Source organism: Streptomyces sp. NPDC005805 (assembly GCF_040630445.1).
Classification (GTDB): Bacteria; Actinomycetota; Actinomycetes; order Streptomycetales; family Streptomycetaceae; genus Streptomyces.
Genome location: NZ_JBEXXN010000016.1, coordinates 1 through 57671 on the forward strand (window position 1 = coordinate 1; position 57671 = coordinate 57671).

At 73.1% G+C, this 57671-nt stretch carries 51 protein-coding genes and 1 pseudogene (1 of these 52 running past the window's edge); 16 read left to right on the forward strand and 36 right to left on the reverse strand.

Annotation, left to right across the window (positions count from 1 at the left end; genetic code table 11):
• Positions 1-136: 136 nt before the first annotated feature.
• The 8 genes from hisF to hisD are packed head-to-tail and all read right to left on the reverse strand — an operon-like array spanning position 137 to position 5999.
• Entirely contained in the window at positions 137-892 is a 756-nt protein-coding gene (gene hisF / locus ABZ457_RS11615) for an imidazole glycerol phosphate synthase subunit HisF (protein ID WP_359156530.1), read from the reverse strand.
• The gene (locus ABZ457_RS11620) at positions 889-1374 is read right to left on the reverse strand and encodes a RidA family protein (protein WP_359156532.1); all 486 of its coding nucleotides are present in this window, start codon (positions 1372-1374) and stop codon (positions 889-891) included. Before ABZ457_RS11620 ends, hisF begins: the two co-directional genes overlap by 4 nt.
• Positions 1371-2111, reverse strand: a complete 741-nt coding sequence (gene priA, locus ABZ457_RS11625) for a bifunctional 1-(5-phosphoribosyl)-5-((5-phosphoribosylamino)methylideneamino)imidazole-4-carboxamide isomerase/phosphoribosylanthranilate isomerase PriA (RefSeq protein ID WP_359156534.1) — start codon at positions 2109-2111, stop codon at positions 1371-1373. Before priA ends, ABZ457_RS11620 begins: the two co-directional genes overlap by 4 nt.
• Positions 2108-2749: an imidazole glycerol phosphate synthase subunit HisH gene (gene hisH / locus ABZ457_RS11630; RefSeq protein WP_359156536.1), complete on the reverse strand. Its 642-nt coding sequence runs from the start codon at positions 2747-2749 to the stop codon at positions 2108-2110. Before hisH ends, priA begins: the two co-directional genes overlap by 4 nt.
• A 5-nt stretch (positions 2750-2754) precedes the next feature.
• Complete coding sequence (locus ABZ457_RS11635) at positions 2755-2922, reverse strand: hypothetical protein (protein WP_359156538.1); 168 nt, start codon at positions 2920-2922, stop codon at positions 2755-2757.
• Positions 2923-2926: 4 nt separating this feature from the next.
• Positions 2927-3520: an imidazoleglycerol-phosphate dehydratase HisB gene (gene hisB / locus ABZ457_RS11640; protein WP_359156540.1), complete on the reverse strand. Its 594-nt coding sequence runs from the start codon at positions 3518-3520 to the stop codon at positions 2927-2929.
• Entirely contained in the window at positions 3517-4680 is a 1164-nt protein-coding gene (locus ABZ457_RS11645; RefSeq protein ID WP_359156542.1) for a histidinol-phosphate transaminase, read from the reverse strand. Before ABZ457_RS11645 ends, hisB begins: the two co-directional genes overlap by 4 nt.
• On the reverse strand, positions 4677-5999 hold the full coding sequence (hisD, locus tag ABZ457_RS11650) for a histidinol dehydrogenase (protein WP_359156545.1): 1323 nt from the start codon (positions 5997-5999) through the stop codon (positions 4677-4679). Before hisD ends, ABZ457_RS11645 begins: the two co-directional genes overlap by 4 nt.
• Positions 6000-6245: 246 nt before the next feature.
• Between hisD and ABZ457_RS11655 the strand changes: the two genes are divergently transcribed.
• The 5 genes from ABZ457_RS11655 to ABZ457_RS11675 all read left to right on the forward strand — a co-directional run bounded on the left by ABZ457_RS11655 (position 6246) and on the right by ABZ457_RS11675 (position 10941).
• Positions 6246-7859 carry an oxidoreductase gene (locus ABZ457_RS11655; protein WP_359156547.1) on the forward strand — a complete coding sequence of 538 codons (1614 nt, stop codon included), beginning with the start codon at positions 6246-6248 and terminating at the stop codon, positions 7857-7859.
• Between the two features lie 121 nt (positions 7860-7980).
• Positions 7981-9006 carry a hypothetical protein gene (locus ABZ457_RS11660; protein WP_359156549.1) on the forward strand — a complete coding sequence of 342 codons (1026 nt, stop codon included), beginning with the start codon at positions 7981-7983 and terminating at the stop codon, positions 9004-9006.
• A gap of 5 nt (positions 9007-9011) precedes the next feature.
• Positions 9012-9752: an LON peptidase substrate-binding domain-containing protein gene (locus ABZ457_RS11665; protein ID WP_359156551.1), complete on the forward strand. Its 741-nt coding sequence runs from the start codon at positions 9012-9014 to the stop codon at positions 9750-9752.
• Positions 9753-9838: 86 nt separating this feature from the next.
• Positions 9839-10339 (forward strand): Cys-tRNA(Pro) deacylase, encoded by a 501-nt coding sequence (gene ybaK / locus ABZ457_RS11670; protein WP_359156553.1) that lies wholly within the window; start codon positions 9839-9841, stop codon positions 10337-10339.
• 128 nt (positions 10340-10467) lie between these two features.
• Positions 10468-10941, forward strand: a complete 474-nt coding sequence (locus tag ABZ457_RS11675; RefSeq protein ID WP_359156555.1) for a carboxymuconolactone decarboxylase family protein — start codon at positions 10468-10470, stop codon at positions 10939-10941.
• A 55-nt stretch (positions 10942-10996) separates the two neighbouring features.
• Here the strand turns inward: ABZ457_RS11675 and ABZ457_RS11680 are convergent, their stop codons facing one another.
• The 4 genes from ABZ457_RS11680 to ABZ457_RS11695 form a co-directional block, all read right to left on the reverse strand.
• A complete protein-coding gene (locus tag ABZ457_RS11680; protein WP_359156558.1) occupies positions 10997-11725 on the reverse strand; it encodes an ABC transporter permease in 729 nt (242 codons plus the stop codon).
• Between the two features lie 65 nt (positions 11726-11790).
• Entirely contained in the window at positions 11791-12603 is an 813-nt protein-coding gene (locus ABZ457_RS11685; RefSeq protein WP_359156560.1) for an ABC transporter permease, read from the reverse strand.
• Between the two features lie 5 nt (positions 12604-12608).
• Positions 12609-13583, reverse strand: a complete 975-nt coding sequence (locus ABZ457_RS11690; RefSeq protein WP_359156735.1) for an ABC transporter ATP-binding protein — start codon at positions 13581-13583, stop codon at positions 12609-12611.
• A 20-nt stretch (positions 13584-13603) separates the two neighbouring features.
• Positions 13604-14917, reverse strand: coding sequence for an NYN domain-containing protein (locus ABZ457_RS11695; RefSeq protein ID WP_359156562.1), 1314 nt, complete (start codon positions 14915-14917; stop codon positions 13604-13606).
• A gap of 281 nt (positions 14918-15198) precedes the next feature.
• Between ABZ457_RS11695 and ABZ457_RS11700 the strand changes: the two genes are divergently transcribed.
• Complete coding sequence (locus tag ABZ457_RS11700) at positions 15199-15369, forward strand: hypothetical protein (protein ID WP_018848732.1); 171 nt, start codon at positions 15199-15201, stop codon at positions 15367-15369.
• Between the two features lie 129 nt (positions 15370-15498).
• Here the strand turns inward: ABZ457_RS11700 and dnaE are convergent, their stop codons facing one another.
• The gene (gene dnaE / locus ABZ457_RS11705; protein ID WP_359156565.1) at positions 15499-19038 is read right to left on the reverse strand and encodes a DNA polymerase III subunit alpha; all 3540 of its coding nucleotides are present in this window, start codon (positions 19036-19038) and stop codon (positions 15499-15501) included.
• 239 nt (positions 19039-19277) lie between these two features.
• Between dnaE and ABZ457_RS11710 the strand changes: the two genes are divergently transcribed.
• The 5 genes from ABZ457_RS11710 (at position 19278) to ABZ457_RS11730 (ending at position 25815) form a co-directional block, all read left to right on the forward strand.
• Positions 19278-20612, forward strand: a complete 1335-nt coding sequence (locus ABZ457_RS11710) for a DUF2252 domain-containing protein (protein WP_359156567.1) — start codon at positions 19278-19280, stop codon at positions 20610-20612.
• 92 nt (positions 20613-20704) lie between these two features.
• Positions 20705-21403, forward strand: coding sequence for a hypothetical protein (locus ABZ457_RS11715; protein ID WP_359156569.1), 699 nt, complete (start codon positions 20705-20707; stop codon positions 21401-21403).
• A 124-nt stretch (positions 21404-21527) separates the two neighbouring features.
• On the forward strand, positions 21528-22343 hold the full coding sequence (locus ABZ457_RS11720; protein ID WP_359156571.1) for a DsbA family protein: 816 nt from the start codon (positions 21528-21530) through the stop codon (positions 22341-22343).
• A 125-nt stretch (positions 22344-22468) separates the two neighbouring features.
• Positions 22469-24115 (forward strand): alkaline phosphatase D family protein, encoded by a 1647-nt coding sequence (locus ABZ457_RS11725; protein ID WP_359156573.1) that lies wholly within the window; start codon positions 22469-22471, stop codon positions 24113-24115.
• Positions 24116-24255: 140 nt separating this feature from the next.
• Positions 24256-25815, forward strand: coding sequence for a serine/threonine-protein kinase (locus ABZ457_RS11730; RefSeq protein WP_359156575.1), 1560 nt, complete (start codon positions 24256-24258; stop codon positions 25813-25815).
• A gap of 55 nt (positions 25816-25870) precedes the next feature.
• Here the strand turns inward: ABZ457_RS11730 and ABZ457_RS11735 are convergent, their stop codons facing one another.
• Entirely contained in the window at positions 25871-26440 is a 570-nt protein-coding gene (locus ABZ457_RS11735) for a dienelactone hydrolase family protein (RefSeq protein ID WP_359156577.1), read from the reverse strand.
• Positions 26441-26520: 80 nt separating this feature from the next.
• On the opposite strand from ABZ457_RS11735, the gene ABZ457_RS11740 reads away from it, so the two are divergent.
• Positions 26521-27675, forward strand: a complete 1155-nt coding sequence (locus ABZ457_RS11740) for a mechanosensitive ion channel domain-containing protein (RefSeq protein ID WP_359156580.1) — start codon at positions 26521-26523, stop codon at positions 27673-27675.
• Between the two features lie 164 nt (positions 27676-27839).
• Here the strand turns inward: ABZ457_RS11740 and ABZ457_RS11745 are convergent, their stop codons facing one another.
• The 5 genes from ABZ457_RS11745 to ABZ457_RS11765 all read right to left on the reverse strand — a co-directional run bounded on the left by ABZ457_RS11745 (position 27840) and on the right by ABZ457_RS11765 (position 32557).
• A complete protein-coding gene (locus tag ABZ457_RS11745; protein ID WP_359156583.1) occupies positions 27840-29426 on the reverse strand; it encodes a Na+/H+ antiporter in 1587 nt (528 codons plus the stop codon).
• 147 nt (positions 29427-29573) lie between these two features.
• A complete protein-coding gene (locus tag ABZ457_RS11750) occupies positions 29574-30059 on the reverse strand; it encodes a GNAT family N-acetyltransferase (protein WP_359156585.1) in 486 nt (161 codons plus the stop codon).
• Positions 30056-30997 carry an RluA family pseudouridine synthase gene (locus ABZ457_RS11755; RefSeq protein ID WP_359156587.1) on the reverse strand — a complete coding sequence of 314 codons (942 nt, stop codon included), beginning with the start codon at positions 30995-30997 and terminating at the stop codon, positions 30056-30058. Before ABZ457_RS11755 ends, ABZ457_RS11750 begins: the two co-directional genes overlap by 4 nt.
• A 119-nt stretch (positions 30998-31116) precedes the next feature.
• Complete coding sequence (gene lspA, locus ABZ457_RS11760; protein WP_359156589.1) at positions 31117-31677, reverse strand: signal peptidase II; 561 nt, start codon at positions 31675-31677, stop codon at positions 31117-31119.
• A 70-nt stretch (positions 31678-31747) separates the two neighbouring features.
• Positions 31748-32557, reverse strand: a complete 810-nt coding sequence (locus ABZ457_RS11765; protein ID WP_359156591.1) for a TraR/DksA C4-type zinc finger protein — start codon at positions 32555-32557, stop codon at positions 31748-31750.
• 611 nt (positions 32558-33168) lie between these two features.
• Here ABZ457_RS11765 and ileS point away from each other — a divergent pair.
• A complete protein-coding gene (gene ileS, locus ABZ457_RS11770) occupies positions 33169-36321 on the forward strand; it encodes an isoleucine--tRNA ligase (protein WP_359156593.1) in 3153 nt (1050 codons plus the stop codon).
• A gap of 140 nt (positions 36322-36461) precedes the next feature.
• Here the strand turns inward: ileS and ABZ457_RS11775 are convergent.
• The 17 genes and pseudogenes from ABZ457_RS11775 to rsmH form a co-directional block, all read right to left on the reverse strand.
• Positions 36462-36764 (reverse strand): annotated as a pseudogene (locus ABZ457_RS11775) (hypothetical protein); the annotation flags it as partial.
• Between the two features lie 213 nt (positions 36765-36977).
• Positions 36978-38069 carry a DivIVA domain-containing protein gene (locus ABZ457_RS11780; RefSeq protein ID WP_359156595.1) on the reverse strand — a complete coding sequence of 364 codons (1092 nt, stop codon included), beginning with the start codon at positions 38067-38069 and terminating at the stop codon, positions 36978-36980.
• Positions 38070-38118: 49 nt separating this feature from the next.
• The gene (locus ABZ457_RS11785) at positions 38119-38415 is read right to left on the reverse strand and encodes a YggT family protein (protein WP_018848748.1); all 297 of its coding nucleotides are present in this window, start codon (positions 38413-38415) and stop codon (positions 38119-38121) included.
• A 71-nt stretch (positions 38416-38486) separates the two neighbouring features.
• On the reverse strand, positions 38487-39092 hold the full coding sequence (gene sepF, locus ABZ457_RS11790) for a cell division protein SepF (protein WP_359156597.1): 606 nt from the start codon (positions 39090-39092) through the stop codon (positions 38487-38489).
• A gap of 124 nt (positions 39093-39216) precedes the next feature.
• Complete coding sequence (locus tag ABZ457_RS11795) at positions 39217-39936, reverse strand: YggS family pyridoxal phosphate-dependent enzyme (protein ID WP_359156598.1); 720 nt, start codon at positions 39934-39936, stop codon at positions 39217-39219.
• Entirely contained in the window at positions 39933-40697 is a 765-nt protein-coding gene (gene pgeF / locus ABZ457_RS11800; protein WP_359156600.1) for a peptidoglycan editing factor PgeF, read from the reverse strand. The genes ABZ457_RS11795 and pgeF overlap by 4 nt, the downstream gene beginning before the upstream one ends.
• Positions 40694-41899, reverse strand: a complete 1206-nt coding sequence (gene ftsZ / locus ABZ457_RS11805; protein ID WP_359156603.1) for a cell division protein FtsZ — start codon at positions 41897-41899, stop codon at positions 40694-40696. Before ftsZ ends, pgeF begins: the two co-directional genes overlap by 4 nt.
• A 290-nt stretch (positions 41900-42189) precedes the next feature.
• Entirely contained in the window at positions 42190-43014 is an 825-nt protein-coding gene (locus tag ABZ457_RS11810) for an FtsQ-type POTRA domain-containing protein (protein ID WP_359156605.1), read from the reverse strand.
• 13 nt (positions 43015-43027) lie between these two features.
• Positions 43028-44122 (reverse strand): undecaprenyldiphospho-muramoylpentapeptide beta-N-acetylglucosaminyltransferase, encoded by a 1095-nt coding sequence (gene murG / locus ABZ457_RS11815; protein WP_359156607.1) that lies wholly within the window; start codon positions 44120-44122, stop codon positions 43028-43030.
• Between the two features lie 6 nt (positions 44123-44128).
• Entirely contained in the window at positions 44129-45442 is a 1314-nt protein-coding gene (ftsW, locus tag ABZ457_RS11820) for a putative lipid II flippase FtsW (RefSeq protein WP_359156737.1), read from the reverse strand.
• Between the two features lie 599 nt (positions 45443-46041).
• Positions 46042-47469, reverse strand: coding sequence for a UDP-N-acetylmuramoyl-L-alanine--D-glutamate ligase (gene murD, locus ABZ457_RS11825; RefSeq protein ID WP_359156609.1), 1428 nt, complete (start codon positions 47467-47469; stop codon positions 46042-46044).
• A complete protein-coding gene (gene mraY, locus ABZ457_RS11830) occupies positions 47451-48521 on the reverse strand; it encodes a phospho-N-acetylmuramoyl-pentapeptide-transferase (RefSeq protein WP_018848757.1) in 1071 nt (356 codons plus the stop codon). The genes murD and mraY overlap by 19 nt, the downstream gene beginning before the upstream one ends.
• On the reverse strand, positions 48518-49927 hold the full coding sequence (gene murF, locus ABZ457_RS11835; protein ID WP_359156611.1) for a UDP-N-acetylmuramoyl-tripeptide--D-alanyl-D-alanine ligase: 1410 nt from the start codon (positions 49925-49927) through the stop codon (positions 48518-48520). Before murF ends, mraY begins: the two co-directional genes overlap by 4 nt.
• A 4-nt stretch (positions 49928-49931) precedes the next feature.
• Positions 49932-51629 carry a UDP-N-acetylmuramoyl-L-alanyl-D-glutamate--2,6-diaminopimelate ligase gene (locus ABZ457_RS11840; protein WP_359156613.1) on the reverse strand — a complete coding sequence of 566 codons (1698 nt, stop codon included), beginning with the start codon at positions 51627-51629 and terminating at the stop codon, positions 49932-49934.
• 135 nt (positions 51630-51764) lie between these two features.
• The gene (locus ABZ457_RS11845; RefSeq protein WP_359156615.1) at positions 51765-53735 is read right to left on the reverse strand and encodes a penicillin-binding protein 2; all 1971 of its coding nucleotides are present in this window, start codon (positions 53733-53735) and stop codon (positions 51765-51767) included.
• 4 nt (positions 53736-53739) lie between these two features.
• Complete coding sequence (locus ABZ457_RS11850) at positions 53740-54246, reverse strand: cell division protein FtsL (protein WP_359156739.1); 507 nt, start codon at positions 54244-54246, stop codon at positions 53740-53742.
• Positions 54247-54426: 180 nt separating this feature from the next.
• On the reverse strand, positions 54427-55413 hold the full coding sequence (rsmH, locus tag ABZ457_RS11855; protein ID WP_359156617.1) for a 16S rRNA (cytosine(1402)-N(4))-methyltransferase RsmH: 987 nt from the start codon (positions 55411-55413) through the stop codon (positions 54427-54429).
• Between the two features lie 281 nt (positions 55414-55694).
• Here rsmH and ABZ457_RS11860 point away from each other — a divergent pair, with 281 nt between their 5' ends.
• From ABZ457_RS11860 to ABZ457_RS11870, 3 genes are all read left to right on the forward strand, one after another.
• Positions 55695-56237, forward strand: coding sequence for a carbonic anhydrase (locus ABZ457_RS11860; protein ID WP_359156619.1), 543 nt, complete (start codon positions 55695-55697; stop codon positions 56235-56237).
• Positions 56238-56448: 211 nt separating this feature from the next.
• Positions 56449-57495 (forward strand): MoxR family ATPase, encoded by a 1047-nt coding sequence (locus ABZ457_RS11865; RefSeq protein ID WP_359156621.1) that lies wholly within the window; start codon positions 56449-56451, stop codon positions 57493-57495.
• Positions 57495-57671, forward strand: the 5' portion of a protein-coding gene (locus tag ABZ457_RS11870; RefSeq protein WP_359156623.1) for a DUF58 domain-containing protein. 1200 nt of this gene lie beyond the right edge of the window; only the first 177 of its 1377 coding nucleotides appear in the window; the start codon lies at positions 57495-57497; its stop codon lies beyond the right edge, outside the window. Before ABZ457_RS11865 ends, ABZ457_RS11870 begins: the two co-directional genes overlap by 1 nt.

Consider the following 57671-nt stretch of genomic DNA (forward strand, 5'->3'; position numbering starts at 1 on the left):
GGCGACTTCCTCTTCGCCGGCCCGCCGATCCGGCTCCCGCCCCCGGGGGACGCTACCGGCCCGCCCCGGGACCGGAACCACCGGGTCCGCGCCCGCGCCTGTCCGGCCCGGGGGCGGACCGTCTCAGCGGGCCGTCTCAGCGGACCGGGTGCCCCGCGTCCCGCAGGGTGTCCTTGACCTGGCCGATGCGCAGGTCGCCGAAGTGGAAGACGGAGGCCGCGAGGACCGCGTCCGCGCCCGCGCCGATCGCCGGGGCGAAGTCCCCCAGCTTGCCCGCGCCGCCGGAGGCGATCACCGGGACGGTGACGTGCTTGCGGACGGCCGCGATCATCTCCGTGTCGTAGCCGTCCTTGGTGCCGTCCGCGTCCATCGAGTTGAGCAGGATCTCGCCCGCGCCCAGCTCCGCCGCCCGGTGCGCCCACTCGACCGCGTCCAGGCCGGTGCCCTGGCGGCCGCCGTGGGTGGTCACCTCGAAGGAGCCGGACGGGGTGCGCCGGGCGTCCACCGAGAGGACCAGGACCTGGCGGCCGAAGCGCTCGGCGATCTCGCGGATCAGCTCGGGCCGGGCGATGGCCGCCGTGTTGACGCCCACCTTGTCGGCGCCGGCGCGCAGCAGCTTGTCCACGTCCTCGGCGGAGCGGACCCCGCCGCCGACGGTGAGCGGGATGAAGACCTGCTCGGCGGTGCGGCGGACCACGTCGTAGGTGGTCTCCCTGTTGCCGGAGGAGGCGGTGATGTCGAGGAAGGTCAGCTCGTCGGCGCCCTCGGCGTCGTAGAGCTTGGCCATCTCGACCGGGTCGCCCGCGTCCCGCAGGTTCTGGAAGTTGACGCCCTTGACGACGCGTCCGGCGTCGACGTCCAGGCAGGGGATCACACGTACCGCGAGGGTCATGCGGCACCTCCGTCGGTCGCTCCGTCTTCGGGGGCGGCGGTCGCTTCGGTTGCCGCGGTCGCTTCTGTCGCGCCGGATGCGGTACCGCCGGTGGGGGCCCGGTACGCCTCGACCTCGACCTCCACCACCAGCGAGGGTTCGACGAAGCCGGACACGATCAGCATCGACGCGGCCGGGCGCACCTCGCCGAACAGCTCCTTGTGTGCGCGGCCCACATCCTCGACGTCCCGGGCATGCGTCAGATACATACGGGTGCGGACCACATCCGCGGCGCCCAGGCCGAATCGGGCCAGTGCGTCGAGGGCAACGCCGAAGGCCGTGCGGGCCTGCTCGTACGGGCCCCCGGCGACGATCTCGCCGTCCGCCACCGAGGTGCAGCCGGAGACCAGGACCAGGCCGTTGGGCAGGGCGACGGCCCGGGAGTAGCCGAAGGACTCCTCCCAGGGGGCGTCCGAGCCGAGGCGGCGCACCGATCCGGTCATTCCGCCACCGCCGCGGCCACCGCCGCGAGCGCCTCCTCCAGCGTGAACGCCTTGGCGTAGAGGGCCTTGCCGACGATGGCGCCCTCGACGCCCTCGGGGACCAGCCCGGCGAGGGCGCGCAGGTCGTCCAGGGAGGAGACCCCGCCGGAGGCGACGACGGGCTTGTCGGTGGCGGCGCAGACATTGCGCAGCAGCTCCAGGTTGGGGCCCTGGAGGGTGCCGTCCTTGGCGATGTCGGTGACGACGTAGCGGGCGCAGCCCTCGGAGTCGAGGCGGGCCAGGGTCTCGTAGAGGTCGCCGCCGTCGCGGGTCCAGCCGCGCCCGCGCAGGGTGGTGCCGCGGACGTCGAGGCCGACGGCGATGCGGTCGCCGTGCTCGGCGATGACCTTGGCGACCCACTCGGGGGTCTCCAGGGCGGCGGTGCCGAGGTTGACGCGGCGGCAGCCGGTGGCGAGGGCGGCGGCGAGCGAGGCGTCGTCGCGGATGCCGCCGGAGAGCTCGACCTTGATGTCCATGGCGGCGGTCACCTCGGCGATGACGCCGCGGTTGTCGCCGGTGCCGAAGGCCGCGTCCAGGTCGACCAGGTGCAGCCACTCGGCGCCGGAGCGCTGCCAGGCGAGGGCGGCCTCCAGCGGGGAGCCGTAGGAGGTCTCGGTGCCGGACTCGCCGTGCACCAGGCGGACGGCCTGGCCGTCGCGGACGTCGACGGCGGGAAGGAGTTCAAGCGTGCTGCTCACAGTGTTCCGATCCAGTTGGTGAGGAGCTGGGCTCCGGCGTCGCCGGACTTCTCGGGGTGGAACTGGGTGGCCCACAGCGCGCCGTTCTCGACGGCGGCGACGAAGGGTTCGCCGTGCGTGGACCAGGTGACCTTCGGGGCGCGGATGGCCGCGTTGGTGGTCTGGAGCTCCCACTCGCGCACCGCGTAGGAGTGCACGAAGTAGTAGCGCTCCTCGGGGCCGAGGCCGGCGAAGAGCTCGCTGTCGGCGGGGGCGTCGACGGTGTTCCAGCCCATGTGGGGGACGACGGGGGCGTCCAGCGGGCCGACCGTGCCGGGCCACTCGTCGAGCCCCTCGGTCTCGACCCCGTGCTCGATGCCCCGGGCGAAGAGGATCTGCATGCCGACGCAGATGCCCATGACGGGCCGGCCACCGGCCAGGCGGCGGCCGACGACCCAGTCGCCGCGGGCCCGCTTGAGACCGTCCATGCAGGCGGCGAAGGCGCCGACACCGGGGACCAGGAGCCCGTCGGCGTTCATGGCGGTGTCGTAGTCGCGGGTGATCTCGACGTCCGCGCCGACGCGGGCGAGGGCGCGCTCGGCGGAGCGCACATTGCCGAAGCCGTAGTCGAAGACGACGACCTTCTTCATTCCGCTCACTCCGCTCACTCCCAGATTCCCTGGATCCGCAGCACACCGGCGACCAGGCACATGAACGAGGCCCCGGCGAGGAGCACGATCACACCCCGGGGCATGCCCTGCTTGGAGAAGGAGTAGACGCCTCCGGCGAGGAAGAGTCCGACGACGATGAGGATGGTGGACAGACCGGTCATCGACTTACAGGGCGCCCTTCGTGGAAGGCAGGATGCCGGCCGCGCGCGGGTCACGCTCGGAGGCGTAGCGCAGGGCTCGGGCGAGGGCCTTGAACTGGCACTCGACGATGTGGTGGGCGTTGCGTCCGTAGGGGACGTGGATGTGCAGGGCGATCTGCGCCTGGGCCACGAAGGACTCGAAGATGTGCCGGGTCATCGTGGTGTCGTAGGTGCCGATCATGGGCGCCATGTTCTCGGGCTCGGTGTGCACGAGGTACGGGCGGCCGGAGAGGTCCACGGTCACCTGGGCGAGGGACTCGTCCAGCGGCACGGTGCAGTTGCCGAAGCGGTAGATGCCGACCTTGTCGCCGAGGGCCTGCCGGAAGGCGGCGCCGAGGGCGAGGGCGGTGTCCTCGATGGTGTGGTGGGTGTCGATGTGCAGGTCGCCGTCGGTCTTGACGGTGAGGTCGAACAGACCGTGGCGGCCGAGCTGGTCGAGCATGTGGTCGTAGAAGCCGACGCCGGTCGCGACATCGACCGTGCCGGTGCCGTCGAGGTCGATCTCGACGACGACCGAGGTCTCCTTGGTGGTCCGCTCCACGCGGCCGATGCGGCTCATGCGCTCTGCTCCTTCGGGGGTGTGGGGCCGTCCCCCACGAGGGACTTCACTTCACGGACGGCGGCGAGGAAGGCGTCGTTCTCCTCGGGGGTCCCGGCGGTGACCCGCAGCCGGCCGGGGACGCCGTTGTCCCGGACGAGGACGCCCTGGTCAAGGATGCGCCGCCATGCCTCGTGGGCGTCCTCGAAGCGGCCGAACTGGACGAAGTTGGCGTCGGACTCGGTCACCTCGAAGCCCATGCCGCGCAGTTCGGCGACCAGCCGGTCCCGCTCGGTCTTCAGCCGGTCGACGTAGCCGAGCAGGGTGTCGGTGTGCTCCAGCGCGGCCAGCGCGGTGGCCTGGGTGACGGCGGAGAGGTGGTACGGCAGGCGGACCAGCTGCACGGCGTCGACCACGGCCGGGTGCGCGGCGAGATAGCCGAGGCGGAGCCCGGCCGCGCCGAACGCCTTGGACATGGTGCGGGAGACGACCAGGTGGGGGCGGCCGTCGAGCAGGGAGAGCAGCGACTCGCGGTGGCTGAACTCGACGTACGCCTCGTCCACCACGACCAGCGAGGGCCGGGCGGCCTGCGCGGCCTCGTACAGGGCCTCGACGGTGGCCCGGTCCACGGCGGTGCCGGTGGGGTTGTTGGGCGAGGTGATGAAGACGACGTGCGGGCGGTGCTCGGCGATCGCGGCCGAGGCGGCGGCGGTGTCGAGGGTGAAGTCCTCGCGGCGCGGCCCGGAGATCCAGCCGGTGCCGGTGCCCCGGGAGATCAGCCCGTGCATCGAGTACGAGGGCTCGAAACCGATCGCGGTGCGGCCGGGCCCGGCGAAGGTCTGCAGCAGCTGCTGGATGACCTCGTTGGAACCGTTGGCAGCCCAGACCTGGGCGGCGCTCACCTCGTACCCGGTGGTGCGGGTGAGGTAGCGGGCCAGTTCGGTGCGCAGCTCGACCGCGTCCCGGTCGGGGTAGCGGTTGAGGTGGCGGGCGGCCTCGCGGACCCGTTCGGCGATCCGCTCGACGAGCGGCTCCGGGAGCGGGTACGGGTTCTCGTTGGTGTTGAGGCGGACGGGGACGTCCAGCTGGGGCGCGCCGTAGGGGGACTTGCCGCGCAGCTCCTCGCGGATGGGCAGGTCGTCGATGCCGAGGGGCGCCCGGGTGGCGGGGGTGGCGGTCACTGTCCGGGGACCTTCCAGTCGAAGCGCGCCTTCATGGCGGCGCCGTGCGCGGGCAGGTCCTCGGCCTCGGCGAGGGTCACCACATGGCGGGTGATCTCGGCGAGGGCGTCCCGGGTGTAGTCGACGACGTGGATGCCGCGCAGGAAGGACTGCACGGAGAGCCCGGAGGAGTGGCAGGCGCAGCCGCCGGTGGGCAGGACGTGGTTGGACCCGGCCGCGTAGTCGCCGAGGGAGACGGGCGCCCAGGGGCCGACGAAGATCGCGCCGGCGTTGCGGACGCGGTCGGCGAGGGCGGCCGCGTCGGCGGTCTGGATCTCCAGGTGCTCGGCGCCGTACGCGTCGACCACCGTGAGGCCGTCCTCGATGCCGGAGACCAGCACGATCGCGGACTGGCGGCCGGCGAGGGCGGGCTTGATCCGGTCCTCGACGTGCTTGGTCGCGGCGACCTGCGGGACGAGTTCGCGTTCGACGGCGGCGGCCAGTTCCTCGGAGTCGGTGACCAGGACGGCGGCGGCCAGCGGGTCGTGCTCGGCCTGGCTGATCAGGTCGGCGGCGACGTGCACCGGGTCGGCGGTCGCGTCGGCGAGGATCGCGATCTCGGTCGGGCCGGCCTCGGCGTCGATGCCGATACGGCCGGTGAAGTAGCGCTTGGCGGCGGCGACCCAGATGTTGCCGGGGCCGGTGACCATGTTCGCCGGGGCGCAGGACTCGGTGCCGTACGCGAACATCGCGACGGCGGTGGCGCCGCCGGCCGCGTAGACCTCGTCGACGCCGAGGAGGGCGCAGGCGGCCAGGATGGTCGGGTGGGGCAGGCCGCCGAACTCCTGCTGCGCCGGGGAGGCGAGCGCGAGGGAGGGCACCCCGGCCTCCTGCGCCGGGACCACGTTCATGATCACGGACGAGGGGTAGACGGAGCGGCCGCCGGGCGCGTACAGGCCGACGCGGTCGACCGGAACCCACTTCTCGGTCACGGTGCCGCCGGGCACGACCTGGGTGGTGTGGTCCTTGCGGCGCTGGGCGCGGTGGACGATCCGGGCGCGGCGGACGGACTCCTCCAGCGCCTCCCTGACCTCGGGGTCCAGCTCGGCGAGTGCCTTCTCCAGGGCCTCCTTCGGCACCCGGACGCTCTCCAGCTCCACGCCGTCGAAGCGGCGGGCGTACTCGATCAGCGCCGCGTCGCCCCGATGGTGCACGTCCTCGCAGATCGGGCGCACCTTCTCCAGGGCGGCCGCGACGTCGAAGTCGGCACGGGGCAGCAGCTCGCGCAGGGCGGTTCCCTCGGGGAGGGCGTCGCCGCGCAGATCGATTCGAGAGATCACGCGGTCAATTCTCTCAGACGCCCCGAGGCGTCCGTTTCCCGTATCAGTGGCTGATACGGGACGGGTCACGGACGGAGCCGGAACGACGGCGGACCGGAGGCGGAACCGCGCGTCACATCCGCACCGTCCCTCCCGGCGGCTCGATCGAGCCACCCCGTTTCCCTCGGGACGACCATCACCACTAGCGTTCAGGCCGTCACGCAGCGGGAAGAACGTCTGTACGAGCCAAGGAAGCGGAGGGCGGCAGTGACCGAGCCGCGCGACGGCGGGCCGCCGGAGGACCTGAGCCCGGCCGAAGCAGCCATGTGGAACGCCTACCGGAACGGCAGCACCCTCGATCTCAGCGACACCGACCCGCTGCAGAACAACCCCTTCTCCCCCTTCCCCTGGGGGCCGGAACGCATCGTGCGCGCCTCCGTGGTGGCCCGGCTGCTGCTGCACGGCCCGGAGGCGCGGCCCGGGCGGGTGGCCGCGCTGAAGCTCCGGGGCCTCCAGATCACCGGCACCCTCAAGCTCGCGGGCGGCAGCATCGCCCCGTACGTGGAGCTGAGCGGCTGCCGTTTCGAGAGCGAACTCCTCATGCCGGAGGCGCACTTCGCGACCGTGCGGCTGATCAGCTGCGCGATCCCGCGGATCGAGGCGGCCCGGCTGCGCACCGAGGGCGATCTGCACCTGCCGCGCTGCCGGGTGGACCACGGCATCCGGCTGACCGACGCGCAGATCGGCACGGATCTGCTGATGAACCAGATCCATGTACGGCCGGACCGGCGCGGCCGGGCGATCACCGCGGACGGGCTCTCGGTGGCGCAGGACCTCCAGGCGGAGCTGATCGAGACCTACGGGGAGGTGAGTCTGCGCGGCGCCAAGATCGGCGTGTCGCTGAGCCTGCGCGGCAGCCGGCTGCGCGCGGCGGCGGACCGGCGGGCGCTGAACGCGCCGCAGCTCAGTGTGGAGCGGACGCTGTATCTGACCGGGGCGTGGGTCAGCGAGGCGACCGGCAACCAGGGGGCCACTCCCCCGTTCGGCACGGTGACCGGCGGCGCGGCGGGCGGGGCGGCCGGGCGCGGGTCGCGGCTCCAGCCCTTCGAGTGCCACGGCGGGGTACGGCTGGACGACGGCCGCTTCGGCGACTCCGTCGACCTCAACGGCGCGCGGTTCCTGCTCGGACCGCGCGAGGAGCTGTCGCTGCGCCGGATCACCTCGCCTGAGCTGCGGTTCAACGCGGAGCGGCCCGAGGAGGGCCGGGTGGTCCTCAACGGCGCCAAGGTGGTCACCCTGATCGACCTGGCGGCGAGCTGGCCGGGGCCGGGCGGACTGGCGATGAACGGCTTCGTCTACGAGAACCTGGTGCCGCAGGAGGAGTTCCCGCTCTCCCGGCGGCTGGAATGGGTCGCCTCGGCCACCCCGGAGTACTCCCCGGAGCCGTACGAGCGCCTGGCGACCGTGCTGCGCAACAGCGGGGAGGACGCGGACGCGCGCGAGGTGCTGCTGGCGAAGCAGCGGCGGCGGCGCGAGACCCTGCCGCTGGCGGCGAAGCTGTGGGGCTTCCTCCAGGACTGGACGGTGGCCTACGGCTACCGGCCGGGGCGGGCGGCGCTGTGGATGGCGGTGCTGTGGGGGGTGGGGACGCTGACCTTCGCGCAGGTCGATCCGCCGCCGTTCAAGAAGGAGGAGCACCCGGTGTGGAACCCGGCGCTCTACTCCCTGGACCTCCTCATCCCGGTGATCAATCTCGGCCAGGACGGCTACTGGAGACTTGACAGCAGATGGCAGTGGGCCGCGGCGGCACTGGTGTTGCTGGGGTGGATTCTGGCGACCACCGTGGCGGCCGGGGCGTCCCGGCTCCTGCGGCGCAGCTGAGGTTCCCGGGACACGGGAGACCACTTCCTTTACCTTCTCTTGACCTGCTCCCGGGCAACCTTCCCGCCGCCACCAAAGCTTCACAGCGACCCTCTGGCGCCTGGTTCACCTGCGGTTTTCAATGGTCCGCACCATGTCTCTGCTGCGAGCCGCGATGCGCACCGCGCGCATGATCCGGCATACCCCCCGGCTGTCCGACGGCCTCGTACCGGACGACGCGGTGCTGCTCGACGCCCCCGACGCCCGCCTCGGCCCGGCCCTGGTCGCGGCCGCCGACGGCGCCTTCGGACAGGTCGCGGCGCTGCTCGCGACCACACGGAATTCAGCCGAATGGGAGACCCGGGACCGCTATGTGCTGCGGCTGGCCGCGTTCGCCCGGAACCGGGACGCCTGGCTCGCCGACTGGCTGCGCGCCGCGCCCCGGGACGCCGACGCGCTGCTGGTGAAGGCGCAGCTCGCGGTGGACCGCGCCTGGGAGTCCCCGGCCCGCGCCGAACGGCTGCGCGAGCTGGGCCCGTTGATCGACGCGGCGGCCCTGGCCGCGCCCGGGGACCCGGTGCCCTGGCGTCTCGCCCTGGACCACGCCCGGGGCACCCACGCCTCGCACTCGGCCTTCGAGACCCTGTGGGAGCAGGCCCTGCGCCGTTCCCCGCACCACTACGGCTGCCATGTGGCGGCCCTGAAGTACCTGTCCGCGCAGTGGTACGGCTCGCACCGGGAGTGCTTCGCCTTCGCCGAGGACGCCGCCCTGGACGCGCTGCCCGGCTCGCTGGTGCGGGCGCTGCCGGTGCGGGCGGCCTTCGCTCAGCTGATGACCGGCCAGGTGGCGACCTCGGTGCAGGCCGACCGGGTGGAGGCCGCCGCCGACCTGGCCATCGAGCTGTCCGCGGACTACGCGCCCGGCGATCCCTGGCCGGCCGAGGTCCGCAATCTCCTCGCCCATGTCCTGGTGGCCCGGGGCCGGTGGGCGGACGCCCTGGAGCAGTTCCGGCGGATCGGCCCCTACGCCACCTCCTTCCCGTGGACCGCGGTCACGGAGGACCCGCTCGGCCAGTTCCTGCGGGTGCGGGACGCGGTGCGGATCGAGGTCGCGTGCGGGATGCCCCTGCGCGGGGTCCGCCGCCGGCCGGCCGGCCATTACGCTTGACCGCTGTGACCACCGCTCGCCTGCCCCTCTTCCCCCTGAACACGGTGCTGTTCCCGGGCCTCGTGCTGCCGCTGAACGTCTTCGAGGAGCGTTATCGCGCCATGATGCGCGAGCTGCTGAAGGCGGACGAGGAGGAGCCCCGGCGCTTCGCCGTCGTCGCCATCCGCGACGGCCGGGAGGTGGCCCCCACCCTCCCCGGTATGCCCGACCCGACGGCGGTCCGGGACCTCGGGCCGGCGGCGGGCTTCGGGGCGGACCCGATCCAGGCGTTCCACCGGGTGGGCTGCGTCGCGGACGCGGCGACGATCCGGGAGCGGGCGGACGGCAGCTTCGAGGTGCTGGCCACCGGGACGACCCGGGTCCGAATCCTGTCGGTGGACGCGAGCGGGCCCTTCCTGACGGCCGAGCTGGAGGAGATCCCCGAGGCGGCGGGGGACGGCGCGGGCACCCTCGCCGAGGGGGTGCTCCGGGCCTTCCGCAGCTACCAGCAGCGGCTGGCGGGCGCGACCGAGCGCTCGCTCTCGACGGGCGCCGAACTGCCGGACGACCCCTCGGTGGTGTCCTATCTGGTCGCGTCGGCGGCGAGGCTGGACATCCCGGCCAAGCAGCGCCTGCTCCAGGCCCCGGACACCGCGACCCGGCTGCGCGAGGAGCTGAAGGTGCTGCGCGCGGAGACGGCGGTGCTGCGGCATCTGCCCTCGCTGCCGGCGACCGAGCTGACGCAGCGGCCGACCAGCCCCAACTGACCGGCCGGCCCCGACCGGCCCGCCGGCTCCGGCCGGCAGGCCGGTCCACCGAGCAGCACCGACCGACGCGAGGGACGACGACCGACGTGGCGAAGAAGGCGCAGAAGCGGCAGCCGGGCGGCACCCCGGCGACGGTGGCCCTGGCGGCGGCCGGCACCCCGTACACCCTCCACTCCTACGAGCACGACCCCGCCTCCCCCTCCTACGGGGAGGAGGCGGCCGAAGCCCTCGGGGTCTCCCCGGAGCGGGTGTTCAAGACCCTGGTCGCGGACGTCGACGGCACCCTGACCGTGGCGGTGGTCCCGGTCGCGGGCCGGCTCGACCTGAAGGCACTGGCCACCGCGGTCGGCGGGAAGCGCGCGACGATGGCGGACCCGGCCGCGGCCGAGCGCACCACGGGCTATGTGCGGGGCGGCATCTCCCCGCTCGGCCAGCGCAAGCGGCTGCCCACGGTGCTGGACGCCTCGGCCTCGGCCCACGAGACGATCTGCGTCTCGGCGGGCCGCCGGGGCCTGGAGGTCGAACTGGCCCCGGACTCCCTGCGCACCCTGACCTCGGCGACCCTGGCCCCGATCACCCGGGCCTAGAAGGTGGGCGGACACCCGGAACACCCGGACGCCCGGGTGACGCGCGTCACGGCCGGGCCGTGTCACATCCCGGCCGCCCGTATCCGTCACAGGGGTGAATCCATCGACACGGCGAAGGAGCACCCACCATGGACGCCCGTCTCAACGTCCTCGCGAGCCCGACGGCCGGCAAGGTCATCAAGCACCTCGTCTCGGCGAACGCGGCGCTCTCGGACGCGGACCTGCCCACCGCGACGCAGGAACTGGTGAAGATCCGCGCGAGCCAGATCAACGGCTGCGGCTACTGCCTCGACATGCACACCAAGGAGGCCGAGGCGGCGGGCGAGACCGCCCAGCGGCTGCACCTCGTCGCCGCCTGGCGGGAGGCCACCGTTTTCACCGAGGCCGAGCGCGCCGCCCTGGAGCTGACGGAGCAGGGCACCCGGATCGCGGACACGGCCGGCGGGGTTTCGGACGAGGTCTGGGCGAACGCGGCCCGGCACTACGACGAGGAGCAGCTCGTCGCGCTGGTGTCCCTGATCTCCCTGATCAACACCTTCAACCGGCTGAACGTCATCACCCGCCAGCCCGCCGGCGACTACCGCCCGGGCCAGTTCGCCTGACCGTCCGGACCCGGTCCGCCGCCGGCGCGCGCTTGCGCCGGCGGCGGAGCCGTGTTCACGCGTCCCGCGGGGGCCACTGCTGATCCGCCCCGGGCGCGGGCCAGGCGTGCTCCGGCTCCGGGTCGTCCGGGGCGAAGAGGGCGGTGAGGCCCAGGTGGGTCACCATCGCGGTCAGCGACCAGGCCAGCAGCGCGCCCTTGGCCCGCAGCTGGAGGTACGCGTCGAAGGTGACGCCCTCACCGGCCTCGCGCGCCCGCGCGGCCACGTCCTGGCCGGGGCCGAGCCAGACGCCGATGCCCCAGCCGGCCAGCGAGGCCAGCAGCCCGCCGAGGGCGAGGGCCACCACCAGCGCGACACCGCCGCGCCGGCGGAAGAGGAAGACGGCCGCCGCGCTGAGCACACCCAGCCCGGCCGCCAGCAGGACGAACGTTCCGTCCGCCCCGATGGACTCCTCGCCCTCCGTGTTCTTGAGGAAGACCGCGGTGCCGTCCGAGACCAGGGGCACCCGGGGCGCGAGCCACAGCCACAGCAGCCCGAGGACCACACCGAGGACGGTGACACCGGCCAGCACGATCCCCGCGTCCCGCAGGTCCCGGCGCAGCTCCGCGCGCTTGGCCTCCGCGGCCTCCGGGCCGTCGCCCCAGGGCTTGCCGGGGGGCACCGGTCCGGCCTCCGGCGCCCGCCACGGATTGCCGCCCCCGCCCCCGTCTCCGTTCCCGTCGCCGGACGAGGACGACGAGGAGGAGGACGACGGCTGGTGCGGTGGCGTCAGAGGTGCGGTCACCCCGCCATCGTGCCAGGCCCGCCCGAGTGACGCCTCACCGGACCGGGCCCCCGCACGGGAGGGCCTCAGCGGACCGCGGCCCGCCGGTACGCCCAGGTCGCCACCGCCAGGGACACCACGCCGACGACCGCGCAGACCGTGAGGTCGACGGCGACCGCAGCCCAGTCCGGGTGGGCGTCGAAGGTACGCGCCAGGGCCTCGACCCCGTAGGTGGAGGGGAGCAGGTCGCGGGCGTAGGAGATCGGTCCGGGCATCCGCTCGGCCGGGAGGACGCCGAGCAGCAGGGCGGCCGACATCCCGAGCTGCCCCAGCAGGGTGGCCAGCTCCTGGCGCGGCGCGAGGAGTCCCAGCGCCGCGCCCAGCCCCGCGAGCGCGGCCCCGGAGAGGGGGACGACGGCGACGAGCACCCACAGGTGGGTCAGCGGCAGCCCGAAGAGGACCGACCCGGCCACGGCGGTGACGACGGTCCCCGGCACGGTGAAGGAGGCGTACGCGCCCGCCGCGCCGAGGACCACGGCCGCGGGCGGCACCGGCAGGGTCGCGTAGTGGTCGAGCCCGCCGCCGGCCCGGAGCTGCCCGAAGTACTGGGCGAGGAGGTTGAGGGCGACGAAGGCGACGACGAGGACGCTGGCACCCGCGACGACCGCCCGGGCCTCCGAGCCGCCGTCCACCACCCCGCGCATCAGGACCATGATCCCGACGGACTGGAAGGTGGCGACGAAGAGCAGCGGTATCCGCGCGACCCGGGCCCGGGAGAGCTGCGCCCGGTAGACCGCGGCGAGCGCGGGCAGCAGCTTGGCCGCGGGGGCGAGCGGCGCGGCGGTGCGCTCCCGCGTCCCGCCGCGCGCGGTGGTCGTCCCGAGGGACTCAGCGGACACGATGCTCACGCCTTGACCAGACCTTTCGTCGCATTTCCACCGAGGGCCAAGTAGACGTCCTCCAGGCTCGGGGTGGCCAGGGTGAAGTCGTCCAGCGCGGCGAACGCGGCACCGCCGGTCACGGCGGCGACGGCGGCCCGCGCGTGGTCGGGGGCCAGCCGCAGGACCCAGCGCCGCCCCGACTCCTGGGCGAGGTCGCGCAGGGCGGCGACCTCGGGGACGTCGATGGGCGCCCGCTCCCGCCAGACCAGTTCGACGCGGACCTCGCCGGCCACCCGCTCCTTCAGCCCGGCGGGGGTGTCGCAGGCGATGACCCGGCCGCGGTCCAGGACGGCGACCCGGTCGAGGACCGTCTCCGCCTCGATGACGTTGTGGGTGACGAGCAGGACGGTGGCGCCGTGCTGCTCCCGGCGGCGGTCGACGGCCGCCCAGACCGCGCGCCGGGCGACCGGGTCCATGCCGGTGGTCGGCTCGTCCAGGACCAGCACCGGCCGGTGGCCCACCAGGGCCGCGGCGAAGCAGGCGAGCCGCCGCTGGCCGCCGGAGAGGCGGCGGATGGGCCGGGAGGCGAGGTCGTCGAGTCCGAGTTCGCCGAGGACCGCGTCCCGCTCGGCGCGCGCCTCGGCCGCCGCGAGACCGCGCAGCCGGCCGGTGGTCTCGGCGGCGAGGGCGACGGTCATGTCGTCCAGGGCGGTGGACTCCTGGCCGAGGTAGCCGATCAGGCGGGCGGCCCGCTCGGGGTGCCGCACCAGGTCGTGGCCGAGGACCTCGACGCTGCCGGAGTCGGGGCGCATCAGCCCGGTGAGCTGGCGCACCACGGTGGACTTCCCGGCTCCGTTGGGTCCGAGCAGCCCGAAGATCTCGCCCTCCCGGACGTCCAGGCAGATCCCGTCGCTGGCCCGGACCTCGGGCGTCGCGGGCGTCCCCCGGCGTCCGCGCACGGCGGGGTACGTCTTGACCAGGTCCCGCACCACGCACACCGTACTCACGAGGTACGAGACTACGGGGTCCGCCCGCCCCGGATGCCCTCGGGCCCCGGCTGCTCACCCCGGGGGGTGTGTTCGGCGGCCGTGCGCAGGTCGATCTCGCGCCAGAATCCGGCCCGGATCGCGTACCGGTCGTGCTCGTCGATCTGGTCGTCCTTGTGGGCGAGGAGGCCGAACCGGGCCGCGTAGCGCAGCAGTTCGCCGTCGATCCGGTGCGGGATGCGGGGGTAGAGGACGGAGAGGCCCTGGACGTGCCCGGCCTCGGGGAGCCGTTCGACCCAGCGGCGGGCGAAGACCTGGCCCACCTCGAAGGGGTCGCCGCCGACGGTGGTGATGTCCTCCTCGCGGTCCGCCCAGCGCTGCTCGGCGCTGGTGAGCTGGGCGAGGGTGGGCAAGGAGGCGGTCTCGGGCGGTTCGACGGGGCCGCCGCCGGGGCGCTCGACCCAGCCCTTGTCGGAGGACCAGCGCAGGGTGGCGCCCGCCGGGGGGTGCGCGGGCGGGGCGGTCGGCGGATGCGCGTGGGCGTGGAGGGAGGAGGCGAGGTCCTTGGGGGTGGGGACGCCCTTGTGCCCGGGGTGCCCGGGCGCGGGCGGGGCGGCCGGGGGGCCGGGGTGCTCGGCGGCGGGGGCGGTGCCGTTGCGGGAGGCGGCCTCGGCGCCCTCCGCGGCGCGCTCGGCGGAGGCGGCGAGGGCCGACTCGGGCAGCGGCGCGGAGAGGATGGCGGCGATCTCGGGCCGGGGCGCGGGCTGCGGGGCGCAGACGCCGCCGAGGTCCTTGGCGCGGACCGCGCGGGTGATCCACGCCCGGTCCAGCACGCGCCGTTCGTCGGCCTCGGCGACCAGGTCCTCGGACTGGTTGTAGTCGCCGTCGGCGGCCTGGACGGCCCAGAGGTGGACGGCGACGCCGTGCTCCTTGGCGGACATCAGTCCGGGCAGCAGATCGCCGTCGCCGGTGACCAGCACGACGTCCGAGCAGGCCCGGTTGCGGGCGAGTTCGGTGAGTTCGGCGTGCATGGCCGCGTCGACGCCCTTCTGCGCCCAGCGGCCGTCGCTGCGGGTCAGGGCGCCGAGCCGGACGGTGACCCGGGGCATCACACGCAGTCTGCGGTGCTCGGGCTGGGGCACGCGGTCGGGGGCCCCGTCGAACCAGTAGATGCGCAGCAGGGGGCGTTCGGTGTCGGCCTCGGCGAGGTCGCGCAGGCCCTGGATGAGCGAGGCGTGGTCGACGGTGATCCGTGACCGGGCCGGTTCTCCCGCGAGAAGGCTCGCGGCGGCGCCGAGCAGATATCCGGCGTCCACCAGGACGACGCAGCGGTCCACGCGTTCCACCCTCTTTCGGGGACTCCTCCGCGGACGGCTCCGGGAGCCGCGCGGGCTTCGGGTGTTCAGGGCCGGGAGAGGTCCGGATCAGGGATCGTTCCGGCTTTCCTTCGAGTCTGCCCGACCGGGGGAGGCTTGACGGCCGGAACTCGATCTTCGGCGTGGCGGATCGGTCGGGGAGGGGTCCCGGACGGTCGACTACGGTCCGCAATGATCCAAAATGCGCAGGTAATTCCGGCGTGTGAGTCTGGTCGCGGCCCAAGGTCCAGACCCTCACAGGAGGCACCATCATGGCCAAGAACAAGAACCGAGATCGCGACCGGAAGCAGTCGCCCGCCGAGCGCGGCCAGCAGGCGGCCCGCAAGTCCTCGATGGAGGCGGAGGCGGAGCACCGCATGACGCAGGTCACGCCCGCCGATGTGGCGAGCAAGGGCCGGCAGAAGCGCTTCGGCCACAACTGACGCCGGTCCGCGACCGACGCAGGTACCTGATCAGCAGAAGGGGCGCGCCCGTGACGACGGGCGCGCCCCTTCTGCGTGCACCGACCCGCTGCGGCTGAGCGCGCGTACGGCGGGACGGACGCGGGGCGGTCAGCCCGCCAGGCAGGACGGGCCGAGCAGCACCTTCAGGTCGCCGAAGAGCGCCGGGTCCGGCTGCACCCGGTGCCGGTCGAGCCGCAGCACGGTGGTCTTGCGCGGCCCCTGGAGCTTGATCCGCACCTCGGTGCTCCCCTTGTGGTGGCTGAGGATCTCGCCGAGCCGGGTCACCATCGGCGGGGTGACCTTGACCGTCGGAATGGTCACCACGACCGGGGCGTTGGTCCCGGCCGAGGAGAGGTCGGGGACCTGGAGCTCCATCGCGACGAGCCGGGGCACGTCCTCGCGCTTGTCCAGGCGGCCCTTGACGAAGACGACCGTGTCCTCGACGAGCTGGGTGGAGACCAGCTGGTAGGTGGCCGGGAAGAACATGCACTCGATCGAGCCGGCCAGGTCCTCCACGGTGGCGATGGCCCAGGCGTTGCCCTGCTTGGTCATCTTCCGCTGGAGGCCGGAGATGATGCCGCCGATGGTGACGACCGCGCCGTCCGCGTGCTCGCCGCCGGTGAGCTGGGAGATCGCCGCGTCCGCCTTGTCGGACAGGACGTGCTCGATACCGAAGAGGGGATGGTCGGAGACATAGAGGCCGAGCATCTCGCGCTCCTGCGCGAGGAGGTAGGACTTGTCCCACTCCACGTCGGAGAACTCGACGTCCAGGCCGAAGCCCGGCTCGTTGCTCTCCTCCTCGCCCATGCCGCCGAAGAGGTCGAACTGCCCCTCGGCCTCCTTGCGCTTGACCGCCACCACGTTGTCGATCATCGGTTCGTGGTGGGCGACCAGGCCCTTGCGGGTGTGGCCCATCTCGTCGAAGGCGCCGGCCTTGATCAGGGACTCGACGGTGCGCTTGTTGCAGACCACGGCCTCGACCTTGTCGAGGAAGTCGGGGAAGGAGCTGTACTTCCCCTTCGCCTTGCGGCTCTTGATGATCGACTCGACCACGTTCTGCCCGACGTTGCGGACGGCGGTGAGGCCGAAGAGGATCACGTCGTCGCCCTGGGCGGCGAAGTTGGACATCGACTCGTTGACATTGGGCGGCAGGACCCGGATGCCCATGCGGCGGCACTCGTTGAGATAGACGGCCGACTTGTCCTTGTCGTCCTTCACCGAGGTGAGCAGCGCCGCCATGTACTCGGCCGGGTGGTTGGCCTTGAGGTAGGCCGTCCAGTAGGAGACCAGGCCGTACGCGGCGGAGTGCGCCTTGTTGAACGCGTATCCGGCGAACGGGACCAGCACGTCCCACAGGGCCTGGATGGCCTCGTCGCTGTAGCCCTTCTTCCGGGCGCCCACCTGGAAGAGGACGAAGTTCTTCGCCAGCTCCTCGGGCTTCTTCTTGCCCATCACGCGGCGGAGGATGTCGGCCTCGCCGAGTGAGTACCCGGCGATGATCTGGGCGGCCTTCTGCACCTGCTCCTGGTAGACGATCAGGCCGTAGGTGACGTCGAGGACCTCCTTGAGGGGCTCCTCCAACTCCTTGTGGATCGGCGTGATCTCCTGCTGCTTGTTCTTGCGCAGCGCGTAGTTGGTGTGCGAGTTCATGCCCATCGGGCCCGGGCGGTAGAGCGCGGACACGGCGGAGATGTCTTCGAAGTTGTCGGGCTTCATCAGCCGCAGCAGGGACCGCATGGGCCCGCCGTCGAACTGGAAGACGCCGAGGGTGTCGCCGCGCTGGAGCAGTTCGAAGGTCTTGGGGTCGTCCAGCGGCAGGGAGAGCATCTCCAGGTCGATGCCCTTGTTGGACTTCACCATCTTGACGGCGTCGTCCATGATCGTCAGGTTGCGCAGGCCGAGGAAGTCCATCTTCAGCAGGCCGAGGGCCTCGCACTGCGGGTAGTCCCACTGCGTGATGGTGACGCCGTCGGTGTGCCGGACCCACACGGGGACGTGCTCGGTGATGGTCTCGCTGGACATGATGACGCCGGCGGCGTGCACGCCCATCTGCCGGACCAGGCCCTCGACGCCCTTGGCGGTGTCGATGACCTTCTTCACGTCCGGCTCGTTCTCGTACATGCTCCGGATCTCGCCCGCCTCGCTGTAGCGCGGGTGGGAGGGGTCCGTGATGCCGTTGAGGTCGATGCCCTTGCCGAGGACGTCCGCGGGCATCGCCTTGGTGAGCCGGTCGCCCATCGCGTACGGGTAGCCGAGGACGCGGGCCGAGTCCTTGATGGCGTTCTTCGCCTTGATCTTGCCGTAGGTGCCGATCATGGCGACCTTGTCGGCGCCGTACTTCTCGGTCACGTACCGGATCACCTCGACGCGCCTGCGCTCGTCGAAGTCGATGTCGACGTCGGGCATCGAGATGCGCTCGGGGTTGAGGAACCGCTCGAAGATCAGTCCGTGGGTGAGCGGGTCGAGGTCGGTGATGCCCATGGCGTAGGCGACGATCGAGCCGGCCGCGGAGCCACGGCCGGGGCCGACCGCGATGCCCTGGTTCTTGGCCCACATGATGAAGTCGGCGACCACGAGGAAGTACCCGGGGAAGCCCATCGAGATGATGGTGTCCATCTCGTACTCGGCCTGCTTGAGGCGGTCCTCCGGGATGCCGTCCGGGTAGCGGCGGTGCATGCCGCGCATGGTCTCCTCGCGGAACCAGCTGACCTCGGTGTGGCCCTCGGGGATGTCGAACTTCGGCATCAGGTTGCGCTCGACGAACATGCCCTCGGTGTCGACCTGCTGGGCGACGAGGAGGGTGTTGGCGCAGCCCTCCTGCCAGGCGTCCGAGGAGTCGATCGCGTACATCTCGTCGGTCGACTTCAGGTAGTAGCCGGTGCCGTCGAACTTGAAGCGGTCGGGGTCGGAGAGGTTCTTGCCGGTCTGGATGCAGAGCAGGGCGTCGTGGGCGGTGGCCTCGTGCGCGTAGGTGTAGTGCGAGTCGTTGGTGACCAGGGGCGGGATGCCGAGCTTCTTGCCGATCTCCAGGAGGCCGTCCCGGACCCGGCGCTCGATCTCGATGCCGTGGTCCATCAGCTCCAGGAAATAGCGGTCCTTGCCGAAGATGTCCTGGTACTCGGAGGCGGACTTCAGGGCCTCGTCGAACTGGCCGAGGCGCAGCCGGGTCTGGAGCTCGCCGGAGGGGCAGCCGGTGGAGGCGATCAGGCCCTCGGACCACTGGGCGATGGTCTCCTTGTCCATCCGGGGCCACTTCTGGAGCCAGCCCTCGGCGTACGCGTCGGAGGAGAGGCGGAAGAGGTTGTGCAGGCCCGTCGCGTTCGCCGCCCAGATGGTCTTGTGGGTGTAACCACCGGAACCGGAGACGTCGTCCCGCTTCTGGTGCGGCTGGCCCCACAGGATCTTGCGCTTGTTCCGCCGGGACTCGGGGGCGACATACGCCTCGATGCCGATGATCGGGGTGACCCCGGCCTTCTTCGCGGAGTGGAAGAAGTCGTACGCGCCGTGCAGGTTGCCGTGGTCGGACATGGCGATATGGGTCATGCCCATCTCGTTGCACGCGTCGAACATGTCCTTGAGCCGCGCCGCACCGTCCAGCAGGGAGTACTGGGTGTGGACGTGAAGGTGCGTGAAGGGCGGCTTCGTCACGGCGGCTGGCCTCCTGCGGACGGATCGGGGGGACAGCGTGGAAGTCTACGTCGCGGCACTGACAGCGGGCGGTCACTCGGCCGTCGCCCGGGGCGGGGTCCGCGCGTCGGCCGGGGCGGGGTCCGCGCGTCGGCCGGGGCGGGGTCCGCAGGTCGGTGGGGCGGGCACTCGGGGGCGCCCTCGCACGTTGGTAACGATCGGACAGCCGTCCGATCGTCCCGCACCAGGAGGCCCACCCGATGCAGGTCCCGCACCCTGCCGCCGAGCAGCGCGGCGAGGAGATCCTCGCCGTCTTCGACACCGCCTTCGGGGAGCTGCTGACCGCGGACCCGGCCGCGTTCCGGGTCAAGTTCCGCAAGATGGCGGCCTCGGCCTTCGCCTTCTACCGGGGCACGGCGTGCCTGTTCTACCGGGACCTGGAGGCCGCCGGGGACGGCCCCGACAGCGGCCCCTTCCTCGACGAGCGCACCGGCCGGGTGTGGATCCACGGCGACCTCCACGCGGAGAACTTCGGCACCTACATGGACGCGGGCGGCCGCCTGGTGTTCAACGTCAACGACTTCGACGAGGCGTACGTCGGCCCGTTCACCTGGGACCTGAAGCGCCTCGCCGCCTCCCTCGCGCTGATCGGGTACACCAAGGCCCTCGCCGACGAGCAGATCACGGACCTGGTGCGGATCTGCGCCGCCGCGTACCGGGAGCGGATCCACGCCCTGGCGGCGGGCTCCACCGCGGAGGACCTGCCCCCGTTCACCCTGGACACGGCGGACGGGCCGCTGCTCGCCGCGCTGCGCACCGCCCGTTCGCTGACCCGGTTCTCGCTGCTGGACTCGATGACGGAGATCCGCGACTTCGAGCGCCGATTCAGCCCGGCCGGCGGGGCGGTCGAGCTGGACGCCGCGATGCGCTACAAGGTCCTGGACGCCTTCGACGGCTATCTGGAGACGCTGCCGGAGTCCAGCCTCGCCCGGCCCGACTCGTACCGGGTGAAGGACGTGGTGGGGCGGCGGGGCGTGGGGATCGGCTCGGCGGGTCTGCCCTCGTACAACATCCTGCTGGAGGGCAACAGCGACGCCCTGGAGAACGACGTCGTGATCTATCTGAAGCAGGCGCAGACCCCGGCGGTCTCCCGGCACATCACGGACCCGGCGGTGCGCGGGTACTTCCGGCACGAGGGCCACCGCACGGTGATCTCCCAGCGGGCCCTCCAGGCGCACGCCGACCCCTGGCTCGGCTGGACCGAGCTGGACGGCACGGGCCAGCTCGTCGCCGAGGTCTCCCCGTACGCGGTGGACCTGGACTGGTCGGACCTGGACGACCCGGCCGAGATGGCGGCGGTCGTCGCGGACCTCGGGCGGGCGGCGGCCACCATGCACGCGGCGGCGGACGACGAGAGCGGCCACTCCCTGGTGCCGTTCTCCACCGAGCGGGCGATCGACGCGGCGGTGGCGGCGGACGAGGAGGGCTTCGGCGAGCTGCTGGTGCAGTTCGCGCACGAGTACGGCGCCCGGGCGCGGGCGGACCACCAGATCTTCGTCGACCTCTTCCGCAACGGGCGGATACCCGGGCTGTAGCCGCGCGCGGGCCCCCGTCCCCACCGGTCGCGGGCCCTCCCACCTGGACCTTTAGGGATCTCTTACCGGACGGCATGGCACACTCACGGACGATGGACATATCCGGGACGCAGACGCGGGCGCTGCGGGCGGCGATCTTCACGGCTCTCGTCGTGACGCTGTCCGCCGCCTCCCATGTGCTGCTCTCGGGGGCTCCGCTGCCGCTGGGCACGGTGGCCCTGCTGTCGGCGGCCGTCTTCGGCCTCGCGTACGCCCTGTCCGGGCGGGAGCGCGGCTTCTGGCGCATCGCGGCGCTCCTGGTCCCGCTGGAACTCGCGGCGGACACCGTGTTCACCGCCGGCCAGCAGACCTGTTACGGCGCGGCCGGCGGCCCGGTCACCGGCTCGCTGCGCTCGGTCGGCCTGGACGTGCTCTGCGGCGGGTCGGTGGGCACCTCGCTGCCCGGTGTCGCCGACCCGGCGGGCGCGGGCGGCGCGGCGGGGCTCGGCGCCCTGCTCGACTCCCCCGGCCCGGCCGTGCCCTGGCTGCTGCTCGGGGCCCATGTCGCCACCGGGCTGCTCGCGGCCCTGTGGCTGCGGCGCGGCGAGGCGGCCCTCGCCTCGCTGCTGCGCACGGCCTGCGCGCTCGCCTTCCGGCCGCTGCTGCTGGCCGTCGCGGCGGTGGCCGGGCCCCGCCCGCACCGCACCGGCCCCCGGGCCCGCACCGGGGCCCCGCGCACCGCGCGCACCCGCCTGCTGGTGCACTCGGTGGGGCGCCGGGGGCCGCCGCGCCCCGTGGCGCTCTGCGCCTGACCGCGCGACCACGCGGTCCCCGCACCCCTCGACGTCCCCGGCCCCGCGCTCCCGCACGCCCCGCGACGTCCCCCTCTTCTCTTCCGGTCTTCCGACCCACGTCCCCACACGGAGTGAACCCACCATGAGCAAGCGCAACAGCCAGGCGAACAAGGCGGCGGCCCGCGAGCGGCTGCGCCAGGAGCGCGAGCGCCAGGCCAAGAAGGACAAGGTGCGCCGTCAGCTGATCGTCGCCGGCACCGGCGTCCTGGTCCTGGCCCTCGCCGGCGGTGTCGGCTACGGCATCATGCAGGCCAACAAGCCCTCCCACTGGGAGACCGCGGCGGACGCCAAGAACATCACCGCCCCGAAGAACACCGAGGGCGAGAACGGCACCACCGTCGTCATCGGCAAGCCCTCCGCGAAGAAGACCCTGGAGCTCTACGAGGACTCCCGCTGCCCGGTCTGCGCCGTCTTCGAACAGGCCGTCGGCCCGACCCTCGACAAGGACGTGGAGGCGGGCAAGTACAAGGTCAAGTACGTGGGCGCGACCTTCATCGACAACGCCGCCGGCGGCGAGGGCTCCAAGAACGCGCTGAGCGCCCTCGGGGCCGCCCTGGACGTGAGCCCGGAGGCGTTCACCGCGTACAAGTCGGCCCTCTACTCCAAGGAGTTCCACCCCGAGGAGAACAAGGACGACTTCGGCAAGGACTCCTACCTCCTGAAGGTGGCGGACTCGGTGCCGGCGCTGAAGGGCAACGCCGCGTTCAAGAAGAACGTCGAGGACGGCACCTTCGACGCCTGGGCGATGAAGATGTCCGACGCCTTCGACAAGAGCGGCGTCCGCGGTACTCCGACCCTGATGATGGACGGCAAGAAGGTCACCGCCGAGGGCAGCGAGAACGCCCCCATGACGGCGGAGCAGTTCACCGCGGCCGTGGACAAGGCCCTCAAGGGCTGACCCGGCCCAACGCGCGGCCGTGCGCGCCGCCGCCCGGTGAACCCCGGGCGGCCGGCCGGAAGGGGCGGGCGAACTTTCGGTGTTCGTCCGCCCCTTCGGGCTACCGGTCAGTAGTCTGATCGGCCGTGACCAGTCGATTCGTATCAACTCCCCGCCGCCGTACGGTCGTCAAGGCGGCCGCCACCGCCGCCGTGCTGCCCGTCGCGGCGGCCCATGCCCCCTCCGCCGCGGCCGCGCAGCAGGCCGCCCCCGCCTTCGCGCACGGTGTCGCCTCCGGTGATCCGCTGCCCGACGGCGTGCTGCTCTGGACCCGGGTCACCCCCGGGCCGGAGGCCGTGCCCGGTTCCGGTCTGGGCGCGGACACGCCCGTCGTCTGGGAGGTGGCCGAGGACCGGGCGTTCAGCCGGGTCGTCGCCGACGGGACGGTGACCGCGCGGGCCGCCTCCGACCACATCGTCAAGGTGGACGTCCGCGGTCTGCGCCCCGCGACCGCCTACCACTACCGCTTCACCGCCGGCGGCACGCACTCCCCCGCCGGGCGCACCCGCACCGCCCCCGCCGACGGCGTGTCCGTGCCCGGGGTCCGTTTCGGGGTGGTGTCCTGCTCCAACTGGGAGGCGGGCTGGTTCTCCGCCTACCGCCACCTCGCCGGGCGGCCCGACCTGGACGCGGTGCTGCACCTCGGCGACTACGTCTACGAGTACGGAACGGGCCAGTACCCGGCCGAGGGCAAGGGCGTGCGCCGGCACGAGCCGCGCCACGAGATCGTCACCCTCGCCGACTACCGGCTGCGCCACGCCACCTACAAGACCGACCCCGACCTCCAGGCCCTGCACGCCGCGCACCCCGTCATCGCGATCTGGGACGACCACGAGATCGCCAACGACGCCTGGTCGGGCGGCGCGGAGAACCACACCCCGGGCGCGGAGGGCGACTGGGCGGACCGGGCCGCGGCGGCCAAGCAGGCGTACTTCGAGTGGATGCCGGTGCGCGCCTCCACCGAGGGCACCGTCTACCGGCGGCTGCGCTTCGGCCGCCTCGCCGATCTGCACCTGCTGGACCTGCGCTCGTTCCGCTCCCAGCAGACCGGCATCGGCAGCGGTGACGTGGACGACCCGGAGCGCACGATCACCGGCCGCGCCCAGCTGGACTGGCTGAAGGCCGGCCTGGCCTCCTCGGACGCGGCGTGGAAGCTGGTGGGCACCTCGGTGATGGTCTCCCCGGTGGCGTTCGGCTCGCTGCCGGCCCATCTCCTGGGCCCGCTCGCCGAGTTGCTGGGGCTGCCGAAGGAGGGCCTGGCGATCAACGTCGACCAGTGGGACGGCTACACGGACGACCGCCGGGAACTCCTCGCGCACCTCACCGAGCGGGGCATCGCCGACACGGTCTTCCTCACCGGCGACATCCACATGGCGTGGGCCAACGACGTACCGGTGAGGGCGGCGACCTACCCGCTGTCCCGGTCGGCCGCGACCGAGTTCGTGGTGACCTCGGTGACCTCGGACAATCTGGACGACCTCCTCGGGGTGGCTCCCGACACCGTCTCCCTGGTCGCCGAGACCGCCGTCCGGGCCGCCAACCGCCATGTGAAGTGGGTGGACATGGACTCCCACGGCTACGGCGTCCTGGACGTCACGGCCGAGCGGACGCAGATGGACTACTACACCGTCTCCGACCGTACCCGCCGGGACGCGACCAGCACCTGGGCCCGGTCGTACCGCACACGCAGCGGGACCCAGCGGGTCGAACGGGCGGACCGGCCCGTGCGCTGAGCCGCGCGCCGGAGTGCGAGGGGGGCGCGTGGGGCCCCGGGGGCGTGCGGAGAGCCGTGCGCCCCGTGCCCGCGGCCGCACGCGCCCCCGCACCCGTACGTGCACCCCCGGCGCGCTGCCCCGGCCGATAATCTGGCGCCATGAACACGCCGGGGGACCTGATCGACGAGCGTTTCGAACTGACGGGGAAGCTGGGCAGCGGGGGGATGGGCACGGTGTGGCGCGCCCGCGACACCGTCCTCCACCGGGACGTGGCCCTGAAGGCCGTCCGGTCGGACGCGAGCACCTCCGGCGCGGTGCGCGAACGCGTCCTGCGCGAGGCGCGGGCCCTCGCCCGGCTCAGCCATCCCCATGTGGTGACGGTCCATCACATCGTGGACTCCGGGCCCCACCCGTGGATCGTGATGGAACTCGTGGAGGGCGTCAGCCTCCAGGAGCGCCTGGAGCAGGGGCCGTTGTCCCCCGCGGAGGCGGCCCGCACCGGCCGCCAGATCCTCTCCGCGCTGCGCGCCGCGCACGCGGCGGGCATCCAGCACCGGGACGTGAAGCCGGCGAACGTGCTGCTGCGCCAGGACGGCACCGCGGTCCTCACGGACTTCGGCATCGCCGCCCTGCACGACTCGACCGCCCTGACGGCGACCGGCGAACTCGTCGGCTCCCCCGAGTACATGGCCCCGGAGCGCGTCCGCGGCACCGGCGACGATCCGGCTGCCGACCTGTGGTCCCTGGGGCTGGTGCTGTACGTGTGCGTGGAGGGCGTCAGCCCGATGCGGCGCGCCACCACCCTGGCCACCCTCGCCGCCGTCCTGGACGAACCGGTCCCGCCGCCGGTGCGGTCCGGGCCGCTCACCCCCGTGCTCCAGGCCCTGCTGGTCCGGGACCCGGCCGCCCGGCCGGACGCCGCCGCGCTGGACGCCCTGCTCGCCCGGGTCGAGGAGGACGACCGGGCGCCGGTGTGGGCGCAGCCGACGACCGGGGTCCCCGTCCCGCCGCGTGCCCCGACCGCCGTGGACAGCCCCCGCCCCACGATTCCGCGGCAGCCGCCGCACCCGCCCGCCGCCCCGCCGGAGCGGCGGGGCGGCCGGACCCCGCTGGTGGTCGCGGCCGTGGCGGTGGCGGTGGCCGTCACGGCGGTCGCCGGGCTGGTGTTCGCGCTCCGGGAGCGGGACACCCCGTCGGACGCCAAGGCCCTGGCCCCGCCGTCCACGTCCGCGTCCGTGACGTCCTCGTCGTCCGGACCGGCCTCCGGGACCCCGAGCCCGTCCGCCTCACCGTCGCCGTCGCCGTCCCCGTCCGTCACGCCGTCCGGGCCGGCCTTCCCCTCGCCCACGGCGAGCGCCGTTCCCCCGCCGCCGTCCGAGCCGCCCGGCGGCCGGTGGATCGCCCAGCTGTTCTCGGAGCCGGTCGCCTCGGGCACGGCGGCCCGGGACATGCGGCTGGCCCGCGTGCGGGAGAGCGTGCCCGAGGCGGAGGTCGTGCGCAGCGACGACTACGCCTCGCTGCGGCCGGGCTTCTGGGTCATCTACGCGCCCGGCCCCTTCGAGGACGGCCGGGCGGCCCTCCGCTTCTGCGCGGACCGCGGCCGGACCACCCCCAACACCTGCATGGGCCGCTATCTGAGCGAGAGCCAGGACGACTACGCCCTCCAGTGCCGGCCTCCGGCGAGCGACCCGAGCGGCTACTGCACCCGCCGGGACTGAGCGCCCCCGGGCGGCTCATCGGGCGGGCTTCCCGAAACCGGCGCCCTCGGTGCGCTCAGAGCGAGTCGAGGAAGCCGAGCGCCACGCGCCAGGTCGCCTCCGCGGCCTCCGCGTCGTAGTCGTCCAGGTCCGGGTCGGTGTAGAGGTGGCCCGCGCCCGCGTACCGGTGGACCTCCACGTCCGCACCGGCCCGGCCCATCCGCAGGTACCAGGCGTTCAGCCAGTCGTCCGGCTCGAAGGGGTCGGGGTCGGCGACATGGAGCTGCACGGGCAGGTCGTCGGCGGAGGCGTCGTCGGGGACGTCGGAGGTGCCGTGCAGGAGCAGCAGCCCGCGGGCCTTCTCGTCGGCGAGGGCGAGCTGCTGGGCGACGGCGCCGCCGAGCGAGAACCCCGCGTACACCAGGCCCTGGTCGGAGTGGGGCGCGGCGGCCGCGACCGCCCTGCGCAGCAGCTCGTCCCGGCCGATCGCCTCCCGCAGCTCCCGGCCCTCTTCCACCGACTCGGCGGTTTGCCCCTCGAACAGGTCGGGCACGCGCACCTCGTGCCCGGCGGCCCGCAGCCGGTCGGCGGCGGCGTGCACCGCGGGCCGCAGCCCGTAGGTGGAGTGGAAGAGGATGACGTTCATCCCGCCATCCTGCCACCCGCCCCGAGCGCGACGTCCGAGACGGGGATACCGCGACGTCCGAGACAGGGATACAGGGAGACATGGAGAACCTACTGCGCCCGTTGATCGTCATCGGCGGCTCGGTGCTGCTGACGCTGCTCGTCGGACTCGCCGTCGACCGGCTGCTGCGCCGCGCGGACACCCGCCACCCGGAGACGCCCCTGTGGGGTCTGCTGCGCCGCTGCCGGCCCCCGTTGCAGGTGGTGATCCTCACGGCGACGCTGCGCGCCTCCTACGGTGAGATCCGCCACCCGCTGGTGGCGGACCACCGGGCCGGCATCGGCCATGTCCTGTGGCTGGTGCTGATCGCGGCGAGCGCCTGGCTGGTGGTGCACATGGCCTCGGCGGCGGTGGAGTCGACGTACGCGCGCTACGCCTCGGCGACCCGGGACGCCGCGCGGGTCCGCCGGGTGCGCACCCAGGTGACGCTGATCATGCGGATCGTGACGGCCGTGGTCGCGGTGGTGGCCGCGGCGGCGATGCTGCTGACCTTCCCCGGGATGGAGAAGCTCGGCACGTCGATGCTGGCCTCCGCGGGCATCATCGGCATCGTGGCCGGTGTCGCGGCCCAGTCCACCCTGGGGAACCTCTTCGCCGGCTTCCAGATCGCGTTCGGCGACATGGTCCGCATCGGGGACACGGTCGTGGTGGACGGCGAGTGGGGCACGGTGGAGGAGGTCACCCTCACCTTCCTCGCGGTGCGGACCTGGGACGAGCGGCGGATCACCATGCCGGTGTCGTACTTCACGGGCAAGCCCTTCGAGAACTGGTCCCGGGGCGGCGCGCAGATGACGGGCACGGTCTTCTTCCACCTGGACCACTCGGCGCCGGTCCCGCTGATGCGGGAGAAGCTGCGGGAGATCCTGGACGGCTGCGAGGCGTGGGACCGCCGGGACTGGAGCCTCGCGGTCACCGACACCACACCGACGACGATCCAGGTGCGGGCCGTGGTCACCGCGAAGGACGCGGACGACATCTGGACCGCCCGCTGCACGGTCCGCGAGCAGTTGCTCGCCTGGCTCTGCGAGAAGCACCCGTACGCGCTGCCGAAGGTGGCCACGGGGGAGGCGGCGGCCCGGCCGCCGGCCCCGCGTTCCGCGCCCGAGGCGCCGCGTCCGCGCGCCGAGGAGGCGCACACCACCGCCGCGCAGAACGGCGACGGCACGGCCGCCACCCCGCGCACGGGCCGCGGCTGACGCGCCGGGCCGGGGGCCGGCCCATACCGGTCCGGGGCCGGACCCGGCGGACGGCCCGAGGGCCTGCCCCGCGGGCGGGCGAGAGCGCCTGCCAGGGGCCCCACGCCCCGCCGGCCGGGGCCGGGGCCCGCCAAGGCACCACACGCCCCGCCCCGGTCGTGCGCTCAGCGCAGGCTGCGGATGTCCAGGTGGTGCAGCACCCGGTCGACGACCTCCGGGTCCGCGCCCGGTTCGCTGCGCGCCGAGAGGACCTCGTGCCGGGCCGCCGACAGCATCTCCCGCTGGATGCGGTGCACCGCGGCGAACCGTTCCGCCCGCTTGGCGAAGGCGTCCCGCCGCTCCTCGTCCACGATGTCCGGGCTGATCCGGGTGCCGATGTCGAAGGCGCCGCGCAGCAGCCGCTCGCTGACCTCCTCCGGCAGGTCCTCCGTCGCCTCGATCTCCCGCAGCCGCCGCTTGGCCGCCTTCGCCGCCCGGACGGCGAGTTCGCGTTCCAGCTCCCGTTCCGCGTCGGTGTCGGCCCGCACCCCGAGCCGGCGCACCAGCCAGGGCAGGGTCAGCCCCTGGCACACCAGGGTGGTCAGGATCACGGCGAAGGCGATGAAGATGATGGTCTCCCGCATCGGGAACGCCCCGCCGTCGTCCGTCTCCAGCGGGATCGCCAGGGCCAGCGCGACGGAGGCCACGCCCCGCATCCCGGACCACCAGATGACGACCGTCTCCCGCCAGCCGGTGGGCACCTCCTCGTCGTAGTCCCGCCGCTTGTGCAGCCGCTTGGCGAGCCAGGCGGCGGGCAGCAGCCACAGCAGGCGGACGCCGACGACGACCGCGATCACCACCGCGCTCCACAGCAGCAGTTCGCCCGCGTGGCCGTCCGCCGTGCCGAAGACGTTGTGCAGCTCCAGCCCGATGAGCCCGAAGGCGACCCCCGTGACCAGGGTGTCCACGATCTCCCAGAAGGTGTTGGAGGCGAGCCGGCCCATCACGTCGTCCGCGTCGGCGGCGTGCTCCGCCAGGTAGAGGGCGGTGGTGAGGACGGCGAGGACACCGGAGCCCAGCAGTTCCTCGGCGAGGACGTAGGAGGCGAACGGCACCATCAGGGTCAGCCCGGTCTGGAGGGTCGGGTCGCCCAGCATCCCCATCAGCTTGTTGGTCACCCAGCCGAGCGCCAGCCCCACGGCGACGGCGACCACCGCGGAGAGCACCAGCTCCCCGGCCGCCTCGCCCCAGGAGAACTCCCCGCTGACGGCCGCGGCGACGGCCACGTGGTACAGCACGATCGCGGTGACGTCGTTGAACAGGCCCTCCCCCTCCATGATCGACACCAGCCGGCGGGGCAGCCCGAGAGACCCCGCGACAGCCGTGGCCGCCACCGGGTCGGGCGGGGCGATGAGCGCGCCGAGGGCGACGGCGGCGGCGATCGGCAGCCCGGGGACGACGGAGTGCGCCACGGCCGCGACGGCCGCCGTGGTGACGAACACCAGGGCGACGGCGAGCAGCAGGATCGGCCGCGCGTTGGCCGCGAACTGCCGCCAGGAGGTGCGCTGCACGGCCGCGTAGAGGAGCGGCGGGAGCAGCAGCGGCAGGATCAGGTCGGGCGGTACGTCGATGTTGGGGACGAACGGCACGAAGGCCAGCGCGATCCCGACGAGGGTCATCAGCACCGGCGCGGGCAGCCCGAGTCTGCGTCCCAGCGGGACGGTCACCACCGACCCGAACAACAGCGTGAACACCAGCGCCAGTTGGTCCACAGCACGCCCTCCGGCCGTGTCGAAACCTGGTGGATCAAGGTCTCAACCCTGCCACGGGCCCCGCCCGGACGGCCCCCGACGCCACCGGTCCCGCACCGCACGCACGCCACTGGCGCGCCGAGCGCACCGGCTGCTTCGGCGGGGACGTCAGACGTGGAGCGGCCGCCGCATCGAGCGGTGCGGAATCCCCGCGTCCGGGAACTCCTCGCCGTACGCCGTGTACCCGAGCCGCTCGTAGAACCCGAGCGCGTGCGTCTGCGCGTGCAGGTCGACCGCGGCGAGGCCCAGCCCGCGCGCCGCCTCCTCGACCGCGCGGACCAGGGCGACGCCCACGCCCAGCCCCCGGGCGTCGGCGGTCACCGCGAGGCGGCCCAGGGAGCCCACGGAGAGGTCCCCGCCGGTGCGGTCCGCGGCGGCCGGGCCGTGCAGCAGCCGGACGGTGCCGAGCGGGGTGCCGTCCTCGCGCACCGCCAGGACGTGCACGGTCGCGGCGTCCTCCGCGTCGTGCGCGTCGTACTCGATCTCCTCGGGCACCCGCTGCTCGGCGACGAAGACGGCCTTGCGGACCGCGAAGCACGCCTCCCGGTCGGCGGGCCCGGCGGCGACCCGGACGCTCCAGCCCGCGGCGCTCACGCGCTCTCCGCCGCGATGGTGTCCAGGGCGAGGCGCAGGTCGTCCGGGTAGCCGCTCTCGAACTCGACCCAGCGGCCGTCGGAGGGGTGCTCGAAGCCGAGGCGCACCGCGTGCAGCCACTGGCGGGTGAGCCGCAGCCGCTTGGCGAGCGTCGGGTCCGCGCCGTAGGTCAGGTCGCCGACGCAGGGGTGGCGGTGGGCGGCCATGTGCACCCGGATCTGGTGGGTGCGGCCGGTCTCCAGCTTGATGTCGAGCAGGGAGGCCGCCCGGAACGCCTCGATCAGGTCGTAGTGGGTCACCGAGGGCTTGCCCTCGGCGGTGACGGCCCACTTGTAGTCGAGGCTGGGGTGGCGTCCGATGGGGGCGTCGATGGTGCCGCTCAGCGGGTCCGGGTGGCCCTGGACGAGGGCGTGGTAGCGCTTGTCGACCGTACGGTCCCGGAACTGCTGCTTCAGCAGGGTGTACGCCCGCTCCGACTTGGCGACCACCATCAGCCCGGAGGTGCCGACGTCGAGCCGGTGCACGATGCCCTGGCGCTCGGCGGCGCCGGAGGTGGAGATCCGGTAGCCGGCGGCGGCCAGCCCGCCGATGACGGTGGTGCCCGTCCAGCCGGGGCTGGGGTGGGCCGCGACGCCGACCGGCTTGACGATCACCACGATGTCCTCGTCGTCGTGGATGATCTCCATGCCCTCGACGGGCTCGGCGACGATCTGCACGGGCGCGGGCGCCTGCGGCATCTCGACCTCCAGCCAGGCGCCGCCGCTGACCCGCTCGGACTTCCCGACGACCGACCCGTCCACCTGCACCTTCCCCGCGGCGGCCAGCTCGGCGGCCTTGGTGCGGGAGAAGCCGAACATGCGGGAGATGGCGGCGTCGACGCGCTCGCCCTCCAGACCGTCGGGTACGGGCAGGGTGCGGATCTCGGGAAGGGTGCTCACCCGTCGAGTATGCCTTGCCGCCCGGGTGCCCCGGCTCCCGGTCCGGGACCCCCGCCCGGGACCCCCGCCCCGGGCCGGCGGCCGGTGGGGCCGGTCCTCGCCGGCGGCCGGTCGCGCCGTCAGTCCTTGTGGACGGTCCCGTCGGGGTCCAGGCCCCGGAAGGAGAGCAGCACGATCAGGATGCCGCCGCAGACGATCGCGGAGTCGGCCAGGTTGAAGACCGCGAAGTGCGCGGGGGCGATGAAGTCGACGACCGCGCCCTCGAAGACGCCCGGCGAGCGGAAGATCCGGTCGGTGAGGTTCCCCAGGGCGCCGCCCAGCAGCAGACCGAGGGCGATCGCCCAGGGCAGGCTGTAGAGCTTGCGCGCCAGCCGGATGATCACCACGATCACCACGGCGGCGATGCAGGTGAAGATGACGGTGAACGCCTCGCCCATGCCGAAGGCGGCGCCGGGATTGCGCACCGCCTCGAACTTGAGCAGGTCCCCGATGATCTCGATCGGCGGGTGGTGCTCCAGCTTCTCCACCACGATGATCTTGCTGATCAGATCGAGCAGATAGGCCACGGCGGCCACCACGAACAGCGCGAGGATCCTGCGCGGGCCCCTGGGCTGCTCGGCGGGCGTGCCCGCCTCGTCGTCAACGTCCGGCGTACCGATGGTGCGCTCCGCCTCTGCCACGTGTGTCCCTCAACCTAGGTGCCGACTAGGTTGAGGGTACGACACGCCCTCGGGGACACGTCCGCAGGCGTCAGCCCCGGCGTTCCTGCTTCTGCTTGCACTCCACGCAGAGCGTGGCCCGGGGGAACGCCTGCATCCGGGCCTTGCCGATGGCCTTGCCGCAGCTCTCGCAGAGCCCGTAGGTCCCGGCGTCCAGCCGCTCCAGGGCGCGTTCGGTCTGCTCCAGCATCTCGCGGGCGTTGGCGGCGAGGGCCATCTCGTGCTCGCGGGTGATGTTCTTGGTGCCGGTGTCGGCCTCGTCGTCGCCGGCGCCGTCGTTGGAGTCGCGCATCATGCCGACGAGCGCGCTCTCGGCGGCGGTGATCTCGGCGGTGAGGCGGGTGGCCTCGCTCTCCAGGTCCGCGCGGGCCCCGGCGACCTCGGTCGCGGTCCAGGGGTCCTCCCCGGGCCGCACCGCCAGCTCGTCGGGCGGTGTGGCGGCGGCCGTGGGCGCTTTCACCGCGGTCTTCTTCGTTCCCACCGTGCTGGCTCCTGTCTGCTCCGCGGCCTGCGCCGCCCCCTCGGCCGCGGGCGCGGCCTGCGTTCCGTCGGCCGCCGTCTTCCGGGCGGCGGCCGGTCCACCGGCGGTGGTCTTCTTCGCGGCGGCCTTCCGGGCCGTGGTCTTCTTGGCCGTGGCCTTCTTCGCGGGCGCCTTCTTCGCCGCCGCCTGCGCACCCGGGCCCGCCGCGGACGCCGCCCGCTTCGCGGTCTTCTTCACTGCCTTCTTCGCCGCCGTCTTCTTCGCGGTGGCCTTCTTCGCGGGCGGCGCCTCCGACTCCGCCGGCGCGGCACCGTCCGCGCCCCGCGCGGACGCCCGCTTCGCGGTCTTCTTCGCCACCATGGCCGCGGCCCCTTCACACATTGTGATCTTGCTCGCGAATCGTGCTGGGACGATAAATCGACACCAGCCCGGCGGCAACGGGGCACGCCGCCGAGAGCACCGGGCCCGGGCCGCGAGGCGCCGGGTCTGCATCCGTTGTGCCCAGCTCCCCGCCGGGTAATCCGCCCGGGCCCGTCCCGGGCACCCGCGGGCGGCCCCGGTGCGGCATTCGGGCCAACGCCGGGCCGCCCCCGCCGCCACCCCGCCCGCCGGGCCCGGCACGGGCCGGCAGGCGCCCCCGGCCCGGCGGAAATCCGGTCCGCCCGGCGCCCCGGGCCCCGTACACTGGGCCCAGCGAAAGGCGTGGATGGGGACGAGTAGCGTCGTCCGCGGCCATGAGCGACCCGGGGACGGTGCGAGCCCGGGGGCCAGCGCGAGGTGAAGGATCACCCCGGAGCCGCCGGAAGAAAGCCCAGCACACACGGTGAGCGGGCGAGTAGAACCGGCATCGCGACCCCAATGAGGGGGTCCGGGCCCATGTGCCCGGGCCAAGGAGGGTGGTACCGCGGGAGCGCAGCGTTCGGCTCTCGTCCCTCCGGACGGAACGACGCACAGTCCGCCGGAGGAGACCGATGACGCCGCCGCAGTACCGCCAGGTACCCGCACAGGTAGACCTGCCCGCCCTGGAGCACGCCGTGCTCGACTTCTGGCGCGAGAGCAAGATCTTCGCCAGGAGCCTGGAGCAGTCCGAGGGCCGCCCCGAGTGGGTCTTCTACGAGGGCCCGCCCACGGCGAACGGCATGCCCGGCGCGCACCACATCGAGGCCCGCGTCTTCAAGGACGTCTTCCCCCGCTTCCGGACCATGCGCGGCTACCACGTCGCCCGCAAGGCCGGCTGGGACTGCCACGGTCTGCCCGTGGAGCTGGCCGTGGAGAAGGAGCTGGGCTTCTCCGGCAAGAAGGACATCGAGGCGTACGGCATCGCCGAGTTCAACGCGAAGTGCCGGGAGTCGGTGACCCGGCACACCGACGCCTTCGCCGAGCTGACGACCCGCATGGGCTACTGGGTCGACCTGGACGACGCCTACCGCACCATGGACCCGGACTACGTCCAGTCCGTGTGGTGGTCGCTGAAGGAGATCTTCGGCAAGGGCCTGCTGGTGCAGGACCACCGGGTCGCCCCCTGGTGCCCGCGCTGCGGCACCGGCCTCTCCGACCACGAGCTGGCCCAGGGCTACGAGACGGTCGTCGACCCCTCCGTCTTCGTGCGCTTCCCGCTGACCTCCGGCCCGCTGGCGGGCGAGGCGGCGCTGCTGGTGTGGACGACCACCCCGTGGACCCTGGTCTCCAACACGGCCGTGGCCGCGCATCCCGGTGTCACCTACGTCGTGGCGACGAACGGGGACGAGAAGCTGGTCGTCGCCGAACCGCTGCTGGAGAAGGCGCTCGGCGAGGGCTGGGAGGCGACGGGTCAGACCTTCACCGGCGCCGAGATGGAGCGCTGGACCTACCAGCGGCCCTTCGAGCTCGTCGAGTTCCCGGAGCCGGCGCACTACGTGGTGAACGCCGAGTACGTCACCACCGAGGACGGCACCGGTCTGGTCCACCAGTCCCCCGCCTTCGGTGAGGACGACCTCAAGGTCTGCCGCGCCTACGGCCTGCCCGTGGTGAACCCGGTGCGCGCCGACGGCACCTTCGAGGAGGACGTCCCGCTGGTCGGCGGCGTCTTCTTCAAGAAGGCCGACGAGGCGCTCACCGCCGACCTGGACGCGCGCGGCCTGCTGTTCCGCCACGTCCCGTACGAGCACAGCTATCCGCACTGCTGGCGCTGCCACACCGCGCTGCTCTACTACGCGCAGCCGTCCTGGTACATCCGCACCACCGCGATCAAGGACCGGCTGCTCGCCGAGAACGAGGCGACCAACTGGTTCCCCGACTCGGTGAAGCAGGGCCGCTTCGGCGACTGGCTGAACAACAACATCGACTGGGCGCTCTCCCGCAACCGCTACTGGGGCACCCCGCTGCCCATCTGGCGCTGCGAGGAGGACCACCTCACCTGCGTCGGCTCGCTGGCCGAACTGTCCGAGCTGACCGGCACCGACCAGTCCGGTCTGGACCCGCACCGCCCGTACATCGACGCGGTGGCCTTCGCCTGCCCGCACGAGGGCTGCGGGCTGACCGCGACCCGCGTCCCGGAGGTCATCGACGCCTGGTACGACTCGGGTTCGATGCCGTTCGCGCAGTGGGGCTACCCGTACAAGAACAAGGAGATCTTCGAGAAGCGCTACCCGGCGCAGTTCATCTCGGAGGCCATCGACCAGACCCGCGGCTGGTTCTACACGCTGATGGCGGTCGGCACCCTGGTCTTCGACAAGTCGTCCTACGAGAACGTGGTCTGCCTCGGCCACATCCTCGCCGAGGACGGCCGCAAGATGTCCAAGCACCTGGGCAACATCCTCCAGCCGATCCCGCTGATGGACCAGCACGGCGCCGACGCGGTGCGCTGGTTCATGGCGGCCGGCGGCTCCCCCTGGGCGGCTCGCCGGGTGGGCCACGGCACCATCCAGGAGGTCGTCCGCAAGACCCTGCTGACGTACTGGAACACGGTCGCCTTCCAGGCCCTGTACGCCCGCACCTCGGGCTGGGCCCCCTCGGCGGCCGACCCGGCGCCGGCGGAGCGGACGGTGCTGGACCGCTGGCTGCTGAGCGAGCTGCACGCGCTGGTGGACCAGGTCACCCAGGCCCTGGAGGCGTACGACACCCAGCGCGCCGGCAAGCTGCTCTCGGCCTTCGTGGACGACCTGTCGAACTGGTACGTGCGCCGCTCCCGCCGCCGCTTCTGGCAGGGCGACAAGGCGGCACTGCGCACCCTGCACGACGTCGTGGAGACCGTGACCCGGCTGATGGCCCCGCTGACCCCGTTCATCACCGAGCGGGTCTGGCAGGACCTGGTGGTGCCGGTGACCCCGGACGCGCCGGAGTCGGTGCACCTGGCGAGCTGGCCGGAGGCGGACCTGACGGCGGTCGACCCGGTGCTGTCGCGGCAGATGGTGCTGGTGCGGCGGCTGGTGGAGCTGGGCCGGGCCACCCGCGCGGAGTCGGGCGTCAAGACCCGTCAGCCGCTGTCCCGGGCCCTGGTCGGCGCGACCGGCTTCGGCGAGCTGTCGCCGGAGCTGCGGGCGCAGATCACCGAGGAGCTGAACGTCTCCTCGCTGGCGGCCCTCTCCGAGGTCGGCGGCTCCCTCGTCGACACCACGGCGAAGGCGAACTTCCGGGCGCTGGGGAAGCGGTTCGGGAAGGGCGTCCAGGACGTGGCCAAGGCGGTCGCGGCGGCGGACGCGGCGGCCCTCTCGCTGGCCCTGCGCTCCGGCGAGGCGACCTTGGCGGTGGGCGGCGAGACGATCACCCTCTCCCCGGAGGAGGTCATCGTCACCGAGACCCCGCGCGAGGGCTGGTCGGTGGCCTCCGACGCGGGCGCCACGGTCGCCCTGGACCTGGAGATCACGCCGGAGCTGCGGCGTGCGGGCCTGGCCCGGGATGCGATCCGGCTGATCCAGGAGGCCCGCAAGAACAGCGGCCTGGACGTCGCGGACCGGATCGCCCTGCGCTGGTCCTCGGCGGACGCGGAGGTCGCCTCGGCGCTCTCCGAGCACGCGGAGCTGATCGCGGACGAGGTCCTGGCGACGGACTTCGCGACGGGCGACGCGGCGGAGGCGGACGCCTCGTACGGGGAGCCGTTCACGGACGAGGGCCTGTCCCTGACCTTCCGGCTGCGCAAGGCGTAGCACCCGCCCCGCACCACCCGGCCGTGCCCGGTCCCGGCCCCGCGAGGGGAGCCCGGGGCCGGGCGCGGTCCGTTTCCGGAGCGTGCGGGCTCAGCCGACGGTGATGCGGAGCACCCCCGTCACCGTGCCCTGGGAGGTAGGCGCCGCCCGGGCAGACGGTAGGCGCGGCGCCAGACGGTCTCCGGGGTGCCGTCGGCGGCGGCGGTGAGCAGATGGGTCGCGTGGGTGGTGGTGACGGCGGTGCCCTCGGGGGCGGTGGAGACGCTGTTGGCGACGCGTTCCCCGGCGGGCAGGGCGAGGGTGCGGACGGTGCCGGTCCGGTCGTCGGCGGTGCCGACCACCCCGCCGCCCGTGGCGAACCGCACACGGCCCTGCCAGTCCGGTGAGAGACCGGTCACGGCGGCGCACTCGGGGACGGCGGTCGTGACCGCGGGGGCGAGGGCGCCGAGCAGCGCGGCGGCCAGCGGTCTCCGGCGGCGGGCACGGGACCGGCCACGGCCGGGGCTGGACACGAGGCGGCCCGGGATGCCGCCGGCGCACCGGCACTGCCCGCGGCCGCCGCGGGCACGGCAAAGGACCGGGCCCGGAGTGCTGGTGCACCCCGGGCCCGGTCCCGCTGTCTGCCGACGGCTACGCGCGCTGCGCGCGCATGCCCGTCAGTTGTCGTCCTCGTCGATCAGGAAGCCGCGCATCGGCGAGGGCGCCTGCTGCATCGGCTGCGGCGCCTGCGGCCGGACCGGTGCCATCGGCTGGGTCATCGCCGGGGACATCTGCTGCTGACCGCCGTAGGACGGGGCGGCCGGCGAGGGGCCGCCGTGGCCGCCCATCGACTGGCCGCCGTAGGACGGCGCGCTCGCGCCGGCCGGAGCCATCGAGGGCGCCGGGGACGGCGGCAGCGACGCGGCGGCCGGGGTGCGCGGCGGGGCGAGGGAGTCGTCGGACTGGGTCTCCAGCTGACGGAGCTGGGACTCCAGGTACGACTTCAGGCGCGTGCGGTACTCGCGCTCGAAGCCCCGAAGGTCCTCGACCTTGCGCTCCAGCGTGGCGCGGGCGGACTCCAGGGAGCCCATCGCGACGCGGTGCTTCTCCTGCGCGTCCCGCTCCAGGGCGTCGGCCTTGGCACGGGCGTCCCGCTCCAGGCCCTCGGCGCGCGAACGGGCCTCGCCGACGATCTTGTTGGCCTCGGAGCGGGCCTCAGCGATCGCCTGGTCGGCGGTCTGCTGGGCCAGCGAGAGGACACGCGCGGCGCTGTCGCCACCGGGACCCTGGCCCATCGGGCCGGGACCCTGCGGGCCGCCGTGACCGCCCATGGGACCGCCCATCGGGCCGCCCATGGGACCGCCCTGCATCGGGCCGGGGCCCATCGGGCCGCCGGGACCCTGCGGACCGCCGTGGCTCGGACCGGCCGGAAGCTGCGGAGCACCACCGGGCAGCTGGGGGGGACCCATCTGCGGGGGCTGCTGCTGGACCGGCGGACCCGATATGGCGGCGGGGACGGGAGCACCGGGACCGCCGCGGCCGTCCTGGGGCTCCGGCGGTTTGCGCATGCCCTGCTGTTGCTGGTTCTGCGCGGCCGCACGGGTCGCCGCGGCCAGCTTGGCGCGCAGGTCCTCGTTCTCGCGGAGCAGGCGGGTCAGTTCGGCTTCGACCTCGTCGAGGAAGGCATCGACCTCGTCCTCGTCATAGCCTTCTCGGAGGCGGACGGTCGTGAACTGCTTGTTCCGCACGTCCTCGGGGGTCAGCGGCATCTCTTCTTCACCTCTACGTAGTCGTCGGCAGTCGGCAGGACCGTATCGCTCACATCGAGCTCCCCACGCCGCGGACGACGGAGATCAGGATGTAGACGATGATCATCAGAACGAAGAAGGACAGGTCGAGTGCCACGCCCCCGAGACGCAACGGCGGGATGAACCGCCGCAGAAGCTTGAGCGGTGGATCGGTGACAGTGTAGGTGGCCTCCAGAACGACCACCATCGCCTTGCCGGGTTGCCATGAACGTGCGAACTGGAAGACGTAGTCCATGACCAGCCGGAAGATCAGCACGACCAGGAAGCACATCAGCGCGATGTAGATCACCTGCAGTGCGACGCCCATCCCGCGCTTCCCTCTCCCCTGGTCTACTCGTTGCCGGCCGCACGCGGCCGGGTCGTTCCCGGTGTCTTTCCTCAGCTCTGGTTGAAGAATCCGCCCTCTGCGATGCGGGCCTTGTCCTCAGCCGTGACATCGACGTTAGCAGGCGACAACAGGAACACCTTCTGCGTCACTCGTTCAATGCTGCCATGCAGGCCGAAGACGAGTCCCGCGGCAAAGTCGACAAGTCGCTTCGCGTCGGTGTCGTCCATCTCCGTGAGGTTCATGATCACCGGAGTGCCCTCACGGAAGTGTTCCCCGATGGTACGGGCCTCGTTGTAGGTCCGCGGGTGCAGTGTGGTGATGCGGTAGGGCTCCCGCTCGGACACGACCTTGGGCATGATCACCGGTGCGTTCTTCTCCAGGCTGGGGCGTTCAGGTGTGATGGATGCCACGGGGGCGATGCGTGCCGGACGGGGGCTCTCGACGGGCAGGGCGACCGGCTCGCGCTGCGGAGGCGGGGCGACCGCCCGGACCGGCTCCTCCCGCTCGGCCTGGTGCGGGGCCGCGTGCCGGCGGTGGTCCCGCTCCGGCTCGGGCTCGGGCTCGAAGTCGTCATCGGGGTCGAAGCCCCGGCCGTCGTACCCATCGTCCTCCACGAGGCCGAGGTAGACCGCCATCTTGCGCATAGCGCCGGCCATTCTCTGAGTCCTCCGCTCTGTGGTGGATCGGCATTCGTCACCAAGTGCCCGTATCCACGTGGCCTGCCCGCTCCTGAGCGGGAATGACCATATTTTCTACTGTGGTCCGACTTGCTTCGCGACGTTACCGGAGCCTCGGGCGGTCTCCGAGTACCGCGGTACCGACGCGCACATGTGTCGCTCCGGCCGCCACGGCCTGCTCGAGATCCGCACTCATCCCTGCTGACACCATGTTCGCAGCCGGATGGGCCGCGCGCAGGCCGGATGAGAATTCCATCAGCCGCTCGAACGCCGCCTGTTGCCGTCCCGCGTACGGTCCGGCGAGCGGCGCGACGGTCATCAGGCCGCCGAGCCGCAGTCCCGGTGAGCCGGCCACGGCGTCGGCCAACTCCTCGACGCCGTCCGGCGCGACGCCGCCGCGCTCCCCCTGCCGCCCGGACTCCGCGTCCAGCGCGACCTGCACCAGGCAGTCGATCTCACGCCCGGCCCGGACCGCCGTCTTCGAGAGGGCCGAGACCAGCCGGAGCCGGTCGACGGACTGCACGACATCGGCATAACTCGCAACAGAACGGACTTTGTTGGTCTGGAGCTGGCCGACGAAATGCCATGTGATGTCCAGATCCGCGCAGGCGGCCGCCTTGGGCGCCGCGTCCTGGTCCCGGTTCTCCGCCATGTGCCGGACGCCCAGCCCGTGCAGGATGCGGACGTCGGAGGCCGGATAGGTCTTGGTGACCACGATCAGGGTCACGTCCTCGCGCGGGCGGCCGGCGGCGGCGCAGGCGGCCGCGATCCGCTCCTCCACCCGGGCCAGGTTGGCGGCGAGTTCGGCGCTGCGGTCGGTCATGACGCTTCCCTGCTGTCGCTCGGCGGTCCCTCCAGCCAGACGTATCCGGCGAGCCGGCCGGTGGTCCGGTCACGGCGGTAGGAGAAGTGGTCACGGGACTCGAAGGTGCAGATCCCCGTGCCGGCGACGTCCCGGACACCGAGCGCCGCCAGTTGCGCGTGCACCACGGCGGCGACGTCGACGGCCGGGGTGCCCCAGCTCGTCTCGGACCAGGCCGCGGGTTCCGCTTCGGCGACTTCCGAGCGCATCTGCTCGGGAACTTCGTAGCAGCGACCGCAAACGGACGGTCCGGTACGGGCGATGATGCGTTCCGGTTCGGCTCCGAGCCGTTGCATTTCGGCGACCGTCGCGGGGACCACTCCGGCGACCGCGCCGGGCCGCCCCGCGTGGGCCGCGCCGGTGACACCGGCCACCGGGTCGGCGAGCAGGACGGGGACGCAGTCCGCGGTGAGCACCGCGAGCGGGAGTCCGCGCCGGGCGGTCACCACCCCGTCCACCGAGGGGACGGGGGCGGTGCCCCAGGGGCCGTCGACCACGGCCACGTCCCGGCCGTGCACCTGGTTCATCCAGACGACCCGGCCGGGGTCGAGGTCCAGCGCCTTCGCCGCGGCCGCGCGGTTCGCGAGGACGGCGGCGGGGTCGTCGCCGACCGCGCCGCCGAGGTTGAGCTCCTCGTACGGAGCGGCGCTCACCCCGCCCCACCGGTCGGTGAAGGCGAAGTGGGCGCCGCTCTCGCGTATGGCGTCGTGCTGCACGGTCACTTCAGGAAGTCCGGGACGTCCAGCTCTTCGGCCTGGGTGTCGTACGGACGCGCCGAGGGGACCTGCGGGGAGGAGGCCGGGGGCGTGATGTCGGCGACGGGCGCCGGCTCGGCCGGGGCCGCCGGGGACTCCTCGCGGACCGGGACCGTGCCGAGACCGCTCGACGGACGGGACGGCTCGGTGCGCTGCGGGGCCGGGGCCTCCTCGCGCTTGGCCGAGGCCGAGCCGATGACGTTCTCCCGGCGGGTCGGCGGCTGTCCGCCGTCGAAGCCGGCGGCGATGACGGTGACCCGGACCTCGTCCCCGAGGGCGTCGTCGATGACCGCGCCGAAGATGATGTTGGCCTCGGGGTGGGCGGCCTCGCTCACCAGCTGGGCGGCCTCGTTGATCTCGAAGAGACCGAGGTCGCTGCCGCCGGAGATGGAGAGGAGCACACCGCGGGCGCCGTCGATGGACGCCTCCAGCAGCGGGGAGGAGATGGCCATCTCCGCCGCGGCCACCGCGCGGTCGTCGCCGCGGGCGGAGCCGATGCCCATGAGGGCCGATCCGGCCTCGGACATCACGGACTTGACGTCCGCGAAGTCGAGGTTGATGAGACCGGGGGTGGTGATGAGGTCGGTGATGCCCTGGACGCCGGAGAGGAGGACCTGGTCCGCCGACTTGAAGGCGTCGAGAACGCTCACCTGGCGGTCCGAGATGGACAGCAGGCGGTCGTTGGGGATCACGATGAGGGTGTCGACCTCTTCGCGGAGCTCGGCGATGCCGTCCTCCGCCTGGTTCGCGCGCCGGCGGCCCTCGAAGGTGAAGGGGCGCGTCACGACGCCGATGGTCAGCGCGCCGAGCGAGCGGGCGATGTTGGCCACGACGGGCGCGCCGCCGGTGCCGGTGCCGCCGCCCTCGCCGGCGGTGACGAAGACCATGTCGGCCCCCTTGAGGACCTCCTCGATCTCCTCGCGGTGGTCCTCTGCCGCCTTGCGACCGACTGCCGGGTTGGCTCCGGCGCCGAGGCCCCGGGTGAGTTCGCGGCCGACGTCGAGCTTGACGTCGGCGTCGCTCATCAACAGCGCTTGCGCGTCGGTGTTGATCGCGATGAACTCGACGCCCTTGAGACCGACCTCGATCATTCGGTTGATGGCATTGACACCACCGCCGCCGACACCGATGACCTTGATGACTGCGAGGTAGTTCTGCGGTGCTGCCACGTCGAAGGCCTCTCGCCTCGAGTTACGTGTCGCCGCCTCGCGGGGCCGCGGTGCGACGAACTGATGTCGAATGGGGACGGACGGCCCGACAAGCCCGGCTGCCGACTCGAACCCTAACGGTGAAGTTTAGGGTTATCAGTGTGCCTGTTCCCTGGACTCTTCCGAACAGGACACTAAGTCGACAAGCGGCGCCCGTACAACGAACACGCCGAACCTCCCGTTTTTCTTTTCACCCTATGTGATCACGCCGCGCAACACCCAACCAGGGTGCTGGCCTGCGCAGATGTGCGTCAACCGCCTGTCGTGGCAGGGGCGGTGGGGGCGCTCACGTCGAAGTGGCGGGCCTTCGGGGAGGCTTTCAGAAGGGCCGTGAGTGTGCGAGCCTTCGCCGCGCCGTCCTCGGAACTCCCCCACAGGACCGTGCGATCGCCGCTGAGCCTCAGGGAAATATCGTCGTAAGAACGGACTTGGAGGACGGTCAGTGCCTTCAGGGCCGCCTCGGGCAGGTCGCCGCGGACGGTGACGGCCTCCGTGAGCAGCCGGTCGGCCCCGAAGCGCCCCCGGCTCGGCGAGGCGGTGGCGTCCAGTTCCAGCAGCGGGACGCCCCGGGGTGCGCGGTCGACGGTGGCGAACTGCACGCCGTCCGCGTCGACTTCGCCGAACCGGGGCCCCTTCTTCAGCAGCAGGACGGGGGTACGCTCGGTGACTCTCAGGTCGATCCGGTGCGGCCAGGAGCGGTCGACCTCGACGGAGCGGATACGCGGCAGGGCCGTGCGCAGGCGCGCGGCGACGGCGTCCGTGTCGACGGAGGCCAGGGGTGCGCCGAGGGGGACGCGGGCCGCGCGCTCCACCGCGCCCGGGGCGAGGACGCCGGTCCCCGAGACGCGGACGTCCTCGGTGCGCAGCCAGTCGGAGCCGTAGAGGACCCAGGTGCCGCCGGCCGCGAGGAGGGCGGTGGCGACGGCGGCGGCGAGCACCCGGCGGACCAGCCGCCGGCGGTCGCCGCCGCCCGGGCGGGGCGGGCCGACCGGCCCCCCGGAGCCGTCGGACCCGTCGGATCCGGATTCGCCCCGGGGCGGTCGTGCACCGCGCTCGGCGGTGGTCGGTCCGGCCACGCTCCCTGCCTTCTCACGCCTGGCGGCGTGCAGCGATCGCCTCGTACACCATGCCGACGAGGAGGTCGTCGGCGTCCCGGCGGCCGAACTCGGCGGCCGCGCGGGACATCTCGTACAGCCGGTGCGGATCGGCGAGCACGGGAAGGACGTTGCCCTGGACCCACTCGGGGGTCAGCTCGGCGTCGTCCACCAGCAGGCCGCCGCCCGCCTTGACCACCGGCTGGGCGTTGAGCCGCTGTTCGCCGTTGCCGATGGGCAGCGGGACGTAGGCGGCGGGCAGCCCGACGGCGGACAGCTCGGCGACGGTCATGGCGCCCGCGCGGCAGAGCATCATGTCGGCCGCGGCGTACGCGAGATCCATCCGGTCCACGTACGGTACCGGGACATAGGGCGGCATCCCGGGCATGTTGTCCACGCGCGGCAGTTCGTTCTTGGGGCCGACCGCGTGCAGGATCTGGATGCCGGAGCGCTGGAGGACCGGGGCGATCTGCTGGACCACCTCGTTGAGCCGGCGCGCGCCCTGGGAGCCGCCGGAGACCAGCAGGGTCGGCAGGTTGGGGTCGAGGCCGAAGGCGGCGCGCGCCTCGGGCCGGACCCGGGCGCGGTCCAGGGTCGCGATGGAGTGGCGCAGCGGGATGCCGATGTAGCGGGCGCCGCGCAGCTTGCTGTCCGGAGTGGCGACGGCGACGGAGGCCGCGTACCGCGAACCGATCTTGTTGGCCAGGCCCGGGCGGGCGTTGGCCTCGTGCACGACGATCGGGACGCCGAGGCGCTTGGCCGCGAGGTAGCCGGGCAGGGCGACGTAGCCGCCGAAGCCGACCACGCAGTCCGCCTTGGTGCGCTCCAGGACCTGCTCGGCGGCCTTGATGGTGCCGCGCAGCCGCCCGGGGACGGTGATCAGCTCCGGGGTGGGTTTGCGCGGCAGCGGCACGGCGGGAATGAGCGCCAACTCGTAGCCCCGCTCGGGCACGAGCCGGGTCTCCAGACCGCGCTCCGTGCCGAGCGCCGTGATGCCCGTGGTCGGGTCCTGCCTGCGCAGGGCGTCCGCGAGGGCGAGCGCGGGCTCGATGTGGCCGGCGGTCCCCCCACCGGCGAGTACGACATGCACCGAAATTCACCGCTCTCCGGACGGACGCTTCGTGACGCGCCGTCTCATCGACTTCCATCTCACCCCGGGCCTCCGCGTGGCCAGGGCCGCTTTCGCGGCGGGCTCCGCTCGCGCGAAGGCGATCAGCAGCCCGACGGCGAACATCGTCGGCAGCAGGGCCGACCCCCCGTAGGAGAACAGCGGAAGCGGGACTCCGGCGATCGGCAGCAGACCGAGCACCGCACCGATGTTGACCACGGCCTGGGCCGTGATCCAGGTGGTCACACCTCCGGCCGCATACCTCACGAAGGGGTCCTCCGTGCGTCCGGCGACGCGGATACCCGCATAGCCTAGAGCCGCGAACAACGCGAGCACCGACAGCGTCCCCGCGAGGCCCAGTTCCTCCCCGGCGACGGCGAAGATGAAGTCGGTGTGCGGTTCGGGCAGTTGTCCCCATTTTTCCACACTCGCACCGAGGCCGGAACCGAACCATCCGCCGGAGGCAAGAGCATAGATGCCGTGCACGGCCTGCCAGCACTCGCCTTTGGGCCCGAGGTCGGTGGCGCCGATGCACTCCAGCCGGGACATGCGGTTGGCGCTGGTCCTGATCAGCAGCAGCCCGACGACGAGGGCGAAGCCGAGCACTCCGGCGAAGAGGCGGGTGGGGGCGCCGGCCAGCCACAGCAGGCCGAACAGGATCGCGGCGAGGATGATGGCGGTGCCCATGTCGCCGCCGAGCATGATCAGGCCGAGGAGCAGGAAGGCGACCGGGACCAGTGGCACGAGCAGGTGCTTCCACTGGGTCAGCAGCCGCTTGTCCTGTTTGCGCGCGAGCAGGTCCGCGCCCCACAGGATCAGCGCCAGCTTGCCGAACTCGCTGGGCTGGAGCTGGAAGGGGCCGCCGAGGGAGATCCAGTTCTGGTTGCCGTTCACCGAGTGCCCGACGCCGGGGATCTGGACGAGCACCATCAGGAACACGGCGGCGAGCAGCAGCGGGTAGGACAGCGCGCGGTGCAGCCGCACGGGCATCCGGGACGCGGCGAAGAGGAGGGCGGCGCCGATGACGGCGGCGAGGAGCTGCTTGCGGAAGAAGTACGAGGCGGAGAGGGAGTACTGGAGCGCCTGGATCATCGACGCGGAGTAGACCATCACGAGGCCGAGCACGGTGATCAGCAGGCTGCTGCCGAGGATCAGGTAGTACGCGGTGAGGGGCCGGTCCCAGGCCCGGCGCGCCTGCTCGTACAGCCGCCGGGGCCCGCGCGGCGCGCGGGGGGCGGCGGGGGCGGCCCCGCCCCGGGCCGCCCGGCCGCGCGGGGGCGCGCCACCGGTCCGGCTCCGCATCACGAGGTGCGCGGCGGGCCCGCCGGCGTAGGCGGGGGCGGGCCCCGCGACGACGGCCTGCAGCCACGCGGCGACGGGCGTCCACCACGGGGCGGGGCGCTCCGAGGACGCCGTAGCAGCACGCCCCCGGGGGGCCCGGTCCACGGCGGAGGGGGTGGGGGCCTCGGCCTCGCGGCCCGGGGCGGCGGCCCGCGGCGACCGGGCCGAAGACGCCGAGGCGGCGGAGGCGGGGCGCTCCGAGGACGCCGTGGCAACGCGCCCCCGGGGGGCCCGGCCCACGGCGGAAGAAGGAGGCACTTCGTCCCCGCGAGCCGAGCCCGGGGCGGCAGGCGGCCGGCCCACGGCGGAAGGGGCGGGGGCTTCGGCCTCGCGGCCCGGGGCGGCGGCGGCCCGCGGCGACCGGGCCGAAGACGCCGAGGCAGCGGAGGCGGGGCGCTCCGAGGACGCCGTGGCAACGCGCCCCCGGGGGGCCCGGCCCACGGCGGAGGGGGTGGGGGCCTCGGCCCCGGGTGCCGGGTCCGGGGTGGATGGGTGGGTGGTGGGCGGCATCGTCGCTGTCCCCTCCAGTCGTGCCCGGCGGCGGCCGGGCCCGGTGGTCGTCAGCCGCGCTCGGCGGCGAGTGCGCGGACCGCTTCCGCGAACGCCTCGCCCCGCTTGGTGTAGTTGGTGAACATGTCCATCGAGGCGCACGCCGGGGCCAGCAGGACGGTGTCGCCCGGCCGGGCCAGCCCCGCCGCCTCCGCGACCGCCGCGGACATCGCCCCAGTGTCGGTCCGGTCGAGGTCGACCACCGGGACCTGGGGCGCGTGTCGCGTCAGGGCCTCGCGGATCAGGGCCCGGTCCGCGCCCATGAGGACCACGCCCCGCAGCCGCTTCGCCGAGGCCGAGACCAGCTCGTCGAAGGTGGCCCCCTTGGCGAGCCCGCCCGCGATCCACACGATCGGCTCGTAGGCGGCCAGCGAGGCCTCCGCCGCATGCGTGTTGGTGGCCTTGGAGTCGTCCACGTACGCCACCCCGCCCACGTCCGCGACGTGCTCGATGCGGTGCGGGTCGGGACGGAAGGCGCGCAGCCCGTCGCGGACCGCCGTCGCCGGGACGCCGAAGGCGCGCGCCAGGGCCGCCGCCGCCAGCGCGTTGGCGATGTTGTGCGGGGCCGGCGGCTGCACGTCCGCGACCTCGGCCAGTTCCTGCGCCTGCTTGTGCCGCTGCTCGACGAAGGCGCGGTCGACCAGCAGGCCCTCCACCACGCCGAGTTGGGACGGCCCGGGCGTGCCGAGGGTGAAGCCGATCGCCCGGCAGCCCTCCTCGACGTCCGCCTCGCGCACCAGGTCCTCGGTCGCCTTGTCCGCCGCGTTGTAGACGCAGGCGACCGTGTTGCCCTCGTAGACCCGGCCCTTGTCGGCCGCGTACGCCTCCATGGAGCCGTGCCAGTCCAGGTGGTCCGGGGCGAGGTTGAGGACGACCGCGGAGTGGGCGCGCAGCGAGGGCGCCCAGTGGAGCTGGTAGCTGGAGAGTTCGACGGCGAGGACGTCGTACGTCTCCTCGCCGGTGACCACGTCCACGATCGGCGTGCCGATGTTCCCGATCGCGGCGGTCCGCAGCCCCGCCGCGGTGAGGATCGAGGCGAGCATCCGCGTGGTGGTCGTCTTGCCGTTGGTGCCGGTGACGGCGAGCCACGGCGGGGCGTCCGGCCCGCGCAGCCGCCACGCGATCTCGACGTCGCCGACGACGTCCACCCCGGCCGCCGCCGCGGCGGCGAACAGCGGCGCGGACGGCGGCCAGCCGGGCGAGGTGACCACCAGGCCGGTGCCCTCGGGCAGGGTCTCCGCGTCCCCGAGGCGCACGCCGATCCCGGCGGCCTCCAGTCCGGCGGCCCGCGCCCGGTGGGTGTCGCCGGAGCCGCCGTCCACGACGGTGACCTCGGCGCCCAGCCCGGCCAGGGCGCGCGCGGCGCTGACGCCGCTCACGCCGAGGCCGGCGACGGTGATCTTCCTGCCCTGCCAGTCGCTCACTTGTCGGCTGCCCATCCCGCGTAGAAGAGGCCCAGTCCCACGATCACGCACATGCCCTGGATGATCCAGAAGCGGACCACCACAAGGACTTCGGACCACCCCTTGAGTTCGAAGTGGTGCTGGAGCGGCGCCATCCGGAAGACCCGCTTCCCGGTCATCCGGAACGAACCGACCTGGATCACCACGGACATGGTGATGAGGACGAACAGGCCGCCGAGGAGGGCGAGCAGGAACTCGGTGCGCGAGCAGATCGCGAGACCCGCCAGCGCGCCGCCGAGGGCCAGCGAGCCGGTGTCGCCCATGAAGATCTTGGCCGGTGAGGTGTTCCACCACAGGAAGCCGAAGCAGGCGCCCATCAACGCCGAGGCGACGACCGCGAGATCGAGCGGGTCGCGCACCTCGAAGCAGGCGTTGGGGTTGGTCAGGGTCTCCGCGTTGGCGCAGGACTCCTGGAACTGCCACAGGCCGATGAAGGTGTACGCGCCGAAGACCATCACCGAGGCGCCGGTGGCGAGTCCGTCGAGGCCGTCGGTGAGGTTCACGCCGTTCGACATCGCGAGGATCATGAACAGCGCCCAGACCACGAACAGCACCGGGCCGATGGACCAGCCGAAGTCGGTGATGAACGACAGCTTGGTGGAGGCCGGGGTGAGCCCTCGCTTGTCCGCGAACTGGAGCGAGAGCACGGCGAAGGCGATGCCGACGATCAGCTGCCCGGCCATCTTCGCCTTGGCCCGCAGGCCGAGCGACCGCTGCTTGACGATCTTGATGTAGTCGTCGAGGAAGCCGACGAGGCCCATGCCCGCCATCAGGAAGAGCACCAGGATGCCCGAGAAGCTCGGGTCCTCACCGGTGATCACCTTGGCGAGGGCGTACGCGATGAGCGTGGCGAGGATGAAGGAGATACCGCCCATGGTGGGCGTGCCCTTCTTGCTGCCGTGCGTGCGCGGGCCGTCGTCGCGGATGAACTGCCCGTACCCCTTGCGGGCGAGCAGTTTGATGAGCAGCGGGGTCCCGATCAGGGTCAGGAACAGGCCGATGGCTCCCGCGAAGAGGATCTGCCTCATCGGACGGCACCCTCACCCTCGAGCAGCGCCTCGGCGATCCGCTCCAGGCCGACCGACCGGGACGCCTTCACCAGCACGACATCACCCGGGCGCAACTCTGCGCGCAACAGGTCGACCGCCGCCTGCGCGTCGGACACGTGCACCGACTCCTCACCCCACGAACCCTCGTTGTATGCGCCCAGTTGCAACCAGGACGCCTCCCTGCCCCCGACCGCGACGAGCTTGCCGACGTTGAGCCGGACGGCGAGCCGCCCGACCGCGTCGTGCTCGGTCAGCGCCTCGTCGCCGAGCTCGGCCATCATGCCGAGCACCGCCCACGTGCGGCCCCCCTTGGCCTTGGCGGCCTCGCCCATGGCGGCCAGCGCACGCAGCGCGGCACGCATGGACTCGGGGTTCGCGTTGTAGGCGTCGTTGACGACCGTCACGCCGTCGGAGCGCTCGGTGACCTCCATGCGCCAGCGGGAGAGGGTGCCCGCCTCGGAGAGCGCCGAGGCGATCTCGTCGACGGGCATGCCCAGCTCATGGGCGACGGCGGCCGCGGCGAGCGCGTTCGACACGTGGTGCTCACCGTACAGCCGCATGGTCACGTCACTGCACCCGGTGGGTGTGTGGAGCGTGAAGGAGGGCTGTCCGAGCCCCGTGAGCCGGACATTCTCGGCGCGGACGGCGGCCTCGGCGGACTCGCCGTAGAGCAGGACGCGGGCCTTGGTGCGGTCGGCCATGGCGCGGACCAGCGGGTCGTCGGCGTTGAGGACGGCGACGCCGTCGTCCGGCAGGGACTCGACCAGTTCGCCCTTGGCGAGGGCGATCTGCTCGCGGCCCCCGAACTCGCCGATGTGCGCGGTGCCCACGTTCAGCACGAGTCCGATCCGCGGCGGGGTGAGCTGCGTGAGGTACCGGATGTGGCCGATTCCGCGCGCTCCCATCTCCAGGACCAGGTGCTCGGTCTCGGCGGTGGCGGTGAGCGCGGTGAGGGGCAGGCCGATCTCGTTGTTGAGGGACCCGGGGGTGAACACGGTCGGGGCCTTGCGCCGCAGGACCTGGGCGACCAGGTCCTTGGTGCTGGTCTTGCCGGCCGAGCCGGTGAGCGCCACGACCTGGGTGCCCAGGCGCTCGACGACGGCGCGGGCGAGGCGCCCGAGGGCGGCCTGCACATCGTCGACGACGATCGCGGGCACGCCGAGGGGCCGTGTGGCGAGCACGGCGACGGCGCCCTGCGCGACGGCGCGTTCGGCGTAGTCGTGGCCGTCGACGCGCTCGCCTCGGAAGGCGGCGAACAGGCTGCCGGGCTCCACGGCCCGGGAGTCGATGACGACGCTGCCGGTGACCTCGGTGGCCGGATCCGGTATGTCGTGGGACTGCCCGCCGACGATTTCGGCGATCTCGGCGAGGGAGAGGGCGATCACTGGGTCATCCCTGACTGTTCTCGGGTGCGGTGGCGCGTCCGTCCGGGCGGCCGGCCGCCCGGTGCGCCTCGATGGCGGCGCGCAGGACCTCGCGGTCGTCGAACGGGCGGATCACGCCGGCGATGTCCTGGCCCTGTTCGTGGCCCTTGCCGGCGACGAGGACGGTGTCCCCGGCCCCGGCGCGGGCGACGGCGGCCTCGACGGCGGCCGCGCGCTCCTCGAAGACCAGGACGTCCCCGCGCTGGTGCGCGGGCACCTCCGCGGCCCCGGCGAGCATGGCGGCGAGGATGGCGAGGGGGTCCTCGGAGCGGGGGTTGTCCGAGGTCAGTACGGCGGTGTCGGCGAGCCGGGCGGCGGCGGCGCCCATCGGGCCGCGCTTGGTGGTGTCCCGGTCGCCGCCGCAGCCGAGGACGATGTGCAGCTTGCCCTCGGTGACCTTGCGCAGGGAGCGCAGGACGGACTCGACGGCGTCGGTCTTGTGCGCGTAGTCGACGACGGCGAGGTACGGCTGCCCCGCGTCGACCCGCTCCAGCCGGCCCGGCACACCGGGGACGGCGGCGATGCCGTCGGCGGCGGTCTGGGGGTCGATTCCGGCCACCGCGAGGACGGTGAGGGCGGCGAGGGTGTTGGCGACGTTGAAGGGGCCGGGCAGCGGCGAACGGGCCCTGATCCGCTCCCCCTTCGGGCCGACCGCGGTGAAGTCCGAGCCCAGCGAGCCGACCCGGACGTCCTCGGCCCGCCAGTCGGCGTCCGGGTGGCCCTCGGCGGAGAAGGTGGTGATCGGCACGGACGCCTCGGCGACCAGCCGCCGCCCGTACTCGTCGTCGAGGTTGACGACGCCCTCCCGGCTGCGGCGCGGGGTGAAGAGCTGCGCCTTGGCCTGGAAGTAGTCCTCCATCCCGGAGTGGAACTCCATGTGCTCCGGGCTGAGGTTGTTGAAGACGGCGACGTCGAAGACACAGCCGTCGACCCGGCCGAGGACCAGGGCGTGGCTGGAGACCTCCATGGCCACGGCGTCCACGCCGCGTTCGCGCATCACGGCGAAGAGGGCCTGGAGGTCGGTCGCCTCGGGCGTGGTGCGCTCGGACTTGATGCGGTCGTCGCCGACTCGCATCTCGACGGTGCCGATGAGGCCGGTGGCCCGGCCGGCGGCGCGCAGCCCGCCCTCGACGAGGTAGGCGGTGGTGGTCTTGCCGGAGGTGCCGGTGATGCCGATCTGGAGGAGGTCGGTGCCGGGGCGGCCGTAGATCTCTGCGGCGAGTTCGCCCATCCGGGCGCGCGGGTCCTCGGTCACCAGGACCGGCAGGCCGGTGGCGGCGGCGCGTTCGGCGCCCGCCGGGTCGGTGAGGACGGCCGCGGCACCGAGGTCGGCGGCCTGCGGGGCGAAGTCGGCCCCGTGGAAGCGGGCCCCGGGCAGGGCGGCGTACACATCGCCGGGGCGGACCGCGCGGGAGTCGTGCGTGATGCCCGTGATCGGCGCGTCCGCCGGGGCCTCGGCCTCCAGCCGGGCCGCGAGCTCCGCGAGGCCGGTCGGGCTGACCCGGTCCGGGCGGGGAGGTCCCGGGCGGTCGGCTGCGGGCTGGGGCGTGGGGGACTGATCAGCGTGTGGCACGGCGGTGAGCGTACCGGGCGCGGGCGGCCCGGGGGAAAAAGAGGGGGCGGCCCCGGGGCGGTTCCCGGAACCGGGGGTGATCGTGGTCACTGGAGTCTCCTGGTGGTTCGCCGGAGGCCGTTCGCCCGGTCGTGCGTGGTGCGCGGTGCGTCGTTCGCGGTGGGTGGTACGTCGTTCGTGCGCTGTGCGTCGTTCGTGATGCGTGGTTCGTCGTCTGTGTGCCGGTCAGTCGCCGGGGTCGAAGGTGACGGGCAGCCGTGCGGGGGCCTTGCCCGTCGGGGGGATCTGGAGGGTCTTGAGCGAGAACTCCATGACCTTCTGGTAGACGGGTCCGCAGATCTGGCCGCCGAAGTAGCTGCCCTTGGTGGGGTTCTGGATGGCGCAGTAGACGGTGATCTCCGGGTTGTCGGCGGGCGCGAAGCCGGCGAAGGAGGCCGTGTAGCCCTTGTAGCGGCCGAGTTCGGGGTCGACGCGGTTGGCGGTGCCGGTCTTGCCGGCGACCCGGTAGCCGGGGATGCGGGCCTTGGTGCCGGTGCCCTCCCGGTCGTCGACGACGGACTCCAGCATGGTGGCAAGGGTCCTGGCGGTGGACTCGCTGACCACCCGGGTCTTCTTGGGCGCCGGCGCGGCGGCGAAGCGCCCGTCGGGCCCGGTGGTGCCGCGGACGAGGGTGGGCTCGATACGCACCCCGCCGTTGGCGACGGTCGAGTACACGGAGGCGGCCTGGAGGGCGTTGATGGACATGCCCTGGCCGAAGGGGATCGTGTACTGCTGCGAGGTGGACCAGTCCTGGGGCTTGGCGAGGATGCCGGGGGTCTCGCCCGGGTAGCCCAGGCCGCTGGTGGCCCCCATCCCGAACTTGCGCAGATAGGAGTGGAGGACGCGGTTGACCTCGGGCTGGGTCTTCCCGAGCTGCCCGGTGGCCAGGATGGTGCCGATGTTGCTGGACTTGGCGAGGACCCCGTTGAGGGTGAGGTACCAGGTGGGGTGGTCGATGTCGTCCTTGAAGAGCCGGTCGCCGCGGTGGAGGCGGTTGGGGACGACGACATGGGTACCGGGGGTGGCCTTCTTCTCCTCCAGGACGGCCGCGATCGACATGACCTTGGCGGTGGAGCCGGGCTCGTAGGCGTCCTGGAGGGCCGCGTTGCCCATGGCGGTGGAGTTGGCCTGGCTCAGGTCGTTGGGGTCGAAGCCGGGCGCGTTGGCCATGGCGAGGATCTCGCCGGTGCGGGTGTTCTGGACGATGACATAGCCGCGGTCCGCCTTGGAGCGGGTCACCTGGTCGGTGATGGCCTGCTGGGCCGCCCACTGGATGTCCCGGTCGATGGTCAGCTCGATGTCGGAGCCGGGCACGGCGGGTTCCTCGCGGGAGCCGGCCGTGGGGATGCGCCGGCCGCCGGACTGGACGTAGGTCACGGTGCCGTCCTGGCCGGCGAGTTCGGTGTCGAGCATGGACTCGATCCCGCCGCCGCCGCGCCCCTCGGCGTTGACGTAGCCCAGTATCCCGGCGGCCAGGTCGCCGTTGGGGTAGACGCGTTTGCTGCTGGGCTCCTGGAAGACGCCGGCCAGGACGTTGGCGCCGGGGCCGCCGGCGCGTTTGTCGGCGGCGGCCTTCTCCGCGTAGACGCTCTTGAGGTCCTTGATCTGGCGCCAGACCTGGGGGGTCTGGCGGCGGGCGAGGACGGCGTAGCGGGAGCCGGGCTTCTTCAGCTTCTTGACGAGGTCCGCCGGGTCCGCGTTCAGGACGGGGGCGAGCAGGGCGGCGGCCTGTTCCGGGGCGTCGGGGGCCTTGCTCTCCTTCGGCGTGAACATCTTGGGGTCGGCGGTGATGTCGTGCGCGTCCACGGAGGTGGCGAGCGCGATGCCGGACCGGTCGGTGATCTCGCCGCGCTCGGCGGCCAGGGTGACGCTGTCGTAGCGGTTCTTGTCCGCCTTCGCCGCGTACGCGTCGGCGTCCACCGCCTGGACCTGGAGGAGGCGGACGACGAAGACCAGCATCACCAGGGTGAGCCCGAGGCTGACCAGCCGCAGCCGGGGCCGGGGGTCGCCGAGGGTGATGGTGCGCGCGGCGGGGCGCCGGGGCGCGGGGCGCGGCCGGCGGCTGTCGGGGCGGCGCGCGGGCCGGCGGCCGGACGGGGGCGCGGGGCGCCGGGCGGGGCCCGGCACGCGACGGCGCGGTGGTTCCTTGGGGGGCACTGCGTCACCTGCCGGTGGGGGTCGGGGTCGGCTGCGGGGACGGGGAGGCGGCCGCCGGGGCCGGGGCGGCGGAGGCGGACGGGGCGGGCGCCGGCGAGGAGGCGGGGGACGACGCGGCGGGGGCGGGGACCTGCTGCGGCTTCGGGTCCGGCTCGGGGCCGGGGTCCCCGGCGGGCTTCGCGGGTGGGGAGGGCTGAGCGGTCGCCCGTCCCGGCACCCCGCGGACCGTGCCGTCGGGGCCGAGGAAGGCGGGGCTGCCGCCGGGGACCATGCCGAGTTCACGGGCCCGGCGCTCCAGGGCGCCGGGCGCGGAGCGGTCGTCGACGTCCCGCTGGAGGGCCTGCTGCTCGTCGGTGAGTTCGGTGGTCTCCTTCTTCAGCTCGCTGAGCCGGAAGGAGCCCTGGCTGAGGGAGGAGTTGAGGACCAGCAGGGTGATCAGGCCGCCGGCCAGCAGCAGGACGACCAGCAGGACGAAGGGGGTGCGGGCGGCGCTGCTGGGCGCGGACGGCATCAGCCGTGCGAGCCGCGCGGCCCGTCCCCGCAACTGCTTGGCCGCTGTGCTCAAGGTGTCCTCCGCATCGCTTCCCTGGCCTGCCCTGCCGTGCCGCGTCCACGACCGCCGCCCGGCCGTACCGGCCGTCTCCGCCCGCGCGGGGTGCCGGCCCGGTCCGCGGGGCCGGACCGGCCGGGCCTACGGGGTCCGGGCCACGTCCTCGCGGATCCGTTCCGCCCCTCTCAGACGCGCGGGCGCCGCCCGGCGGTTCTCGGCCACCTCGTCCTCGGTGGGCAGTTCGGCGCCCCGGGTGAGGAGCTTGAGGCGCGGCTGGTACTCCTCGGGGACCACCGGCAGCCCGGGCGGCGCGGTGGTCGCGGCGCCGGCCGCGAAGACCTGCTTGACCAGCCGGTCCTCCAGCGAGTGGTACGAGAGCACGGCGATCCGGCCGCCCACGGCGAGGGCCGCGACGGCGGCGGGGATGGCCCGCTCCAGCACCGAGAGCTCTCCGTTGACCTCGATCCGCAGCGCCTGGAAGGTGCGCTTGGCCGGATTGCCACCGGTCCGCTTGGCGGCCTGGGGCAGCGCGTCCCGGATCAGCTCGACGAGCCGGGCACTGCGGCTGAACGGTTCCTTCTCGCGTTCCCGCACGATCGCGGAGACGATCCGCTTGGCCTGCTTCTCCTCGCCGTAGGCGCGCAGGATGCGGACCAGTTCGCCGGGCGGGTAGGTGTTCAGCACCTCCGCGGCGCTGACTCCGGCGGTCTGGTCCATCCGCATGTCGAGGGGGGCGTCCTGGGCGTAGGCGAAGCCCCGGTCGGCCTCGTCCAGCTGCATGGAGGAGACGCCGAGGTCGAACAGGACGCCGTCCACCCGCTTCAGGCCCAGCCGGTCGAGGACGGCGGGGAGTTCGTCGTAGACGGCGTGTACCAGGGTGGCGCGGTCCCCGAACGGCGCGAGGCGCTCGCGGGAGAGCCGCAGGGCCTCGGTGTCGCGGTCGAGGGCGACGAGCCGGGCGGCGGGGAAGCGGGTCAGCAGGGCCTCGCTGTGGCCGCCGAGGCCGAGGGTGCAGTCGACGACGACGGGGCCGCCCCCGCCTGCGGCGGACTCCGGGCGGTCGAGCGCCGGGGCCAACAGGTCCAGGCACCGCTGGAGCATCACCGGGACGTGTCGGGTCTGGCTCATGCGCCCTCTCAGGTCCGGCGTGGAGCGGGGCAGGGCCGGGCCGTGCGTACGCCGCGCACGCGGAATGCGGGGAGAATCTCGGGGGATGCCGCCGCGCGGGGCGGGGGCGTCCGGAACTCCGCGTCACTTTAGTCCACCGGTACGCCCGGTCAATCAACCGGGCAGCGCGTCGCGCGGGGCTCCCCGCGGGGGCTGTGGATTAGCTCACAGCAGGCGGCTTGCCGCTGTTTGTCCGCTTCTCCTTCCGGGTCCGGGGCGGCTGTGACCGCTACCTTCGAGCCATGTCGACTTCTGCGCACGCAACGTCCGGGACCGCTCTCGGCGAGGGCACCGTCACCGACCGCCTCGTCGAGGCGAACCAGCGGTACGCCGCCGATTTCCGGGACCCGGGGATGGACGCCCGCCCGGTCCTCAAGGTCGCCGTCGTGGCCTGCATGGACGCCCGCCTCGACCTGCACGCCGCGCTCGGCCTGGAGCTGGGCGACTGCCACACCATCCGCAACGCGGGCGGTGTGGTCACCGACGACGTGATCCGCTCCCTCACCATCAGCCAGCGGGCGCTGGGCACCCGCAGCGTGATCCTGGTGCACCACACGGGCTGCGGCCTTGAGACGATCACCGAGGAGTTCCGTATGGAACTCGAGGAGGAGGTCGGGCAGCGGCCGGCGTGGGCCGTCGAGGCGTTCCGCGACGTCGACCAGGATGTGCGCCAGTCGATGCAGCGGGTGCGCACCTCGCCCTTCCTGCTCCACAAGGACGACGTGCGGGGCTTCGTCTTCGATGTGAGGACGGGGGCGCTGCGGGAGATCGAGCCCGCGGTGTGATCCGGTACGGCGGGTAACGACGGGTAGCGCAAAACCCACCGAACCCGTCATTTCGGCCTCAGTTGTCCACAGGCAAGTGACACGACACCGTGCCGCCAACAAGAATGACGGGTGTGGCGCCCTCCGGAACTATCCGGGGACGGTGTCCGTGTTTCGTGGTGGGCCGTGCCGGCTGAAGTGCACAGGCCCCGGACGGGCCGAGGAGGGCCGGGTGACGACCTATGACGATCGAGCGAGCCTCACTGATCTGACCACGACCGCGGAGCGTGTCCGCGGTTCGGTGGAGAGTGTGATCGAGGGCAAGCCTGAGGTCGTACGGCTTTCGCTGACCGTGCTGCTCGCCGAGGGGCATCTTCTGATCGAGGATGTCCCCGGCGTCGGCAAGACCATGCTGGCCAAGGCGCTGGCGCGTTCCATCGACTGCTCGGTGCGGCGCATCCAGTTCACGCCGGACCTGCTGCCGTCGGACATCACCGGTGTCTCGGTCTTCGACCAGCAGCAGCGCGAGTTCGAGTTCAAGCCGGGCGCGATCTTCGCCCAGATCGTGATCGGCGACGAGATCAACCGGGCCTCCCCCAAGACCCAGTCCGCGCTGCTGGAGTCCATGGAGGAGCGCCAGGTCACCATCGACGGGCACAGCTACGAGCTGCCCGACCCCTTCATGGTGGTGGCCACCCAGAACCCGGTCGAGATGGAGGGCACCTACCCGCTGCCCGAGGCCCAGCGCGACCGCTTCATGGCCCGGGTCTCCATCGGGTACCCGAGCGCGGGCGCCGAGCTCCAGATGCTCGACATGCACGGCGGGGTGAACCCGCTGGACGACCTCCAGCCGGTGGCCCACGCCCATGACATCGTCAAGCTGATCGAGGCCGTGCGCGAGGTCCACGTCGCCGAGTCCGTCCGCAAGTACGCGGTGGACCTGGTCTCCGCGACCCGCACGCACCCCGACCTCAGACTGGGCGCCTCCCCCCGCGCCACCCTGCACCTGGTGCGCGCCGCCAAGGCGTCCGCCGCCCTCAGCGGCCGCGAGTACGCCCTCCCGGACGACGTGCAGGCCCTGGCCGTGCCCGTCCTCGCCCACCGGCTGCTGCCCACCGCGCAGGCCCAGCTCGGCCGGCGCACCGCGGAGCAGGTCGTCCTCGACATCGTGCAGCGCACGCCCGTGCCCACCACCGGCAGCCCGGACGGCGCGTACGCCCCCGGCGCCCGGCCGCAGGACCCGCTGTACGGCCGGCAGCCCGGCGCGCGGCGGCTGTGATGTCCGCCGCCCGGCCCGCCCCGGACGCGGGCCCGGAGGGCACGGACCGCGGCGGTGTGCGCGCCGCCCTCGCCGGTCTCACCACCCGGGGCCGCTCCTTCCTGGCGGCCGGGGTGGCCGCCGGGGCCTGCGCGTACGCCCTCGGGCAGACCGACCTGCTGCGGGTCGGGCTGCTC

Coding starts and splice junctions, on each gene's coding strand:
- ABZ457_RS11735 (WP_359156577.1), bottom strand. CDS start 26,440: ATGAACGTCATCCTCTTCCACTCCACCTACGGGCTGCGGCCCGCGGTG.
- ABZ457_RS11620 (WP_359156532.1), bottom strand. CDS start 1,374: ATGACCGGATCGGTGCGCCGCCTCGGCTCGGACGCCCCCTGGGAGGAG.
- ABZ457_RS11795 (WP_359156598.1), bottom strand. CDS start 39,936: ATGACCGACCGCAGCGCCGAACTCGCCGCCAACCTGGCCCGGGTGGAG.
- mraY (WP_018848757.1), bottom strand. CDS start 48,521: ATGAGGCAGATCCTCTTCGCGGGAGCCATCGGCCTGTTCCTGACCCTG.
- ileS (WP_359156593.1), top strand. CDS start 33,169: ATGACGCCGCCGCAGTACCGCCAGGTACCCGCACAGGTAGACCTGCCC.
- ABZ457_RS11635 (WP_359156538.1), bottom strand. CDS start 2,922: ATGACCGGTCTGTCCACCATCCTCATCGTCGTCGGACTCTTCCTCGCC.
- ABZ457_RS11860 (WP_359156619.1), top strand. CDS start 55,695: ATGTCGACTTCTGCGCACGCAACGTCCGGGACCGCTCTCGGCGAGGGC.
- ABZ457_RS11720 (WP_359156571.1), top strand. CDS start 21,528: ATGAGCAAGCGCAACAGCCAGGCGAACAAGGCGGCGGCCCGCGAGCGG.
- ABZ457_RS11785 (WP_018848748.1), bottom strand. CDS start 38,415: ATGGGCGTCGCACTGCAGGTGATCTACATCGCGCTGATGTGCTTCCTG.
- ABZ457_RS11715 (WP_359156569.1), top strand. CDS start 20,705: ATGGACATATCCGGGACGCAGACGCGGGCGCTGCGGGCGGCGATCTTC.
- ABZ457_RS11850 (WP_359156739.1), bottom strand. CDS start 54,246: ATGCCGTCCGCGCCCAGCAGCGCCGCCCGCACCCCCTTCGTCCTGCTG.
- murD (WP_359156609.1), bottom strand. CDS start 47,469: ATGGGCAGCCGACAAGTGAGCGACTGGCAGGGCAGGAAGATCACCGTC.
- sepF (WP_359156597.1), bottom strand. CDS start 39,092: ATGGCCGGCGCTATGCGCAAGATGGCGGTCTACCTCGGCCTCGTGGAG.
- ABZ457_RS11675 (WP_359156555.1), top strand. CDS start 10,468: ATGGACGCCCGTCTCAACGTCCTCGCGAGCCCGACGGCCGGCAAGGTC.
- hisB (WP_359156540.1), bottom strand. CDS start 3,520: ATGAGCCGCATCGGCCGCGTGGAGCGGACCACCAAGGAGACCTCGGTC.
- ABZ457_RS11765 (WP_359156591.1), bottom strand. CDS start 32,557: ATGGTGGCGAAGAAGACCGCGAAGCGGGCGTCCGCGCGGGGCGCGGAC.
- ABZ457_RS11710 (WP_359156567.1), top strand. CDS start 19,278: ATGCAGGTCCCGCACCCTGCCGCCGAGCAGCGCGGCGAGGAGATCCTC.
- ABZ457_RS11700 (WP_018848732.1), top strand. CDS start 15,199: ATGGCCAAGAACAAGAACCGAGATCGCGACCGGAAGCAGTCGCCCGCC.
- hisF (WP_359156530.1), bottom strand. CDS start 892: ATGACCCTCGCGGTACGTGTGATCCCCTGCCTGGACGTCGACGCCGGA.
- ABZ457_RS11780 (WP_359156595.1), bottom strand. CDS start 38,069: ATGCCGCTGACCCCCGAGGACGTGCGGAACAAGCAGTTCACGACCGTC.
- ABZ457_RS11740 (WP_359156580.1), top strand. CDS start 26,521: ATGGAGAACCTACTGCGCCCGTTGATCGTCATCGGCGGCTCGGTGCTG.
- ftsW (WP_359156737.1), bottom strand. CDS start 45,442: ATGCGGAGCCGGACCGGTGGCGCGCCCCCGCGCGGCCGGGCGGCCCGG.
- rsmH (WP_359156617.1), bottom strand. CDS start 55,413: ATGAGCCAGACCCGACACGTCCCGGTGATGCTCCAGCGGTGCCTGGAC.
- ABZ457_RS11730 (WP_359156575.1), top strand. CDS start 24,256: ATGAACACGCCGGGGGACCTGATCGACGAGCGTTTCGAACTGACGGGG.
- ABZ457_RS11660 (WP_359156549.1), top strand. CDS start 7,981: ATGGTCCGCACCATGTCTCTGCTGCGAGCCGCGATGCGCACCGCGCGC.